The following is a 56,439-nucleotide window of genomic DNA, read 5'->3' on the forward strand; positions in this document are numbered from 1 at the left end:
GGCGACGGCACTTCGTCATCTCGTGGTGCCTGAGACCTTCGGCAGGGCACCGCCGGCGGCGGCGTTGCGGTCGGGGCGGAAGTTCGAGAAGTCTGCGCCGGGCACGTCGGTCACGAGGGCCAGTTCGTCCTCGATCATGGCGGCCTCCCACTCCTCCGGGCCCACCAGCGGCAGGCGCACGCGCGGGCTGCCGATGCGTCCGAGGCCGTGGAGGATGTACTTCGCCGACACCGTGCCGGGCACGTGCGTCATGACCGCGCGCACGAGCGGCTCGAGCTGGCGGTGTGCCGCGGTCGCGGTCTTCAGATCGCCGGCGTTCACGGCGTCGACGATCGCGCGGTACGGGGCGGGCGCGATGTTCGCCGTCACGCCGATGAGCCCGGTCGCCCCGATGGCGAGGTGCGGCAGCACGTTCACGTCGTCGCCCGAGAAGTACATCAGGTCGGTCTGGTTCAGCACGCGGCTGACCTCGCTGAAATCGCCCTTGGCGTCTTTGATCGCGAGGATGTTGGGGTGCTTGGCGAGCCGCAGGATCGTCTCGTACTTGATCGGCACGCCGGTGCGGCCCGGGATGTCGTAGAGGATGACCGGCAGATCGGTCGCGTCGGCGACGAGACGGAAGTGCGTGAGGATGCCGGCCTGCGTGGGCTTGTTGTAGTACGGCGTGACGATCATGAGGCCGTCTGCGCCGACCTTCTCACTGGCCTTGTAGAGCTCGATCGCATGGGCGGTCTCGTTCGACCCGCCACCCGTGATGATCTTCGCCCGTCCCGCCGAGACGTCCTTGCCCACCTGGACGAGACGGATCTTCTCCGCGTCGGTGAGCGTCGACGTCTCACCCGTGGTGCCGGTCACGACGATGCCATCGGCTCCCGCGGTGATGACGTCGTCGATGTGCTTCTCGACAGAGGGCCAATCGACCTCGCCGTCGGCCGTCATGGGGGTGACGAGCGCGACGAGCACCTGTCCGAAGGGGTTGCCCGTATGCGTCATGCCTTCAGGTTATCGGCTCGGGGCCCGCCACCCCTCCCGCAGCCTGTCCGGCTGTCGTCAGGCGTCTACCGGCCGCGCTCGCCGATGCGCGCCGCCAGCGACGGCGGCGCGAAGCGCGCGAGCCCGACGAGGATCTTGTAGCGGCGCGACGGAATCGACACCGCTCGGCCGCGGGCGACGTCGCGCAGGGACTCGGCGACGACGTCCCGCGCATCGAGCCACATCAGGTCGGAGACGCCCTCCTCACCGGGGGCGAGCCCGAGGCGCTCGTGGAAGTTCGTGTGCGTGTACCCCGGGCACACGGCCGTGACGGTCACCCCACGTGGCGCGTAGCGCCCGTTCGCCCAGCGGCTGAAGCTCACGAGCCAGCCCTTGCACGCTCCGTAGGTGGACCGCGGGATGAATGCCGCGACCGACGCGACGTTCACGATCCGCCCGTGGCCGCGCGCCAGCATCCCGCCCAGCGCGGCGTGCGTCAGCCGCATAGGCACCTCGACGTGCAGGTGCAGATGGCGGACCTCGTCCTCGATGTCGTTGGCCTCGAAGGCCAGCGGCAGTCCGAATCCGGCGTTGTTGACGAGGATCTCGATCGGCTGGGCCTCGTCCGCCACACGGGCCTCGACCTTCTCGCGGTGGCGGGGCTTCAGCAGGTCCGCGACGACGACCTCGACTTCGACTCCGTATGTGGACCGCAGCCCGGTCGCGAGCCGCTCGAGCGCCTGCCGATCGCGGGCCACGAGCACCAGGTCGGCGCCCTTCGCGGCCAGCTGCCTCGCGTATTCCGCGCCGAGCCCCGAGCTCGCACCGGTGATGAGCGCCGTTTTCGCCATGCGCGCCAGCCTAGGGGCGAGGGCGTCCGGCGCGGTGCTCAGGGGGCACCATTCGCACGAACCGATAGCGGATGCCGGAGCTCGAGGTGCGCCAGCCCTCGGCCGGATCCGTCGACGCCGTGCGCCAGCCGGCGCGGTCGGGCGCGCGGGTGTCGCCGGCCACCTCGAGGTCGAGCTCGGTGACCTCGAGGAGATCCGCGAGCTCGATCGCGTCGAGGAAGAGCTGTCCGCCGCCGATCACCCAGATCCGCTCCGGGTCGCCCTCGGCGGCCAGCGCCAGTGCGGCCTCGAGCGAGCCGGCGCGCTCGGCGCCGTCATCCGCCCACTCCTCCTGACGGGTGATCACGATGTTCCGCCGACCTGGCAGGGGACGGAATCGAGCCGGGAACGACTCCCAGGTGCGACGGCCCATGACCACGGGCGCCCCGAGGGTGAGCTCCTTGAAGTGGGCGAGGTCTTCGGGAACGTGCCACGGCATGCCGCCCTGGGCGCCGATGATGCCGTGGTGCGCCTCCGCCCAGATCAGGCCGATCGACGCGGTCATACCGCGACGGCGCCGCGGATCGCGGGGTGGTGCTGGTAGTCCTCGACCACGAAGTCGTCGTAGCGGTAGTCGAAGATCGACTCCGGAGTGCGCGCGATGCGCAGCGTCGGGTACGGGTAGGGTTCGCGGGTCAGCTGCTCGCGCACCTGCTCGAGGTGGTTGTCGTAGATGTGGCAGTCGCCGCCGGTCCAGACGAAGTCCCCCGGCTCGAGACCTGCTTGCTGCGCGACCATGACGGTCAGCAGCGCGTAGGACGCGATGTTGAACGGCACGCCGAGGAACAGGTCGGCGCTGCGCTGATAGAGCTGACACGACAGCTTGCCGTCGGCGACGTAGAACTGGAAGAGCGCGTGGCACGGGGCGAGGGCCATGTCGGGGATGTCGGCGGGATTCCAGGCCGAGACGATCAGGCGCCGGGAGTCCGGGTTCGCGCGGATCTGATCGAGCACGAGCGCGATCTGATCGATGTGCTCCCCCGACGGCGTCGGCCACGACCGCCACTGCACGCCGTAGACCGGGCCGAGCTCGCCCGCGGCATCCGCCCATTCGTCCCAGATCGTGACGCCGTTCTCCTGCAGCCAGGCGACGTTGGACTCACCGCGGAGGAACCACAGCAGCTCGTACGCGATCGACTTGAAGTGCACGCGCTTGGTGGTGATGAGGGGGAAGCCCTGCGAGAGGTCGAAGCGGATCTGGCGCCCGAAGGCACTGGTGGTGCCGGTGCCGGTGCGGTCGTCCTTGTGCGTGCCGTTCTCGAGCACGTCTCGCAGCAGGTCCTCGTACGGGGTCGGGATCGGCGTCGTCACGGCTGCCACGATACCCGCGGCTCCCGACGCCCGGGTCGCGGCCGCGCCGCTGACGGCGGACACCATCGCCGTGTTACGGCGAACGCGACATATCCACACGTGCGGCCCACCGACCGCGGAAAACGGTTAGCCTGATCTGCTGTGACCCTGGTCGGAGCGCTCATCACCCTTGCTGTGCTTCTTGCGGCGACGGTGGCACTCGGTGTCTTCGTGAGCTGGCGTCAGCCCCGCGCCCGTCACAACGTCGAGCACGAGGTGATCGAACCCGCCCGCCTGGGCGCCGACGGACTCGGAGAAGTCGCAACGCTCCTGCAGTTCAGCACCGAGATGTGCGCGCGCTGCCCCGGGGTCCATCGCACGCTCTCGCAGATCGCCGACGGGCACGACGGCGTGCGCCACCTCGACATCGATCTCACGCACCGCCCCGACATCGCCAAGCACTTCCATGTGCTGCAGACGCCGACCACGCTCGTCCTCGACCGCGACGGCGTCGTGCAGACGCGTTTCGGCGGCGCCCCGAGCCGCGACGTGCTCGAGCTCGAGCTCAACCGGCTGATCGCGGAGGACGCGAATGTCTGACGGGGTCCCCACGCCCCCTCCAGACGCCGCTGGCGCGTCGTCCGGAGCCTCCGGGCGCGTGGGCCCAGCCGCGGCCGCGCGCGGTATCGACCCCCGCGGTCCGCGCTTCGTCGCCGGCATCACCGCCGTGCTGCTGCTGGTCGACGTCTTCCTGGGGCTCACCGGACTGTCGACGGCGCAGCTTTTCGACCCGGCGCCCTTCGGGTTCTTCGGCTTCGGCGAGCCGGTCGACTTCATCTTCGTCGCCGGCGGCACCCCGTGGCTCATCACGTTCGTGTCCCCGCTGCAGCGCTTCCTCGACCCCGCCTTCCTCCTCCTGCTCGTAATCGCGCTCCTCTTCCTGTGGGGCGTCGTATCGCCGCGGACCGCGCCCTGGGGCGCGCTGTACCGCAAGGCCGTCGCCCCGCGACTGGCGCCCCCGAAGGAACTCGAAGACCCGCGCCCGCCGCGCTTCGCGCAGGGTGTGGGCTTGTTCGTCTCCGTCGTCGGGCTCGTTCTGCATCTGCTCGGCGTCCCGTGGGCGCTCACCATCGCCGCCGCGGCGGCGTTCGTCGCCGCCTTCCTGAATGCGGTCTTCGGGCTCTGCCTCGGCTGCCAGCTGTATCTGCTGCTCCAGCGCGCCGGCGTCATCGGGCGCGCCCGCCCGGCGTCCGCCTGACGCCCTCGCTCGAAAAGGCACGAAGGTCGCGACACGAGCCGGGCGAACCGTCGCGGCGCGGCATCCGACGCTTTAGGCTGACGCGAGACGCCCACGACCCGGGCGCACCGCGAGCGAGGAGGCCCTCATGACTGTCACCAGCGAAGCCACCACCGCCTGGAAGGGCGCACTGTTCGACGGGGCCGGGGAGGTCAGCCTCGTGTCGTCGGGCCTCGGCAGCTACCCCGTCAACTGGAAGGCGCGCAGCGAGGGATCGACCTCGGTCACGACTCCCGAGGAGCTCCTCGCCGCGGCGCATTCGTCGTGCTTCAGCATGGCCCTCTCGCTGGCGCTCGCCGAGAACGGCACTCCCCCGGACTCGATCGACACCACCGCCTCGGTGACCTTCAAGCCGGGCACCGGGATCACGGGCAGCCACCTCAACGTCAACGCGGTCGTGCCGGGCATCGAGCCCGAGGACTTCGAGCGCATCGCGCAGGGCGCGAAGGCCGGGTGCCCGGTCTCGCAGGCACTCGCGGGCATCGAGATCACCCTCGAGGCGACGCTTGCCTGAAGCCGCCTCCTCCGATGACGGCCGGCGGGTCGTCGTGGCGGGAGCGTCCGGACTCGTCGGCGAGGCGCTCGTCGAGAGCCTCCGGACCGACGGGTTCACGGTCACGACTCTGGTGCGTCGGCCTGCCGAAGCCGCCGATGAAGTCGAGTGGCTCACGAACGCGGAGCCGCTCGATCCCGCCGTACTGGCGGGCGCCGTCGCCGTCGTCGGTCTGAACGGCGCGAGTATCGGCCGGTTCCCCTGGACCGGAAGCTACAAGAACACCCTGCTGTGGTCGCGCATCGCGCCGACGCGCGCTCTGGCCCGGGCGGTGCGCGACCTGGGCACGGACGCTCCCCATTTCGTCTCGGCATCGGCGGTCGGCTACTACGGCTCGCGACCCGGTGCACGGCTCGCCGAGGATGCCCGCCGGGGCGAGTCGTTCCTCGCGGACCTCTGCGGCGAGTGGGAGGCCGCGGCATTCGGCGCGGGAGCGGATGCCGCGGTGGCCGTCCTCCGCACCGCTCCGATCGTGCACCCGCGCGGGGTGCTGAAGCCGCTGCTCCTGCTCACCAAGGCCGGACTCGCAGGCCCGATCGGCCGGGGGACGCAGGTATGGCCGTGGATCTCGCTGGAGGACGAGGTGCGCGCCATCCGCCACGTCATCGACGCGCGGCTGACCGGCCCCGTGAATCTCGCAGGCCCCACGCGCGCCACGGCGAACGACCTCGGCTTCGCTCTCGCGGTGCGGATGAACCGCCCGTTCCTGCTGCGCGCGCCGGTGTGGGGCATGAAGCTGGTGCTCGGTCCCGATGCGACCGACGCGCTCCTGACCTCGGACGCGCACGTCGTCCCCGAGGCGCTCCTGCAGTCGGGGTTCGAGTTCACCCACTCGACCGTGGAGGACGCGGTGGCGGCCGCCGTACCTGCGGCGGCCTGACCGGCTCCCCCGCGTTATCCCTTGGGGGCGCGAGCGAGCGAGGCGTCAGCCGGCGTCTCGAGATCGGTCGGCGGGCTCGAGGCGGATGGCTTTGCGCACCGCCTCGCGGGCACGACGCCGATCGCCGGCGGCGTCGTAGGCGAGCCCCAGCCGGTACCAGGCCCGCCAGTCATCCGGGTGCGCCTCGGCGTCGGCGCGGTACGCCGGGAAGACGGCATCCCCGTCCTCGCGCATCACACGCCCGCTCGGACGCACCGTCACCTCATCGGCCGGGAGCCCACCCTCTGCCTCCAGACGGCGGCCGAGCTGCTGTGCGCGCACGCCGAACCACAGTTCGCGGCCGAGCGCCCACGCGGCGATGACCGGCAGGACGACGAGGGCGACGCCCATCGCGATGCCGACGGGATCGCCGCTGAGGACCAGCAGCCATGCCCGTTGGCCGACGAGCACGATGTACAGCGCGAGCAGCGCCGCCATGACGACGACGCCGATGCGGGCGGTCATGCGCCTGTCGCGCGGGCGACCTGGCCGGGTACCCCGTCCTCCTCGACGGGAGGCGCGTCTACCGCGACCCGGCGGCCACCGATGCCGATGTCGATGAGGCTGTCGAGGCCGACCGTCACACCGGTCGCGTCGCGGGCTGCCGCCAGAGCGAGACGGATGCCGGGACCATACGCCTGCGCCGGCTCCACCGTGTCGTGCACGATGGTGAGCGACTCCCCCGCCCCGGAGAGGATCGTCTCCTGCCGGGCGATGACGCCGGGCCGCCGCAGCGAGTGGATCGGCACGCTCGCGACCTGCTGCCCGCGGGCACGCTGGTCGACGTGGGGCGACTCGACCGGCCCGACCGACGTCCGTGCGGCCGCGATCAGTTCCGCGGTGCGCACGGCCGTACCGCTCGGCGAGTCGATCTTGGTCTCGCGGTGCGCCTCGACGATCTCGATCGAGGGGAAGAAGGGGGCCGCCGCCGCAGCGAGTGCCGAACCGAGCACCGACCCGATCGAGAAGTTGGGAATGAACACCACGCCGGTGCCGGCTGCCTCGACCAGCGGGCGCACGAGCGCGATGCGCTCGGCCGACCAGCCGGAGGTGCCGACCAGCACGTTGATGCCACGCTCGATCGCCGCACGCACCACGTCGATGGACACTGCCGGCGTCGACGCGTCGACCACGAGGTCGGCGCCGTCGAGCTCGGACAGCTCGGATCGCGACGACAGCACGCCCGCGACCTCGAACCCGGGCTCGGCCTCGACCGCGTCGCGGATGATCGCGCCGAGCTTCCCGGTGCCGCCCACGATGGCCACGCGTGTCGTCATGGATCCATCCTAGGCGGCGCCCGAAGAGGGCTCCGGCCGGCGGCGGCCGCGCCGGCGCCTACCCTGGAAGGGTGGTGAAACTGCGCTCCTCCCCCGTCGACGCACCCGATGCTCACGCCCTGCTGGCCGAGTACTTCCAGGTCCGGACCGAAGGGTTCGCGGTCCAGGGCGTCTCGTACCGCACGACCTTCCCCGATCCGGCAGCGTTCCTGCCGCCCGCCGGCGTCTTCGTCGTGCTCGACGACGACGAGGGCGGCGCACAGGGATGCGGCGGCATCCGTCTCATCCCGGAGGGGCCGCTCGGCACCCGCTACGAACTCAAGCACCTCTACCTTCGTCCGGTCACGCGCGGCCGCGGCTGGGGCCGCCTGCTCGTCGAAGACCTGGAGCGGCGCGCGCGCGACTTCGGCGCGGCCGAGCTCGTGCTCGATACGCACCACTCCCTCGAGGCGGCCGGCGCCCTCTATGCGCGCACCGGCTTCGCGGCCATCGAGCCCTACAACGACAATCCCAACGCCTCCCGCTGGTACGGCAAGGCGCTCTGAACGGGACGGTCGCTCAGACCGGATAGACCTCGGGCAGGCCGGTGCGCAGCTCCACGGGCAGGTGAGCCATGTCGTTGTGCGACAGCAGCGTCCACGGACGCCCCTGCTTCTGCGCGATGACGCTCAGACCGCAGTGGGCCTGGTTCAGCGTCATCCACCGCCAGTCCGGCGCCTGCAGCACTTCGCGCACGAACCAGGCGATGACGAAGTTGTGGGTGATCAGCAGCTCGTGCACCTCCCCGCGCTTGCGGGCCAGGAACTCGCTGGTGGCGTCGGACATCTGCGCGCGGCCTGCCTCGACCTCGGCCTCGGTGACCGAGCCGAAGAACGGCTCGAACGCCGCGGGCGTCTCGTCGGTCATGCCGGTCGGCACGCAGTCGAACAGGAGTGCCGACGGCTCGGGCGACAGCGACGGCATCCTCTCCGCGACCGCGCGCGCCGTCTGACTCGCCCGTTCGAGCGGTGAGTGCCACACCGCGTCGAACGGCACTCCTGAGAGGCGATCAGCGAGCAGGGCCGCCTGTCGGCGCCCGCGCGGCGAAAGGGGCCCGTCGACCAGTCCGTGCTGGGCGTCCTGATGTTCACCGTGCCGCACGAGATAGATGTAGTGCGTCACGCAGCTCACTCCGTCGGGGGTCACATGCCTGGGGGAAAGGCACCTCATCCACACTACGACACGTCGGCGCCGTGGCCCATGAGCCTGTGGACGGGCGCGTCGGATGCGGCCGGCACCGCCGCCTGGGGCTACTCCGAGGCGCGCGCGATGTCGGACAGCTGAGCGCGGCTGAGGCGGACGCCGACCCCCTGCACGAGCTCTTCGACGTGCTGCGGCGCGTAGGCGTTGACGATGGGCGCGACGACGAGCTTCTGCGCGAGCAGCCACGCCATCGCCACGGCCGCGTCGGGAACACCGAGCTCGGCGCCGACCGTGTCAAGCGCCCGCAGCGTACGACTGCCGCGACGATTCAGGTTCGCCGCCAGCTGCGCGCCGCGCACTGACAGGGCACCGCGGAGCTTGGACCGCTGCCGGCCGGCGAGGAAGCCGTGCTCCAGGGCGTGCGACGGCGTCACGACCATGCCCTGGGCTCCCGCCACGAGGCGCAGGTCGGCGTCGAACTCGTGCCGCCGCAGCACGTTGAAGGGCACGTCGAGCACGGTGATGCGCGGGTAGCCCGCGGAGGCGAGGATGCGCGCCTCGACCAGCTGTGCGGCGGTGTAGCCGATCACGCCGAGCGCTCGCACCTTGCCGGCCTCGACCAGCCACTCCGCCGTGGCCAGGGTGTCTTCGAGCGACGAGCCGGGATCGGTCGTCGCATCGAGGTAGAGCACGTCGATCCGGTCGGTGCGCAGACGCGTCAGCGACGCCTCGACGGCGCGGACCAGGTTCACGGGGCCGAGTCCCGGGTTGTCGGCGTGACCGCCGACGCGCACCGCGAGGACGATGTCGTCACGCAGGCCGCGGGACTGGAGCCACTGGCCGATGATGTGCTCACTGCGGCCGCTCGAATAGCTGTCGGCGGTGTGCACCGCGTTGCCGCCGAGTTCGGTGTAGGCGTCGAGGATCGCGTGGCTCGACTCCAGGTCGACGTTCCATCCGAACTCCGCGCCGCCGAGGATCAATGGGAACACGTCGGCGCCGCTCTCGCCGAGCGCGACGCGGATGCCGTTGCCCACGGCGGGACCCTGAACGGGGATCGGTGCCGACGGATGCGGGCCGCGTACTGCGGTCTGAGACGCGGCAGCGGCTGCGGCAGCATCCGGGCTCGCCGGTGGGAGCGTCGAGTCAACGCCGAAGTAAGCCATGTCCCACCCCCCACGACTGCCCCGCGGAGCTTTCGTGATCACTGTCCGCGCGCCCCCCGGCGCGTACTCACAGGCTAGGACAGTCCGGACAGCGCGCCGGTCACTGAGGCGAACTGTCGATAAACATTACATAACGGTTTCATCACGAACCGTTGATCCTTGGGGTTCTGTCCCCCTTTCGGGGGACGCGCCGAGCATTCTGCCGACCGGACGACGGATGCCCGCCCCTCGGTGAGGGACGGGCATCCGTGAACCTGCGGCCCGCTTCATCGCCGAACGGATTCAGCGGTCGGACGGGCCGTCCGGCGGGACCGTTCAGCCTTCGGCAGGAGCCTCCGGGCCCTCGCTGGCGGCGGAGCGACCCTCCTGATCGGCGGGCTCCTCGAGCACCGGCTCGAGCGAGAGCTTGCCGCGGTCGTCGATCTTCGTGATCTTAACGAGGATCTTCTGACCGACGTTGAGCACGTCCTCGACGTTCTCCACGCGCTTGCCACCGGCGAGCTTGCGGACCTCGCTGACGTGCAGCAGTCCGTCCTTGCCCGGCAGGAGCGAGATGAACGCGCCGAACGTCGCGATCTTCACGACGGTTCCGAGGAACTGCTCGCCGACCTCCGGGTTGGTGGGGTTGGCGATCGCGTTGACCTGGGCACGGGCGGCCTCGGCCGACGGGCCGTCGGTCGCGCCGATGTAGACGGTGCCGTCCTCCTCGATGGAGATCTGCGCACCGGTCTCGTCCTGGATCGCGTTGATCGTCTTGCCCTTCGGGCCGATCAGCTCGCCGATCTTGTCGACCGGGATCTGCACGCTGATGACGCGCGGTGCGGTGGGCGCCATCTCGTCCGGAGCGTCGATCGCGGCGTTGAGCACGCCGAGGATCGTCAGGCGGGCGTCGCGGGCCTGCTGCAGCGCGGCGGTCAGCACCGACGACGGGATGCCGTCGAGCTTCGTGTCGAGCTGGATCGCCGTGACGAACTCGCTCGTGCCGGCGACCTTGAAGTCCATGTCGCCGAGGGCGTCCTCGGCGCCGAGGATGTCGGTCAGCGCGGCGTAGCGCGTCTGCCCGTCGACCTCGTCCGACACGAGACCCATCGCGATTCCGGCGACGGGGGCACGCAGCGGCACACCCGCGTTCAGGAGCGAGAGCGTGGACGCGCAGACCGAGCCCATCGACGTCGAGCCGTTGGAGCCGAGAGCCTCGGACACCTGGCGGATCGCGTACGGGAACTCCTCGCGGCTGGGCAGCACCGGCACGAGCGCGCGCTCGGCGAGGAAGCCGTGCCCGATCTCGCGACGCTTCGGCGACCCGACACGGCCGGTCTCACCGGTCGAGTAGGGCGGGAAGTTGTAGTGGTGCATGTAGCGCTTGTGCGTGACGGGCGACAGCGAGTCGATCTGCTGCTCCATCTTGAGCATGTTCAGCGTCGTGACGCCCAGGATCTGGGTCTCACCGCGCTGGAAGATCGCAGAGCCGTGGACGCGCGGGATGACCTGCACCTCGGCGTCGAGCGGACGGATGTCGGCCAGGCCGCGGCCGTCCATGCGGACGCCCTCTGCGAGGATGCGACCGCGCACGATCTTCTTGGTGACCGACTTGTAGGCCGCCGAGAACTCGAGCGTCGCGACAGCCGGCAGCTCGCCGGACTCGACCGCGGCGAGGAGCTCTGCCTTGACGGCATCCTTCAGCTCGTCATCGGCGTTCTGGCGATCCTGCTTGTCGGCGATCTGGTAGATCGGGACGAGCTTGTCGTACGCGCGGTGGGCGACGAAGTCGTAGGTCTGCTGGCTGTAGGGCAGGAAGACCGGGAACTGCTTGATCTCCTTGGCCGCCGTGTTCGCGACGACGTTCTGCGCGGCGACCAGCTGCTTGATGAAGGGCTTCGAGGCCTCGAGGCCCTCGGCCACGACCTGCTCGCTGGGCTTGACCGCGCCCGCCTTGATGAGGTTCCACGAACCCTCGGTGGCCTCGGCCTCGACCATCATGATCGCGACATCTTCGTTGCCGTCGGCGTCGGTGATGACGCGACCGGCGACGATGAGGTCGAAGACGGCCTCCTCGAGCTGCGACACGGTCGGGAACGCGATCCACTGGTCGCCGTGCTCGCCGTGGCCGGGGATGAGCGCGAGGCGCACACCGGCGATGGGGCCGGAGAACGGCAGACCCGAGATCTGCGTCGACAGCGAGGCCGCGTTGATCGCGAGCGCGTCGTAGAACTCGCCCGGCGCGATCGAGAGCACGGTCACGACGATCTGCACCTCGTTGCGGAGGCCGTCGACGAACGACGGGCGCAGCGGGCGGTCGATGAGACGGCACACCAGGATGGCCTCGGTCGAGGGGCGACCCTCGCGGCGGAAGAACGAGCCGGGGATCTTGCCCGCGGCGTACGAGCGCTCTTCGACGTCGACGGTCAGCGGGAAGAAGTCGAAGCCCTCGCGGGGCTGCTTGCTCGCGCTGGTGGCCGAGAGGAGCATCGTCTCCTCGTCGAGGTACGCGGCGACCGCGCCCTGCGCCTGCTGCGCGAGTCGTCCGGTCTCGAACCGGACGGTGCGGGTGCCGAAGCGGCCGTTGTCGAGAACGGCTTCAGCGGCGGTGATTTCAGGACCTTCCAAGAGGTCTCTCCTTCTTTGTTTAGGCTCGCACGCGCGTTTCGCGCACGAGCTTGTGCGAAGGAGCAGGAACAGGCAGATCTCGGCGCGCGGCCTTGCCGCGATTCGCGCCAGCACTGGCCACCAGTAGAAATCCACCCGGCGCCGATGCGACGAGGAGACCACCACAGGGGACCAGCTAGCTGCCGGCCTGCTCCGTGAGCTCATGTTGAATTGAGCGGATGCCCGAGGGCAGCCTGTCCGATCCTATCAGTGGTACCCGTCCCGGCCCCACGGTCGGCCGGAGGCGGGGGAAACACCGAATGACATCATCGTCGGGCGTGCGTAGGGTGGGAGTCATGAGCACCGACGAGAAGCCGGCGGGCGCGGCATCCGATGAGATGAAGCGCAAGTTCAAGGAAGCACTCGACAAGAAGAACGCGCAGCACCGCGACGGGGAGTCGCACCTGGACGGCGAGTCCTCGATCCACGGGACGCACGGCGCCGTGACCAAGCGCGAGTTCCGCCGCAAGAGCGGCTGACGATCGGAGGCGGGCGATGAGCGACTTCCGTGAGCGGATCCCCGACGACGACCGGGACGTCCCGCTCGACGACGACGCGGAGTTCGAGCTGCCGCCCGCGACGCTCGACCCGATGGAGTCGGTCGAGAAGCAGGTCGACGAGCTCGACCTCGAGGAGCGCGAAGCGGCGGTCGAGTCCGGCGCGATCGACCCCGACGCGTGAGCGACGGCGCGCCGCAGAGGCGTGACGACAGCCCTCCGGCAGGCGATGCCCGGGCAGAAGACGCGACGCCCGAGGCGGCGCCTGTCCGCGTGAGGCGGCTGCGGCGTGAGGCGTGGGGCTTCGCGATCGGCTCGCTCTGCTTCTTCGCCGGCGCACTGCCCGCGTACGCGCAGTGGGCCGGGGCCGTGTGGACGGGCGTCACCTTCTTCGTCGGCTCGGTGTTCTTCACCGTCGCGGCACTGATCCAGCTGCTCCTCAGCGGACGACGCCCGCCGAGGGAGCACACGAGCCGGCCCGACCGCGCCGACTGGTGGTCCGCCGCGATCCAGTTCGCCGGGACGCTGCTCTTCAACGCCTCGACGCTGGTCGCGCTGCTCGCCGCCATGGCCCGCCCCGACGCCGTGGGGGTCGGATGGCGCCCCGATGCGTGGGGGTCGCTGGCGTTCCTGGTGTCGAGCTTTCTGGCGGTCGAGGCGACCCGCGGGCGCGAACGGCTGTGGGACCGCGACGCCCGCACCTGGCACGGCACGGGGCTCGGCATGCTGGGGTCGATCGCATTCGCCGTCTCCGCGGTCGCGGCCTACGTCGTGCCGTCCACGGGCGAGCTCGTCAGCGTGCAGTGGACGAACCTCGGCACCGCGATCGGCGCGCTCTGCTTCTTCGGCGCGGCCGTGCTGTCGCGCCGCACGATCCACCACGGGGTGATCCGCCGGCACCTCCACCGACGCCAGCCGGCCTAGCGTTCCCGCCGCTGCACGTGCCGGCGCTGGGTGTGCGGCAGGCGTTCCCGCGGCGCGCACGGACGGATTCGGGGTCGCGTCGGCGAGACGGCGCCTGCGCCGGAAAAGAGGAAGCCCCGACCGTTACCACACAGCCGGGGCGAGACGAATGAGAGTTCGCCTATCGGGGACCACTCTACCGCATGCCTGAGGGGTCGGCGCTCAGCGCGAAAGCCGAGGTCGCCCCCCGCCCACGATCCGATCAGCACGGCCGCCCGGCCTCTCGCATCGACGCGGGACGGACGCCCTCACGACGCGCGTGTCGGTGCGCGCACGTCGCCGCGGCCGCCGATGACGATGTAGTCGGAGTGCTTGGGCGCGATGCCGTCTCCCGCCGTGCGCCCGCGGAGGCGGCGCCAGACCCACGGGAGCAGGTCCCTGCTGAGCCAGGTTCCGTGCACCACGGGGTCGTCATCGGCGTGAAGAGCCGCATCGAGCCCGCCGAGCGCCTCGGCGTCGGGGACGCCGAGCACCTCGGCGGCGCGATACGCGAGGAACCGGTGGCCGCGCGAGCGCAGGTGGACCCGGTCGTACGCCCAGAGGTCGAGGTTCCCGATTGCGGGGATCGCGTCGAGGTCGAGCAGCATCGCACCGGTATCGGCGGCGATCCGGCGCAACTCGGAGGCGAACGCGGCGAACCTCCGCTCGAACACCACGGCGGCACGCCGACGCGGAAGGAACGGTGTCACCAGCAGCACGTCGATGCCGGCGTCGCGCAGTGCACGAACTGATTCCTCGAGCTCGGCCGCCAGCCGCGCGATGTCGACACGTCGGCCGACGAGGTCGTTGGCGCCCATGAGGATCGACACGAGGTCTGGGCGCAGCGCCAGGGCCTGCGGAAGCTGTTCGGCCGTCAGATGGCGCACGCGACGACTGCGCACGGCAAGGTTCGCGTAGCGGAAGGGTCCCGCTTCGGATGACTCGTGCGCGAGCAGCTGCGCCAGCCGATCCGCCCATCCGCGGTGCTGTCCAGCAGGCATCCGCGACGTGTCGCAGAGGCCCTCGGTGAGCGAGTCGCCGAGGGCGACGTACCGCGACCACCGCGGTCGCACCGCCGCCCCGGCGGACGGCGTGAACGGGCGGATGCCGGCACGCCGGCGCAGTGCGTCGTCGATGGGGCGCAGCATCCGCGCGTCCTCGTAGTGCTCGACGAGCTGGCCGCACAGGGCGTCCCACGTGCGGTGGCGCACTGATTCGTGAGCGGATGCCGCGAACGCGCGCCGCTTGCCCGCGTCGCCGACCAGGTCGGCCACGCGGGCCCGCAGGTCGCGCAGATCGCCCGGGCGGTAGAGCCAGCCGTCGACGCTCGAGCGCACCAGGTCGACCGGTCCCCCGATCCCGGTCGCCACCACGGGAACGCCGCTGGCGAGCGCCTCCTGGATCGTCTGGCCGAACGTCTCGCTCTCGCCGGGATGCACGAACACGTCGAAGCTCGCCAGCGCCTCGGCGAGCGCGTCGCCGGTGAGGTGTCCGGTGAACACGGCATCGGGCAGCGCGCGCTCGAGCGCCTGCCGGGCCGGCCCGTCGCCGACGATCACGAGGCGCGTGCCGTCGAGGCGCGCGAGCGCCGCGAGATCCTCGACCTGCTTCTCGGGGGCGAGGCGACCGACGTAGCCGACGATCGTCTTCCCCGGCGCGACACGCGCGCGCCACGCGCCGCTGCGCCGCTCCGGCCCGAAGCAGGCGGTGTCGACGCCGCGCCCCCACCGGCGCAGGCGGTCGACGCCGAGCGCCTCGAGTTGCTGCAGCGAGGCCGTCGACGGAGCGAGGGTGAGGGTGGCGCGTCGGTGCAGGCGGGCGACGTGGCGGCCCACCAGCGCCGCGGCATGCGGCATCCCGTACTTCTCGGCGTACGCGACCACGTCCGTCTGATACACCGCAACCGCAGGCACGTGGAGCGCATCGGCAGCCGCGAGTCCCTGCCAGCCGAGCACGAACGGCGATGCCAGGTGCACGACGTCGGGCCGGAAGTCGCGGAGGATCGCGGTGAGCCGTGCGGCGCGCGCGAACACGACGCGTACCTCGGGATACGAGGGCAGCGGCGCCGAGCGCAGCAGCTCGGTCCGGGCGCCGTGGAGGTCGGTCGTGATCTCTCCGGCGCGCGGCGCGATGACGAGCGTCTCGTGCCCCTCAGCGGCGAGATGGCGCAGGACGTGGAGCACCGACCCTGTCACCCCGTTCATGTGAGGCAGGAACGATTCGGCGAGCAGTGCGACTCTCACGCCTCCAGGGTGACGGCGCCGACACGGGAGGATGCCGCGAACCGGCGCTCGCGCGCAAGTGTTCACCCGATGCACCGCGTCAGGTCACCGGACGTGCCCCGTTCCGTCGCCGTTCATAGCGGGCGACTAGCAAGGAGACGTGATCGACGAGCTGCTGACCGAGGTGGCGAAGAGCGCGTGGGCGCTGCCGCTGCTCTTCGTGCTGGTGCTCGGCGACGCGTTCCTCGTCGTGGTCCCCGGCGAGGCGGCGGTGACGGCCTTGGGTGCGCTGGCGGTGTCGCAGGGCGAGCCCGCGGTGGGGGCTGTGATCGTCGTCGCAGGGGTGGCCGCTCTCACCGGCGATGCGGCGTGCTACCTCGTAGGACGGACAGTGGGACTCGAACGCTGGCGCTGGATGCGGACGCCCCGCGTCCGCGCCGCGTTCGCCTGGTCGCGCGCGCGGCTGGAGCGTCGCGCCGCGCTCGTGCTCTTCACCGCGCGGTTCATCCCGTTCGCACGGCTGGCCGTGAATCTCACCGCCGGCGCCGCCGGGGTCAGCGCACCGCGCTTCTTGGGCATCGCCGGGCTTGCTGCGCTCGCCTGGTCGGCGTACCAGGCTCTGATCGGCGCGGCGATCGCAGCGATCCTCCCGGGCGGGCCGGTCCTCGCGGTGGTCGTCTCGGTTGCGCTGGCGGTCGGGATCGGCTTCACGATCGACGCGATGCTCGCCCGTCGCCTGCGTGGCCGCCCGTGAGGGGGACGGCGTCCCTGTCGCCACGAGCCGCCAGGATGGAGCGGTGACAGACGTGACCTCGGACGCATACGACGACCTCTTCCTCGGCATCCCGCTGCCGCTCCCCCGCCCTGCGGACGGACGCGAGGTGCGCGATCTCGCGTATCCGCGGTTCACCGTCCTGCTCGAGCCGGTGCGGCGTCTCGCGGTCGTGACGGCGGTGAACATCGACGGCTCGGAGCTGCACGACCTGCCGCGCACGGGCGAGTGGCAGCTGGATGCGCGGGTTCCCGCAGCCGAGCAGACCGGGCCGGCGGTGTATGCCGCGAACGACCTGGATCGCGGGCATCTCGTGCGACGCCGCGACCCGGGTTGGGGGTCGACGGCCGAGGCGCGGGAGGCGATGGAGGCGACCTTCTTCTACCCCAACGCCGCCCCGCAGGCGAGCAGCTTCAATCAGTCGAAGGAGCTGTGGCTCGGCCTCGAGGACCACGTCCTGCAGTTCGCCGACACGACCGGCGAGCGCGTCAGCGTATTCACGGCACCGGTTCTCGCCGACGACGATCCGCCGTATCGCGGCATCCGGATCCCCCGCCGGTTCTTCAAGGTCGCCGCGTGGGCGACGCAGGAGGGCGGGTCGTCGCATCTTGCGGCGGCAGGTTTCCTGCTCGACCAGTCGGAGCTCATCGACGTCAGTCAGGGAGCACTCGCGGTGCCGGCACTGGGAGCGTTCCGCACCTTCCAGGTGCCGATCGCGGACATCCAGGAGCTTTCGGGCGTGGATCTCGGCGAGCTCGTCGCGGCCGATGTGCTGCCGCGCTTCGACGGGCCCGGCGCGCCGGTGCGCGGAGAGGCGGCATGGCGTCCTCTCCGCGCTCCGGCGGACATCGTGCTGAGCTGAGGACTACTCCCCCGCGAGGCCGCCGAGCAGGTGGCCGAACGAGCGTCCCTCACCGAGGTAGTTGTCGGGGTCGAACGGATCGGAGTCCGTCGCCGGCTCCCGACGCGCGATCGCCTCGGCGAGCTCGCGCGCGCCCCGGTCGATGCGCTCTGCGAGCGGTGCGATGTTGTCGGCCGATGCTCCCCAGTCGCTCGACGCCGCGAACACGCCGGTCGAGACCGGTTCGGCATGGAGGTAGGTGAAGAGCGGGCGGATCGCGTAGTCGATCGCGAGCGAGTGGCGCGCGGTGCCCGCATTCGCGCCGATCAGCACGGGCTTGCCGGTGAGGGCATCGGGGTCGAGCACGTCGATGAACGACTTGAACAAGCCCGAGTAGCTCGTGGAGAAGATCGGCGTCACTGCGATGACCGCGTCGGCCGAGACGACCGCGTTGATCACGGACTCGAGAGCCGGCGGGGCGAACCCCGTCAAGAGGTTGTTCGTGATGTCGTGCGCGTAGTCGCGCAGCTCGAACACGTCGACCTCGATCTCGATGCCGCGCTCCGACAGCTGCTTCGTCGTCGCGGCGGCGAGCCGGTCGGCGAGCATGCGGGTCGAAGACGGGTTGGACAGCCCCGCCGAGATCACGGCGATGCGGCGAGCGGTCATGTCACGCCTCCTTCCGGCCGAGGCCGAACGCGGCACCCGCGGGCGCCCCAGCGGCGGAGCCTGCCGTCGGCACTGCGTCCTGGTACGGGCTGGTTCCCACGAGGTTGTCGCCGCGGTTCGCCCCCGGCACCGCCTGGCGCGGCGCCTCGCCGCCGTACGCCGCAGCCACGAGGTTGGCGTGGGTGGGGGCATCCGGAACCTCGGGGGCACGGTTCTTCTGCAGCTCCTTGCGCAGCACCGGGACCACCTCGCCGCCCAGGATGTCGAGCTGCTCGAGCACCGTCTTCAGCGGCAGGCCGGCGTGGTCCATCAGGAACAGCTGGCGCTGGTAGTCGCCGTAGGTGTCGCGCATGGCGGCGTAGCGGTCGATGACCTGCTGGGGCGAGCCCACCGTGAGCGGGGTCATCTCGCTGAAGTCCTCGAGCGACGGCCCGTGGCCGTAGACCGGCGCGTTGTCGAAGTACGGACGGAACGCCTTCACGGCGTCCTGCGACTTCGCGGCCATGAAGACCTGACCGCCGAGCCCAACGATCGCCTGCTCGGGCGTGCCGTGGCCGTAGTGGGCGTAGCGCTGGCGGTACAGCTGGATCAGGCGCTGGTAGTGCTCCTTCGGCCAGAAGATGTTGTTCGCGAAGAAGCCGTCGCCGTAGTAGGCGGCCTGCTCGGCGATCTCGGGCGTGCGGATCGAGCCGTGCCAGACGAACGGCGCAACCCCGTCGAGCGGTCGCGGCGTCGAGGTGAATCCCTGCAGGGGCGTGCGGAACTGCCCCTCCCAGTCCACGACGTCCCCGCGCCACAGGCGGTGCAGCAGGTTGTAGTTCTCGATCGCGAGCGGCAGGCCCTGGCGGATGTCCTTGCCGAACCACGGGTACACCGGGCCGGTGTTGCCGCGCCCGATCATGAGGTCCGTGCGCCCGCCCGACACATGCTGCAGCATCGCGTAGTCCTCGGCGATCTTCACCGGGTCGTTCGTGGTGATGAGCGTCGTCGCGGTCGACAGGATGAGGCGCTCCGTCTGCGCGGCGATGTACGCGAGCGTCGTCGTGGGCGACGAGGACCAGAACGGCGGGTTGTGGTGCTCGCCGAGGGCGAAGACATCCAGGCCCACCTCCTCGGCGTGCTTCGCGATCCGAAGCGTCGCCCGGATCCTCTCCGCCTCACTGGGCGTGGTGCCGTCGGTCGGGTCCTGGGTGATGTCGCTCACCGTGAAGATGCCGAACTGCATTCCCGACCACGTGGTGCTCTCGCTCACGATCGCTTCTCCGCTTCCCCTGACTCAGGGCTCCGTTCGCCGTGCGGGATCTCCGTCGCGGACGAATCTATGCAAATGAATGTATCTCGTGCAACGTGTCCGCTCAAAGGTTATTCCCGAACGGATGCCGCGGCCTCCGGCATCCGCTGGATTCATCGCTGGTCCGGCACCGCTCCGTGTGATTCCCGCAGCACCACGGCCTCCCACGGCCGAAGGCGCAGCACCCCGTCGGCGATGTCGGGCGCATCGTCGTAGTTGCCGACCACGAGTTCTGCCGACTCGGGAGCGACGCCCTCGACCTCGATCTCCTGCGGGTCGCCCGAGAAGCTGCCGGCGACGAAGAGCGTCGGACCGCCGCCCGAGCGCGTGAAGGCGTAGACGTGGGGGTGACCGGGCGCGACCAGCGCGAAGTCGCCGAGCCGCACCACCGGGTCTTCGTGCCGCAGCGCGATGAGGCGGCGATAGTGGTGGAAGACGGATGCCGGATCCCCGCGCTCGGCCTCGGCATTGACCATCGCGTGGTTGGGGTTGACCCCGATCCACGGTTCGCCGGTCGTGAAACCGGCCGCAGGACTCCCGTCCCACTGCACCGGCGTGCGCGCGTTGTCGCGGCTGCCCGATCCGAGCGCCGCCACCAGCTGCTCGTCGGTGAGCCGCCCGTGGGCACGGGACTCCGCCGCGTAGCGCAGGGACTCGATGTCGCGATAATCCGACAGCTCGCGGAAGTGCGCGTTCGTCATCCCGAGCTCCTCGCCCTGGTACACGTACGGCGTGCCGCGGTGCAGGTGCAGCACGGTCGCGAGCATGGTCGCGGACTCGCGGCGATACGCGCCGTCGTCGCCGAACCGCGAGACGCTGCGGGGCTGGTCGTGGTTCTCCCAGTACAGAGAGTTCCACCCGGCGTCGAAGAGCCCGTGCTGCCAGCGCGCCATCGTCGCCTTCAGTTCGCGCAGGTCCAGCCGACGCAGGTCGAACCGGCCACCCGGACCGTGATCGATGTGGACGTGCTCGAAGGTGAACACCATGTCGAGCTCTCGGCGGGCGGGGTCCGTGAACAGGCGGCCATCCTCGACGGTGGCGCCGGGCGTCTCCCCTACCAGCAGCAGGGCTTCGCGGCGGCCCTCGAACACCTCTCGGTGCATCTCCTGCAGGAACTCGTGGAGGCGCGGGCCGTTGACCGTCTGCAGACGGCTGTCGCCGAAGCGCCCGTCGACGACCTCGCCGTCGGCAAGCGACCCGTCGGCGCCGACCGCTTTCGAGATGAGGTTGATCACGTCCATGCGGAAGCCGTCGACGCCGCGATCGAGCCACCAGCGCATCATGTCGTAGACCGCCGCGCGCACGTCCGGGTTCTCCCAGTTGAGGTCGGGCTGCTTGCGGCTGAACAGGTGGAGGAAGTACTCGCCCGTCGCCTCGTCGAGCTCCCAGGCGGGTCCCGAGAACGCGGATGCCCAGTTCGTCGGCTCGGCGCCCGGCTCCCCCGCCACCATGCCTTCGCGCGGTGGGCGCCACCAGTACCAGTCGCGCCGGGGCGAGTCCTTCGACGACCGGGACTCGACGAACCACGGATGTTCGTCGCTGGTGTGGTTGACGACGAGATCCATCACGACACGGATGCCGCGGCCATGGAGCGCGGCGATCACCTCGTCCAGGTCGGCCAGTGTGCCGAACAGCGGGTCGACGTCGCAGTAGTCGCTGATGTCGTAGCCGTTGTCGTCCTGCGGGCTCCGGTAGATCGGCGAGAACCACACCACGTCCACGCCGAGTTCCACAAGGTGGTCGATGCGCTGCAGCACGCCGCGCAGGTCGCCGATGCCGTCGCCGTCGGAGTCCTGGAACGAGCGCGGGTAGATCTGGTAGACGACCGCACCAGTCCACCAGGCGGGCGGGTCGCCAGCAGTGCTGTGTGCGGATGCGGTCTGGGGGTCGAGGCTCATGAGGGCGTCCTGGTCGGTGAGGGGTCAGTCGAGTCGCAGTCGATCGACGGCGGCTTGGATGGAGACGGCAGCGGCACCACGTGCCCATGCCGTGAATCCGGAGTCGTCCACGTAGAGGCGCACCGGCTCGGCGCGGGGATCGCGACCTGCGGCGATGGCGGCTCGCACCCTGTCCTCGGCGATCGCGAAGAGCCCGATCCCTTCGCCGGCCAGCACCGCGGCGGTCTGAAAGGTCAGATTCGCCGCCAGGGCGATCAGTCGGCCGAGCGCATCCGCCGCGGCCTCCACGACGGCGGCGGCGGCCGGATCGCCGGCCACGGCGCGTTCGAGGGCCTCGTCATACGTCACCGGGCGTTGCAGCGCTGCCGAGACCTGCGCCGCGATCGAGCCCGATGTGAGCAACGCCTGGGAACAGCCGCGGTGCCCGGCCTGGCAGAGCGGACCGTTGTCGTTGAGCGGGATGTGTCCGCCCAGTCCGAGGCCCGCTTCGGCCGAGCGCACGACCTCGCCGCCCACCACGAGGCCGTAGCCGACCCCCGCGCCGATCGTCAGGACGACGAAACCCGGAATGCCGCGGCCGAGACCGAACCAGCGCTCCGCCTCGGCAAGCGCCACGAGATCGTTCTCGAGCGCGACCGGAACCCCCAGCTCTTGTTCCAGGAGGGAAGCGAAGCGCACGTCCTCCCACTCGAGGAACGGGGCGTAGCGCACGGTGCCGCCATCCACGGCTCCGCCCAACGCGACGCCGACGCCGACCAGCGCCTCGACCTCCAGCGACCGGATCACCTCGGCGATGCGCGAGGCGACCCCGTCCGGCTCATGCGTCTCGAGCGCGGCGGTGCGCTGAGCGAGCAGTGCGGCCCGCACGTCGGTCACGACCACCTCGAGGGCATCGCCGGTGACTTTGACTCCGGCGAATCGGCCGAGTCCCGGCGCGACGTCGAGCGGTCGGACGGGACGCCCGACCGACCCGTCCGCGAGGTCGTCGAGCTCGATGAGATAGCCGCGATCGAGGAAGGGCTTGGCCAGCCGCGTGAGGCTCGCAGGCGAGAGGCCGAGGCGGTTCGTGAGCGCGCTGCGGGCGATGGGCCCGTGGATGAGCACCGCTCGCGCGAGCGCACGTTCACTGTCCGTCAGCATCCTCGGCGACCCCTCCCCTGGGTAATGGTTCCATCTTGGCACGAATGAGGCTGTCTCAGCGAGATTCGACGGCCGATTCTTGCCCTTGTCGTCACCATTACTTCCATGCTAGAACTAATGCCATGCACAGCACCGGTCCGCTGCTCGACGCCGAGCACACCGCCCGCCCCTCGGACGCGCGGGTGCTCCACCTCACCCGCGGCGGCACGAGCGTCGTCGTGGACCTCGATGCGTCGGCGGCGCCGACGATCGTGCACTGGGGCGCAGCGCTCTCCGACTCCACGCCCGACACGCTCGCGGGGCTCGCGATCGCAGCCCGCGGCCAGCGCGTCTCCGGCGGCCTCGATGCCGCCCCGGCTCTGACACTCGTGCCCACGGGCGCCGAGGGCTGGTTCGGCACACCTGCTCTGGAGGGCCACCGCGACGGCTCGGGGGTCAGCATCCTCCTCACCATCGCCGATGTGCAGGCAGGCGAGCACCGGGCGAGCATCGCCCTCGCCGATGCCGAGGCCGGCCTCGCGGTGCGCGCCGAGCTGCGCATCGGACCGAGCGGTCTCTTCCACCAGCGCATCACGGTGCGCAACACCGGCGCCACCCCCTACGTCCTGCAGACCGCGCAGCCGACCTTCCCACTCCCCTGGGACGCGACCGAGATCCTCGACACCACTGGACATCATCTGCGCGAGCGCTCGCCGCAGCGGCGGGAACTCACCTTCGGCTCCCACGTCCGCGAGAGCCGTCGCGGCCGCACCGGCGCGGATGCCTCGATCCTGCTCGCTGCGGGTCGCCCCGGCTTCGGCTTCGAGCGAGGGCGCGTGCACGGCATCCACGTGGCGTGGAGTGGAAACCATCGCGTCGTCGCGGAGCGCAGCGTGAGCGGCGACGCCTTCCTGGCCGGCGGCGAGCTTCTCCTGCCCGGCGAGATCGTCCTGCCGGGCGGGGCGGCATACAGCTCCCCCTGGGTCATCGGCTCCTGGGGCGAGGGTTTGACCGACCTCTCACGGCGCTTCCACGACGAATGGCGTGCGCGTCCGCAGCATCCGCGGCGCCCGCGCCCCGTCACACTCAACACGTGGGAGGCCGTCTACTTCGACCACTCTCTCGCTCACCTCACCGCCCTCGCCGACGCCGCGGCATCCGTCGGCGTCGAACGGTTCGTGCTCGACGACGGGTGGTTCGAGGGCCGCCGCGACGACACCGCCGGGCTCGGCGACTGGACGGTGGACGGAGAGGTGTGGCCGGACGGCCTGCACCCGCTGGTCGATCACGTCCGCGCCCTCGGCATGGAGTTCGGACTCTGGGTCGAGCCCGAGATGGTCAACCCCGACAGCGACCTCGCACGCCGGCATCCCGACTGGATCCTGCGGGGACGGATGTCGCTGCCGCCGTCCGCGCGGCAGCAGCAGGTGCTCGACCTCTCGCATCCCGAGGCGTACGCCCACATCGCCGAGCGGCTTCACACCCTCCTCGATGAATACCCGATCGCGTACCTCAAGTGGGACCACAACCGCGATCTGGTGGATGCCGCAAGCGGCCCGGCCGGCAATGCGCGCGTGCACGAGCACACCCTGGCCGTCTACCGCCTGCTCGACGAGCTCAAGGCGGCGCACCCCGGGCTGGAGATCGAGAGCTGCGCTTCGGGCGGGGCGCGCGTGGATCTCGGCATCCTCGATCGCACCGACCGGGTGTGGACCAGCGACAGCCTCGATCCCCTGGAACGCCTCGACAACCAGAAACACACCGGCATCGTCGTGCCGCCCGAGATGCTCGGCATGCACCTGACGAGCCCCGTCGTCCACTCGTCGGGGCGCACGGTCTCGCTCGGCCTGAGCGGCGCCGTCGCGCTGTTCGGCCACTTCGGCATCGAGTGGGACCTCACGACCGTCGACGACGCCACGCGCGCCGCCATCGCGGACTGGGTGGCGCTCGCGAAGCGCCTGCGTCCCGTCATCGCATCCGGCCGCGTCGTCCACGTCGACGGCGCCGAGCCGGGCATCGATGTGCGCGGCATGATCGCCGCAGATGCGGCATCGGCCGTCTTCACGATCGTGCAGACGGCGACGGGCGCCGCCTATCCCCCGGGACGGATCCGCCTGCCCGGACTCGATCCGGCACGCAGCTATCGACTGCGCGTGCTGATGCGTGACGGCGCCGACGCCGGGCAGTCGCCGCTCGCCTGGGCGGAAGCTGCGCCCGTGCTGACCGGCCGCGAACTCGCCGAGGCGGGTGTCCGTGCCCCGGTGCAGCGACCGCAGCAGGCCATGGTCGTCGAACTCACCGCCGAGAACTGAACACCCTCACCGACCCCACGCGCAAGGAGGCGCACGATGAGAACAACTCACCGACGATGGATCAGACCGCTCGCGGTCGCCGCCATAGTCGCAACGGCCGCCGCTGTCGGCGGCTGCGCACAAGAGCCGGCCGACGGCGTCACCACTCTGAACTTCTTCCAGTTCAAGGGTGAGGCGCTCGAGGACTTCACCGAGATCATCGCGGAGTTCGAGGCCGAGAACCCCGACATCCGTGTCGTGCAGAACCAGGTGGCCGACGCTGACACCGCGATCCGGACCCTTCTGGTGAAGGATCGGGTGCCCGACGTCATCACGCTCAACGCGAACGGCAACTTCGGCCGGCTCGCCCAGGCCGGAGTGTTCTACGACTTCTCGGACGAACCGGTTCTCGACACGATCAACCCTGCCGTGCAGGAGATCCTCGCCGACCTCGGCACGTACGGCGACGAGGTGAACGGCCTCGGCTACGTGAACAACGCCAACGGCATCATCTACAACCAGGACATCTTCGACGAGCAGGGTCTCGAGGTTCCGCAGACCTGGGACGAGCTCATCGCCGTCTGCGATGCGCTGATGGATGCCGGCATCCAGCCGTTCTACGGAACCCTGGCCGATTCGTGGACGGCCATCCCCTCCTGGAACGCCCTCGGCGCGTACCCCGCGCAGGACGGCTTCTTCGACAAGATGCGCGAGGAGGGTGCTGACGTGGGGCCGGAGTCCGAGGTGTCGTTCGAGAAGGACTTCGCCACGGCGATGGACCGGCAGTACCAGCTCTACTCCTACATGCAGGAGGGCTATCGCGGAAAGACGTACGACGACGGAAACGCGGCGTTCGCCCGTGGCGAGTCGGCGATGCTGCTGCAGGGCATCTGGGCCACCAACCCGATCAAGCAGGTGAATCCCGACATCCGGATGGGGATCTTCCCCTACCCCACCGACGAGCCCGGTGAGAGCCTGCTCGTCTCCGGCGTCGATGTCGTGTTCACGCTCGGCAAGGACAACCCGAAGCACGATGCAGCGATGCGATTCATCGACTTCGTGTTCCAGCCCGACGTGATCGAGCGCTTCGCCGAATCTCAGAACATGGTGCCCTCCGTCGAGGGGGCCGAACTCAGCGACGATCCCGCACTGCAGTCCGTGCGGCCCTTCTTCGAAGACCAGAGGATCACGGGCTTCATCGACCACCAGATCCCGCCGGCCGTCCCGCTGATCCCCACCGACCAGCAGTTCTTGTTCGACGGAGACGCCGAGAAGGCGCTTCAGACCCTCGACAGCGAGTGGGCCAAGGTGGCCGCGCGCACGATCCCCGTGACAGGAGAATGACATGGCCACCCTCACCGAAGCCGTCCGATCCACGCCGGCCGGGACGACTCGTCGCCGTGCCGCCCGCACGCGCACGGACTCGTCGCGCGCACCCGCGACCTACTACTGGATGGTGTGGCCGGCGGTCATCGCGTTCGCGGCCTTCCACACCCTCCCGGTCGTCGTCGGCATCTTCTTCAGCTTCACGAACTACGCCGGCTACGGCGCATGGAACTTCGTGGGCCTGTCGAACTACCTCAACCTGTTCCGGGACGATCGCGTGCTGCAGGCGTACGGGTTCTCGTTCCTGTTCGCGATCGTCGCGACGATCCTGACGAACGCGTTCTCGCTGGCCATCGCGCTCGGGCTCAACGCCAAGATCAAGGCGCGGAACTTCTGGCGCGGCGTGTACTTCGTGCCCTACATCCTGGCCATCCTGGTGATCGGCTACGTGTTCCAGTTCTTCTTCTCGAACTCGCTGCCGAAGATCCTGTCGGGGATCCCGCTGTTCCGAGACAACATCCTGACCAACGAGACGTGGGCCTGGACCGCCATCGTCGCGCTGGCCGTGTGGCAGGCCTGCGCCTTCGCGATCATCATCTACCTCTCCGGGCTGCAGACGATCCCCGCGGAACTCTACGAGGCGTCCTCCCTCGACGGGGCGTCGCCCTGGCGGCAGTTCCGCTCGATCACCTTCCCGCTCATCGGCGCGTTCTTCACCATCAACGTGGTGCTGAGCCTGAAGGGCTTCCTGCAGGTCTTCGACCCGATCGTCGCGCTCACCAACGGCGGACCGGGCACGTCGACCGAATCGGTGACGCTGCTCATCTTCCGGGGTGGCTTCTCAGGCGGCGAGTTCGCCTACCAGACGGCCAACGCGGTGGTCTTCTTCATCGTGATCACCGTCGTCTCGCTCTTCCAATTCCGGGTCCTTCAGCGCAGAGAGGCCGATTTCTGATGACCACCATGACCAACACCTCGTCACAGCTCGAACAGGACGCGGACGCGATCACGCCGACTGTCCGGCGCCGGCGCCGCAACGTGGCCGACGACGACACCCGCAGGACCAACTGGTGGGCCACCGCCTTGATAGCGGTCTGCTCGCTCACCGTGCTGATCCCGCTGTACCTCGCGGTCGTCGTCGCCCTGAAGACGCCGGAACAGCTGACGCAGGGCACGGGGTTCGAGATTCCCAACCCGATCCGCTGGGAGAACTTCGCAGACGCCTGGGTGCGCACCAGCTTCCCGCAAGCGCTGCTGAACACGGCGATCATCACCGTCGGCTCGGTGGTCTTCACGCTGCTGACGAGCTCGATCGTGGCGTACGCCCTGGCCCGCAACATCCACCGGCCGTTCTTCAAGGGCGTGTTCTTCTACCTGCTCGCCGCGCTGTTCATCCCCTTTCCGATCATCATGCTGCCGCTGGTGAAGCAGACCTCGATCCTCGGCCTCGACAACCAGGCCGGCATGATCATCCTCTACACGATCTACGGGCTGTCACTGAACATATTCATCTACACGGCCTACATCCGCTCGATCCCGATCGAGCTCGAGGAGGCGGCTCGCGTCGACGGCGCCTCCACCTGGCGGACCTTCTGGTCGGTGATCTTCCCGCTGCTGATGCCGATGAACGCGACCGTCGGCATCATCACGTGCGTCTGGGCGTGGAACGACTTCATCATGCCCCTGGTGGTGCTGACCGAGCCCTCCGCACGGACGCTCTCCCTCGCGCAGTACGTGTTCCAAGGGCAGTTCAACACCGACTACACCGTCGCGTTCGCTTCGTACCTCATGGCGATGGCACCGCTTCTGATCGTGTACATCTTCAGCCAGCGCTGGGTGATCTCGGGCGTCACGCGCGGCTCGATCAAGTGACGTGAAGAGCGGATGCCGCACGCAGCGGCATCCGCTCCCGTCAGTGCGCGTCGGCGAACAGCTGCAGCATGTCGCGCACGAGCTGGTGCGGCGCCGTCTCGCAGGGCGCATGCCCCGTCGCGTACGTCGCGACGCGTGCGCCGATGCGAGCCGCGTACGCGTCGTGCTGCGCTTGCGGCCAGAGATCGTGCTCGCCCACGGCGATGAGCTTCGGGATGTCGATGGCCGCCACGTCGCCGGCGAAGTCGGGGGTGTCCATCATCAGTCCGACCACGTCGTCGATGCAGGCGCGTCCGGTGACGCCGAGCCGCTCGCGCACGAACGCGATGCGTCCCGGAGCGGTGCGGTTCAGGTTGTAGCGGATACCCCACAGGATGAGTCCTGCCGCCCGGTGCGGCGACATGTCGGAGATGGGGCCGATGTGCTTCACGCCGCGGAACACCTGGCCGGTCGCCGGCGGCGCCGCCATCAGCGTGAGGCTGCGGAACAGGTCGGGGCGGGCGACCAGGGCGAGCTCGGTCACCAGGCCCGCGAAGCTGTAGCCGAGCACGTGCGCCGGTCCGCCGTCTTCGAGGATGGCGACCAGGTCGTCGACGAACAGCGGATAGTCGTAGGAGTCACGCGGCGGCTCGAGATGTTGCGGCCCCGCGTCCACGGACTCGTAGTGCCCGGCGATGTCGTACGCCTCGACGCGGTAACCGGCCGCGGCCAGGAGTGGGAACAGCAGGACGAAGTCCTCCTTCGACCCCGCCACTCCCGGGACGAGCACGACGCGCGGCGCGCCAGGATCCCCGAGCCGCACGCGCGCCAGCCCGCCGCTGGGGGCAGGGAACACGTCGCGCTCGGTGCCGGCGGGGAACACATGCCAGTCGAGGTCGGGGAGGGCCTGGTCGCGCGCGAGCGCGTCGTCGATCGTCGTCATCGCGACTGTGAGACTACCGCTCGGGAAGGCCGTCGAGCTCGTCCTGACGCGGCGCGTAGTCGATATGGCCGCCGTCGGCGTCGAACGCCTGCACCGGCCGGCGGCTCGACCACGCCTCCCAGCCCGGATCGCCGCTCAAGACGAACGAGACCCAGGCGCGGTGCATCGCGTCGGCGAGCGCCTGCGGACCGTCCGGACCGCCGATGCCGATCGCATCCGGCTGCGCGAGGCGGTCGAAGACGAAGCCGAGCTCCATGACGTGCGCGGCGCCGAGCCTGTCGACGGGGCTGCGCCACCGGAACTCGTACACCCAGGTCCCCGCATCCGCCGCCGATACCCGGCTGTCGGCGAACCGCGTGATGGGTCCCCGCAGCAGGATGTCGGTGACCACCTCGCCGAGCACCTCGCCCGGGGAGGCGTCCGGACGACGCGCGCGATGCGCGCGCACGATCCGCGCGGGAACGCGTGCCGCAAGCCGCGCCGCGGCCACAGTGAGCCACGTGGCCTTGTCGACCGCACCGGAGGGCACGAGCCACAGCCGGTACTCCTCGCTCGTGGATCCGATGAGGACCGGGATGCCGCGACCCGCCCCCGCCAGCAACGCGTCCAGGGGATTGCGCGGGACGGCCTCGCCGCCGATCGCGAGCGCGACCGTCGGACCGCCGCCGAGGGGCGATCCTCCAGCAGCCACCGCGGTCTGCTGCGCCACGAGGTCGGCGGGCGGCACGGCTGCGAACGCCTCACGCGTGGCGGCGACCTTGAGCCGCTTCGCGATCTCACGCGTCATGCGCGCCGCCTTCGTTCGGGGCTGCGCCACCAGCGGCCCGGACTGCAGGATCGCCCGGTCGAACAGCTCCCCCGCGTGCGGCTGAGCGAGGAGCGCTGTCAGCGTGTTGGCCCCGGCGGAGTGCCCCATGACCGTGACCCGGCCCGGATCGCCTCCGAACGCCGCGATCTCGCGGCGTACCCAGCGCAAGGCCGCCTGCTGGTCGAGGACGCCGAGATTCTGCGGCACGTCGTCGAGCACCGCGAAACCCTCCTGGCCGAGGCGGTACTGGATCGACACGTACACGATGCCGTGGCGGGCGAACCGCTCGCCGTCATAGGTGGGCAGCGCGGTCGTGCCGCGGGTCAGCGCACCCCCGTGCACGAACACCAGCACCGGAAGCGCCGCTTCAGGTGGGCGGTCGGCGGGTGTCCAGACGTTGACGGTCAGGATGTCGTCGCCCGGCACCTCGACGGTGGCGAGGTACGTCGCGATCGCCGGGGCGTACGGGCGCTGCGGGGCCGTCGAGCCGAAGGCCGTGGCATCCCGCTGGCCTGTCCATGCGGGTGAGGGCACCGGAGGAGCGAAGCGGAGATCGCCGACCGGCGGAGCCGCGTACGGGATGCCGAGAAAGCGTTCGATCCCGCCCTCGCGGCTGCCGCGGACGCTGCCCGCGCTGAGCGTCACCACCGGCGGAGCCGACGCCGATGGGCTCGCGAGGGCGTCGGTCGCAGCATCCGTCATCTCGTCCCCTCTTGGCGGGCACCGTCGCGCGCTCGTACTCACATTCGGCCAGCGTGGGACTCAGTGTCAAGCGAGGGCACTCCCGCGTCGGCCGGGCTAGTCTGGTCAGCGCCCCGGCGAGAGGTGACGATGACCGGCAGCAGCGTTCCCCCCACCGCGACCACCGCGGCGGGGTCCACCGGCCGCCAGCGACGGCGCACGCCCTTCTGGGACAACGCCCGCTTCGCCTGCATCGTCCTGGTCGTGTTCGGCCACGCCGTGCAGCGCCTGACGTACGACTCCGACATCGCACTGAGCCTCTACCTCGTCGTGTACGCGTTCCACATGCCGGCGTTCGCCGTGATCTCGGGGTACTTCTCCAAGTCGGATGCCCCCACGAGGACGCAGATGGCGCGCGTCATCACCGACATCCTGCTGCCGTACATCGTGTTCGAGGGGCTGTGGACCCTCACGAAGTGGCTCGTCGAGGGGCAGGCCAACCCCAACCTCACCGAGCCGTCGTGGACGCTCTGGTTCCTGCTGGCGCTGGGCATCTTCCGCGTCGTGCTCCCCTACCTCGCGCTGCTGCGCTGGCCGCTGCTCTGGACCGTCGCGATCTCGATAGGGGCGGGATACCTGCCCAACATCGACTCGACGTTCTCGCTGTCGCGGACTCTGGGGCTGCTCCCGTTCTTCACGCTCGGCTGGTGGCTGCGCGAGCACGACATCGTCGCCCGACTGCGGCTGCTGGACCGCCGCCCGTGGTGGGTGGTCGCCGGCAGCGTCGGCCTGTTCGCCGTCGCGGCGTGGACAGCGTGGTTCTTCGTCGACGACTGGCGCGCCATGAACCTGCGGGAGTGGCTCTTCTACGACGAGAACTACGCGTCCATCGGCGGCACCGAGTGGTGGGCCGGCGGCGTGCGCCTCGCCCTCATGATCGTGGCGGTCCTGCTGTCGGCGGCGTTCTTCGCGCTGCTGCCGCGGGACAGCCACTGGTGGACCCACTTCGGCCAGTACACGATGTACGTCTACCTGCTGCACTCGTTCGTGCTGTACCCGTTCCGTGAGAACGGCCTGCTGCGCAACGCCGAGCCCACCTGGCTCTGGCTGCCCCTGGTCATCGTCGGCTCCGTGCTCATCGCGCTGGGTCTCGCGACGCGTCCGGTGCGGCGGCTCTTCCGCCCGCTCATCGAGCCGCGCCCGCGGTGGCTCTTCGCGGACCCCGCCCTCACTCGGCGGGAGGGGCGGCGCAGCGACCCGACCGGGTCCCGCCGACCGCGCGAGCAACCGCGGACGCCGCGGCCCGACCCGCGCCAGAACGGCTGACGCCGCGCGTGGGAGCTCAGGCGAACAGCGCGGCTCCGACGAAGGAGCCAGGCTCGGCGCCTGCCGGAACGGCCCACAGCCCGGAGCCGACGTGGCGGATGTACTCGTTCATCGTGTCGGTGGACAGCGACCGCTGCAGCCGCACGAACTGCGCGGGCGAGCGCTGATACGACAGGAAGAAGAGGCCGGCATCGAGGCGGCCGAGCTCGTTGTTGCCGTCGACGAAGTTGTAGCCGCGCCGCAGGATCCGCGTGCCGTCATTGAGGTCGGGGTGAGCGAGCCGCACGTGACTGGTGGTCGCGATCGCCGGCAGTCCGTCGGCGCCGGTGGCGTCGAGGTCGGGTTCGGTGAACTCGTCGCCGCCCGACAGCGGCGCCCCCTCGCCCTTGCTGCGGCCGATGATCGACTCCTGCTCCGAGAGGCGCACGCGGTCCCAGGTCTCGATGAGCATCGCGATCTTCCGTGCGACGAGGTATGAACCGCCCGCCAGCCAGGCGGGCTCGTCCGCGGCGCCGACCCACACATGGTCGGCGAGCGCCGCATCGTCGGTCGCGAGGATGTTCGCGGTGCCGTCCTTGAACCCGAAGAGGTTGCGTGGCGTCGCCTGCCCCGCCGTGGTGCGCGATGTGCGCCCGAAGCCGAGCTGCGACCACCGCAGGCGCGCGCGTCCGAAGGCGATGCGGCTGAGGTTGCGGATCGCATGCACGGCGACCTGCGGGTCGTCCGCGCAGGCCTGGATGCACAGGTCGCCGCCGGAGAGCGCGGGATCGAGGTCGTCACCGAGGAACACCGGCAGCGGCGCGAGCCGCGCCGGGCGCCGGGCCGCGAGGCCGTAACGATCGCCCTCGCCGTTCTCGAACAGCGTCGGGCCGAAGCCGAACGTGATCGTGAGGCCGCTCGCCGCGAGCCCGAGCGCCTCGCCGGTGTCGTCCGGCGGCGCCTCGGGCGATCCGCCCACGGCCCCGGTCGCGCTGACGTCGAGCCCCTGCGTCATGCGGGCCGCGGCATACGACCAGTCCTGGAGGAGCGTCACCAGGTCGTCGCGGTCGGTACGCGCCATCATGTCGAACGAGGCGAAGTGCAGATGATCCTGCACGGGCGTCGTGATGCCGGCCTGATGCGCGCCGTAGTAGTCGAAGACGGATGCCGCGGCATCCTGTTCCCTCATGCGCCCGACCGCGACGCCTGCCGTGGCACCCGCCCCGGCGCCGAGCGCGAGACCGGCCGCACCCGCCCCGAGCGCCAGCCCGAGCACGCCCCGCCGTGAGAGACCGGTGCCCACCACCGGCGCTCCCGCGGGAGCGGGAGCGCCGGCGGAGCCGGTCGACGGGTCGGTCACGTCACGCCAGTACGGTGTTCGTGAGCTGGGCGAGCGGCTCGGCGAGGGCGTTGATCAGATCGGTCAGCTCGCGCTTGTCGTCGTCGGTGAGCTCGGTGTACACAACGAACCCGCCGTCGAGCGAGCCGTACTGCGCAAGCGCGGCCTCGAGGTCGGCGTAACCGGCGTCGATCTCGTCGGCGAGCGCCGCGCCGTCGTCACCCTGCGCCACGGCGAAATCGCGTACCAGCGAGAACGCCATCTTGGAGCCCTCGACGTTGGCGGCGAAGTCCGAGAGGTCGGTACCCGACCACCAGTCCTCCTCGCCCTGGATCTTGCCGTTGGCGACCTCATCGAGGAGCGCGATGGCGCCGTTGGAGATGCCGGCGATGCCCTGGGCGTCGAGCGACTCCTGGAAGTCGTCGGAGTGCACGTAGTCGTACAGCTCCTGCACGTCGGCGATCAGCTGGTCGCCGAACGCCGCGCGCTCCGCCTCGGTCGACGGGGCCCAGTCCTGCCAGGCGGGCGTCGCGCCGTCGGCGTTGAGCGCGTCGGCGGCCGGCACCCACAGATCCTTCTCGATGCGGTGGAAGCCGGTCCAGTCGAGCTCTTCGGCCACCGCATCGACCTCACGGTAGTCGATGCGCGGGTCGAGATCGCCGAGCGCCTCGGCGACGGGTTCGATGCGCTCGTAGTACGCGCGCACGAGGGCGAACTGGGAACGCGCGGTCTCGTCGTCGCCGGACTCGTACGCGGCGACGAACTCCGACACTGCCGGGGCGAGCTGCCCGACCTGGTCCTTGACGAAGGCGGCGTAGAGGCCGACCGCCTGCTCCTTCTGCTCGGCATCCTCGCCCGAGAGCTCGACAGCATCGCCCGACACGGCGAAGGCCGCGCGGCCGACGCCGTCGCCGATCATGCCCGGCTTGCACACCGTGAAGTAGTCGCCCGGCTGCGCGACGACCGTGAGGGTGCGCGATGCGCCGGGCGCGATGTTCTCGACCTCGCCGACGATCCGCAGGCCGTCGTCGGCGAGCAGGTAGAACTCGGTGACCTCGTCGCCGTCGTTGCTCACGTCGAAGCTCAGCGTCCCGCTCTTCGCAGCGTCGCCCGAGACCTCGCATCCGGAGGCCGTCGACGACACGCTCAGCGCGTCGGATGAGGCGGCCTCGCTCTTCGCGACGCAACCGGACAGGATGAGGGCGCCGAGGCCGGCGACGGCGAGCGCCGGTATGAGACGACGGGCGGTCATGCTTCTCCTTGCGGGGACGGGACGGAAGATGAACGGTGAGGACCGGTCACCGAGGATGCGGACGTGGGCGACGCAGCGGTCGCCGCTACGGGCGCCGCCGTCGGGGCTGCAGGCGCCGCCACGGCGGCTGCGGGTGCGGGGCGGGCGGCCGGGCGCGAGCGCAGCTGCCCGCGCAGCCAGATGCCGCCGACGATGCCGACGTAGAGCACCCAGGCGGTGACCTGCAGCCACGACATGCGCGGCATGAAGCCGACGGTCGCCTGCAGGATCGCGGCCACGGCGCTGCCGGGGGCGATCGAGGCGGTGACATCGAAGGCCCACCCGAACGGGAAGGCCGCCCAGCCGATGGCGACGTCGCCGGTGGCGGGATCGACGGGCGCGGCGGCCGTGAAGGGGCCGGGCAGCGCTCCGGCCTCCTGCAGGTCGTGGATCGCATAGGCGAGCACCCCGGCGGCCACGATCACGAGGAAGGCGCCCGTCCAGCCGAAGAAGATGCGCAGGTCCAGTCGCAGCATGCCGCGGGCGAGGGCCCAGCCGAGCACCACGGCGGCCAGGAGGCCCAGGAGGGCGCCGGCGAGCGCCGCCGGAGCCTCGCCGAAGGACTGCACCATCGACCAGAGCAGCAGCGTGGTCTCGACGCCCTCGCGCGCCACGGAGACGAACCCGATGGCGACGAGCGCCCAGAGCCCGCCGGTGGCGAGCGCGCGGTCCACGCCGCCTTCGAGCGTGCGCTTGAGGGTGCGGGCGGTGCGCTGCATCCAGAAGATCATCCACGTGACCATCGCCACGGCCAGGAGCGACAGGGTGCCGCCCAGCAGCTCCTGCGCCTCGAACGTCAGCGAGTACGCCCCGAAGGTCAGGACGGCGCCGATCACGAGCGCCAGGGCGATGGCGAGCCCGACACCTGCCCAGAGCCGCGGCAGGACGTCGCGCCGGCCGAGCCTGGACAGGTACGCGACGAGGATGCCGACGACGAGCGCGGCTTCGAGGCCTTCACGCAGGCCGATGAGGAAGGTGGCGAGCAACGGGTTTCCCAAGATGGTGCGAAATGACGCGGCGCCCCGTCGCGCCTCGGCACTCCTGCGGTGTGATGCGCGTGGCGGTTCGACGTAAGGTGAGCCTTACCTTCGACGCTACCGGACACCATGCCGGATTGTCCATTCCGTGACCGCGCCCGCGGGCTCAGCCGGCAGCCCTCGCGTATCGCTCGGCCAGGCGCTGCAGGTGGGGCACGAGTGCGGCGGGAGAGTCCACGGTGAAGTCCATGCCCAGCATGCCGATGTACGCCGCGATCGTCTCGAGACTGTCGGCACCCGTCACCAGCACGGACGTCGTCGGCCCCACTGCTTCCACGACGCCGACGGTCGGGTTGATGCGCGCGATCACCTGCGCTGCCGGCGCGGCGATCCGCAGCCGCGCATGCACGTTCCAGCCGCCGGCCGCGATCGAGCGCAGCGCGAAGTCGGTGAAGTCTCCCCCGGGCACGGGGACGGGGTCGAAGCGGCGCCGCGTGGGCATGCGGGGTTCGATCCAGTCCAGCCGGAACGTCTCCCACTCCTCGGTGTCGGGATCGCGCGCCACGAGGTACCACCGACGCTGCCAGCTGAGCAGCCGGTACGGCTCGACACGCCGAGCGGTACCGCGGTCGTCGAAGCGCAGCCACTCCCCCGCATGCACCGCCTGCGCGACCGCACTCAGCACGCGCGGATCGACCTCGGGATCGGGTGCGTCGGTGCCGACGTTCTCGGGGCCGCTGTCGATGGTCGCCGCCACCGCATCGACAGTGGGCCGCAGACGCTCGGGCAGCACCTGCAGCAGCTTCGCGAGGGCGCGCGCGCCCGCCTCGTCGACGCCGGCCACCCCGCGCGCCACGCGCAGGCCGATGGCCACGGCGACGGCCTCTTCGTCGTCCAGCAGCAGCGGCGGCAGCTTGCCACCGGCGGCCAGCCGGTACGAGCCGGCGCGGCCGCGCTCCGCCTCGACGGGGTAGCCGAGTGAGCGCAGGCGCTCGATGTCGGTGCGGATGGTCCGCACCGACACGTCCAGTCGCGTCGCCAACTCGGGACCTGGCCACCGCGGCCTGCTCTGCAGCAGCGCGAGGAGTGCCAGCATCCGCGCAGAGGTGTCGGCCATCTCGCTCGATTCGTCGAAGTGGTCAGATATCAGGAAGATAACCTGCCTGTTTCGACCGTAACGTCGAAGACATGAACACCGAAACCACCGCCAGCACCGACATCCGCCCCTTCCGCATCGACGTCCCGCAGGCCGACCTCGACGACCTGAACGATCGGCTGGTGCGCTCCCGGCTCCCCCAGCCGGCGCCGTCCGACGACTGGGAGTCGGGAACGCCGAACCAGTACCTCGCCGATGCCGTCGCGCGCTGGCGTGACGGCTTCGACTGGCGCGCCGCCGAGGCGCGAATGAACGAGTTCCCGCACTTCCTCACCGAGATCGACGGACAGCCGATCCACTTCGTGCACGTGCGCTCGCCGCACGAGCGGGCCACGCCGCTGATCCTGGCCCACACGTACCCGGGCTCATTCGTCGACTACCTCGACATGATCGGTCCGCTCGTCGACCCCGTCGCGCACGGCGGCCGCGCCGAGGACGCCTTCGACGTCGTCGTGCCGAATGCGCCCGGGTTCGGCTTCAGCCAGCCGGTCACGCAGGCGGGCTGGACCACCGCGCGCGTCGCGTCCGCCTACGACACGCTGATGCGCCGGCTCGGATACGACTCGTACGGCATCCACGGGAGCGACAACGGGGCGATGGTGGCGCGCGAGCTCGGTCTGCTCGCTCCCGAGGGCTTCCTCGGCCTGCACGTGCTGCAGCTGTTCTCGTTCCCCTCGGGTGATCCAGCCGAGTTCGAGAAGCTCGAGCCGCAGGACTATGCCGGGCTCGAGCACATGCAGTGGTTCCAGTCCGTCGGCGCGTACAACACCATGAATGCCGCCCGTCCGCAGACGATCGCCGCGGCGCTGTCCGACTCCCCCGTCGGCCACCTGGCGTACGCCGAGCTGTTCAACTCCTTCGGCAACGGCACCAGCCTCGTCCCGCTTGACGCCATCCTCACCGAGGTGAGCGTCGCGTGGTTCGCCAATGCGTCGGCCGGCATGAGCCGCGCCTACCGCGAGAACGCGCTGGCGGATGCCGAGCCGCGCGTGAGCGGCGCGCGCACGGGGGTGGCGGTGTTCAAGGACGACTTCCAGACGATCAAGGTGTTCGCCGAACGCGACAACACGAACATCGTCCATTGGAGCCGCTTCGAGCGCGGCGGGCACTTCGCCGCGCTCGAAGTGCCCGAGCTGGTCGTCGGCGACATCCGCGCCTTCTTCGCCCAGTCGTGAGGTGGCAGCGGGTCCGGCGGGCGTACCCGCCGGGCCCGCTTAACCCTGCGCAACAATCCGAGCGGATGCCACCGCATCCGCCTACCCTCGCCTCATGACCGAGCTCAATCTGCCGATCCTGGACCTCTCCCGGCTCGACGCGGGTGCCGAGGCGGCCGCGCAGTTCCGCGACGACCTGCGCGCGGCGACCCACGACGTGGGGTTCTTCTACCTCACCGGAACCGGCGTCTCGTCCGAGCTGGAAGCACGGCTCCATCGCGTCGCCCGTGAGTTCTTCGCCCTCCCGGAGGCCGACAAGCTCGCGATCGAGAACGTCAACAGCCCGCATTTCCGCGGATACACGCGCATCGGCGGCGAGCGTACGCAGGGCAAGGTCGACTGGCGCGAGCAGATCGACATCGGCCCCGAGCGCGCGGCCGTGACCGATCCGGATGCCCCGGACTTCGCGCGCCTCATCGGGCCGAACCTCTGGCCCGATGCGCAGCCCGAGCTGCGCGACGTCGTCACGGAGTGGCACGATCACCTGTCGGGCGTCGCGCGGAAGCTGCTGCGCGCCTGGGCGCTGTCGCTCGGTGCGCCCGAGAACTACTTCGACGAGCACTTCGGCGAGCCGTCCACCCTCATCAAGATCGTCCGCTACCCCGGCAAGGAGGACCCCACGCCCCAGCAGGGCGTCGGAGCCCACAAGGACTCCGGCGTGCTCACGCTGCTGTGGGTCGAGCCCGGGAAGGGCGGACTCCAGGTGGAGCGGGAAGGACAGTGGGTGGACGCTCCCCCGGTCACCGGCGCCTTCGTCGTCAACATCGGCGAGCTGCTGGAGTACGCCACGCAGGGCTACCTCATCGCGACGAAGCACCGGGTCATCTCGCCGAAGTTCCCCGACGACCGCATCTCGGTCCCGTTCTTCTTCAACCCCGCGCTGGACAAGCGCCTGCCGCTGATCGAGCTGCCGGACGAGCTCGCCGAGCGGGCCCGCGGCGTCACGCAGGACCCGACCAACCCGATCCACGCCCTCTACGGCGAGAACGCGCTGAAGTCGCGGCTGCGCGCCCACCCGGACGTCGCTGCGATCCACCACGCGGATCTCGTCACGTCGCGGGCCGCGGCATCCGCCTGAGCACTTCTTGCAGGTCTCTTGCGAGGGTGCAAGGGGGTGCCGGAGCGTCCGGCGGCCCGCCTAGCGTGGCCGTATGAGCGACGTGACGATCTTCGCCCCCTCGCCGACGCTCACCGTCACGGTCGAGGAGCACGACAGCGAGCCCGACATCCATCTCCATGCCGGCGGTCAGGGGGTGTGGCAGGCGCGCATGCTGCTGCGGCTCGGGGTCTCGGTGACGATCTGTTGCAGTCTCACGGGCGAGATCGGACGGATGCTGCGGCATCTGCTGGAAGACGAGGGCCTCAGCGTCGCAGGGGTCGAGCGCCCGGGGAAGGGGTCCGCGTACGTGCACGACCGCCGCGGCGGCGAGCGTCGGATCATCGCCGAGACGGGCGGCGACCCCCTCGCACGGCATGATCTCGACGAGCTCTACGGCATGACTCTTCGCGAAGGACTCGCCTCGGGCCTGGCGATCCTCAGCGGGCCGGCCGGCGACGCGACACTCCCGGCCGACACCTACCGTCGGCTGGCCGCCGATCTGCGTGCCGGCGGCGCCCAGGTCGTCGTCGATCTGTCCGGCGCCCGGCTCCAGGCCGCCCTGGACGGCGGGATCGACGTGCTCAAGGTCAGCGACGAAGAGCTCGCGCAGGATGCCCTCGTCGACGACGACAGCAGCGCCGCCATCATGGCCGCGATGCGACGCCTGCATACGAGCGGAGCGGGTGCCGTGGTCGTCTCGAGATCACCCGAGCCCACCCTGCTGCTGGACGCCGACGGATTCCTGGAGGTGCGCCCGCCCCGCATGGAGGTCGCCGACACGAGGGGCGCCGGCGATTCGCTGACGGCGGGCATGGCTGCCGGCATCGTGAGGGGCGAGGGACTGCGCGACGCGATCGTGACAGGCGTCGCCGCGGCGGCCCTCAACGTCACCCGGCACGGGTTGGGCACGGGCGACCCCGAGTCGATCGCCGCGCTGCGGGCAGCCGTGACGCTGCGGGAGATCCTCGACGACGCCGGCGCCGGGATGGATCAGCCCATCACCGGCCACGTCAGCCCGGACGGGCTCGCCGCACTGGCCGAGCCGCGGACGCAGCCGGCGAGTGGCCCGTCGGCCGATGTCAACGAGCCCGCGCACCCCGACATCACGCAGCCGCGACAGCCCGGAGCCGGAGAGCAGCGATGACCCGCGCGCTCATCACCAACGACGACGGCATCGATGCGCCGGGGCTGCACGTGCTCGCCCGCGCTGCTCGTGACGCCGGCCTCGACGTGACCATCGCGGCGCCGGTCCGGCAGTCCAGCGGCTCCAGCGCGTCGATCGTCGCCGCCGAGGAGGACGGCCGCATCGCGATCGAGAAGCGCGAACTGGCCGGACTCGACGGGATCGCCGCCTACGCCGTCCGCGGCGGACCCGGCCTCATCGCCCTCATCGCCGCGCACGGCGCCTTCGGCGAACCGGCAGAGCTCGTGCTGTCGGGCGTCAATCACGGCGCCAACGTGGGGCGCGCGATCCTGCACTCGGGCACCGTCGGCGCCGCGCTGACCGGCGGGCTGAACGGCGCGTGGGCCGTCGCGGTCTCCTTGGACGTCGGGATGAATCCGACGCAGTTCCACTGGGAGGCCGCCGCCGCTGCTGCGGTGGGAGTCCTCCCGTTCCTGCTCGAGCGCCCCCGCGGCACTGTCGTGAACCTGAACGCCCCCAACGCGGCGGCGAACCGGGGAGTCGTCGAAGCGGGCCTCGCTCCGTTCGGCATCGTCCAGACCACTCTGAGCGAGCGGGACGCGGGCCACATCCGCCTGGCGGTCGAAGACCTGCCGAATACGCCCGAGCCCGGCAGCGACGCCGCGCTCCTGGCTGACGGGTGGGTGACGCTCACCGGCCTCGACCCGGTGTCACAGCTGCCGCTCGGCTTCGACGCGTCCATGGCATCCGCGCATCCGTCGTGACCTGCCCCGCGCGCCACATCGTGACACGGTGCGGGGCGGACGGGATGCGGAGGCGGTCCGGCGGGAGAGCCAGGATTCTCGGAACCGGCCGCTTCGGGCGGAAAGGGTGAAGGCCTCCCCACACCGTGGGGAGGCCTTCCAAGAATGTTTTGCGCGATTGTACGCTGGCTGCGATTAGCGGCGCAGTCCGAGACGCTCGATCAGCGACCGGTAACGGTTGATGTCGATGTCCTGGAGGTAGCCGAGCAGACGACGGCGCTGACCCACCATCAAGAACAGACCACGACGTGAGTGGTGGTCGTGCTTGTGCTCCTTGAGGTGCTCGGTGAGGTCCTTGATGCGCTGCGTCAGCATCGCGACCTGCACCTCGGGGGATCCGGTGTCACCGGGGTGCGTCGCGTACTCTTCGATGATCGCCTTCTTGGCATCGGATTCGAGTGGCATAGATGGGATCCCCTTCCTGGTCGTTGCGCGGCGCTCGACGCCTGATGCGCGAGCTCTCTTTATCCGCGGCCGATCTAACGGCAACCTGAAGAGTCTACCAGCGAACGGATGCTGCGGCGAACGCCGCGTGTGTGCCCGGGTACGCTCGAATCCGTGCCTTTCCGCCCCCGCATCGAACGCCGGAGCCGGCGCGAATCGGGCACCGCGTCGAGCATGAGCGGCGAGGCGCATCGCAGCCACCTCATCGATCTGCGCCCGTTCCGCACCAGTCCCGCGTTCACGCGGATGTGGATCGGCTCGACGCTGGCCGGCCTCGGCGGACAGCTGACGATCGTCGCGATCATGCTGCAGATGTATGACCTCACCGGGTCGACGTTCGCCGTCTCGATGATCGCCGTCGCCGGCCTCGTGCCCATGATCATCGCCGGCATCTACGGCGGCATGCTGGCCGACGCCTTCGACCGGCGCGCCGTCGCGCTGATCGCCGCCACCGTGACCTTCGGCTCGACGGCGCTGCTCGCCGCCCTCACCTGGGCGGACCTCGAGACGGTGTGGTGGCTCTACGCGCTCAGCATCGTCAACTCCGCCGCCAACTCGATCGTGCTCGCCACGCGGCAGGCCATCGTGCCGCGCCTCCTCCCCCGTGAGCTGCTCGCCGCCGCATCCGCACTGGGCGGCATCACCGTCGGCATCATGGTGATGGCCGGCCCGGCGCTCGCCGGCGTGCTGGTGGCGCTCACCGGCTACGCCTGGACGTACACGCTCGACGTGATCCTGATGACCTCGCTGTTCCTCGGCCTGTGGACGCTGCCGGCGCTGCGCCCCGAAGGCGAGATCGTGCGGCCGGGGCTGGAATCGCTGCGCGACGGCTGGCGGTTCCTGCGGCGGGCGTCGAACATCCGGCTCCAGTTCATCCTCGACATCATCGCGATGACCTTCGGTCAGCCGCTTTCGCTGTTCCCCGCCATCGGCGCGGTGCTGCTGGGCGGCGGGCCGATCACCACCGGACTCCTCACCGCGTCGGTCGCGGCGGGCGCGTTCGCGTCGAGCCTGTTCTCCGGGCGGATCGGCGGCGTCCGCCACCAGGGACTCGGCATCCAGCGAGCGATCCTCGTGTACGGCGGCGCCATCGCCGCACTCGGCCTCGTGCTCGCCGCCGCAGCCCTCGGCTGGCTCGCACCCCCCGCCGTCGACGCCGACACGCCCAACGTCGTGCTCATCGGGCTCGCATGCCTCGTGCTGGCGGTCTCGGGCGCGGCCGACAACATCAGCTCGATCTTCCGCAACACCATGGTGCAGGCGGCCGTGCCCGACGCCATCCGTGGTCGGCTGCAAGGCATCTTCATCGTCGTGGTCGCGGGGGGCCCGCGCCTGGGCGCGCTCTACGCCGGCACACTCGCGACGCTCACGGCGCTGTGGTTCCCGCCGCTGCTCGGCGGGTTCATCATCATCGCGCTCGTCGCGACGCTCGTGCGCGCCAGCCCGCGCTTCCGCGCCTACGACGCCGAGAACCCCGTCCCCTGACGGGCGGCCGGGTCGTAGTCTGAGCGCCGCACATCGGCGGATTTCGGACGTCGCATCCCGCCGGGAGTCCTCGGGTCGGAGCACGCGCGTACCGTTGGTCCGTGACCTCGACCCGAACCAGCCCGGCCCTTCGTGCGGAGAACCCCACCTCTGCCCGCTGGATCACGGTGCAGTTCGTGCTCGCCGGCATCGTGTGGGGATCGAGCTTCCTCTTCATGAAGGTGTCGCTGACCGGCATCTCCCCCGCCCAGGTCGCGTGGACCCGCATCCTTCTGGGCGCGGTCACGCTCGGCGCCCTCGTGCTGCTGCGCCGCGAGCACCTGTCGCGCAGCCTGCGCGTATGGGCGCACCTGCTCGTGCTGGGACTCACGTTCTGCGTCATCCCGTTCCTGCTGTTCTCGTGGGCGCAGCAGCACGTCAGCTCGGGCGTCGCCAGCATCTTCAACGCGACGACGCCCATCATGACGGCGATCATGGCGTGGCTGGTCTTCCGCGTCGAGCGGCTCAAGGCCCTGCAGGTCGCCGGCATCGGGGTCGGCATCCTCGGTGTGATCGTGATCATCGCACCGTGGCAGGGCATCGCGTTCGACGGCAGCCTCGTCGCCGAGCTGACGATCCTCGGTGCGACTGCGAGCTACGGCTTCAGCTTCGCCTACATGCGCCGCTTCGTGTCGAACACCGGGATGTCGGCCCTCGCGTTCACGTTCGGCTACATCGCCATGGCGGGGGCGGTGATGGTCGTGCTCACGCCGTTCCTCGTCCTGACGCCGGTGCGCCTCGACGCGCCCATCATCGTGAGCCTCGTCCTGCTCGGCTGCCTCGGCACGGGGATCGCGTACGTCTGGAACCAGAACACCGTGCGCGCCTGGGGTCCCACACGCGCCTCCACCGTCACCTACATCACCCCGGTCGTGGGCGTCATCCTCGGCATCCTGATCCTGGGTGAGACGATCAGCTGGAACGAGCCTGTCGGCGCCCTCGTCGTCTTCCTGGGCATCCTGCTCGCTCAGGACCGCCTGCGCCTTCGCCGGCGACCGCGCTCCTGAGACGCGGGACTGCTCGCGTCAGGCCGCGGCCCGGCGCACGCGCCCCGGCGTCTCACCGGTCACGCGCGCGAACGCGCGGCTGAACGCGGCCTCGGAGCCGTACCCGTGCGCGGCGGCGACCGCCGCGACGCTGCCGCCCTCGGCGAGCATGGCGCGCCGCCCGCATCCGCGCGGCCGACACGTAGGTCATCGGCGGTGTTCCGACCACCGCGCTGAACCGCGCTGCGAAGGCCGAGCGCGACATCGTCGCACGGCGCGCCAGCGCGTCGAGCGTCCACGGGTGGCCGGGATCGCGGTGGACGGCGGCGAGCGCCGCGCCGAGCTGGGGATCGCGCAGCGCAGCCAGCCATCCGCTCGATTCGGACTGCTGGTCGGCCAGCCACGCGCGGACCGTCTCGACGACCAGCGACGACCGGGTGCGGGAGACGGTGTCGGTCTCCGGCTGACTCCCGCCCTCACGCGCAGAAGAGCGGATGCCTCGGGCCGAGGCATCCGCTCTTATGCGGTCTTCTGCGACCGCCGCGCGTCAGTGGCGCTGCAGGTCAGTCCTGCTGGAGCGCACCCTGCAGCTCGAGCGTGATGGTGACGTCCTTGCCGACCAGCACGCCGCCGGTCTCGAGGGCGGCGTTCCAGGTGAGCCCGAAGTCCTCACGGTTCACAACGGTCTTCGCGGTGGCGCCGGCCTTGTAGTTGCCCCACGGGTCGGTGCCGAAGCCGCCGAAGTCGAACTCGAAGGTCACCGGCTTGGTCACGCCGCGGATGGTCAGGTCGCCGTCGACCAGGAAGTCGCCGTCAGCGATGCGGGCACCGGTGGAGCGGAACTCCATGGTCGGGTGGTTCTCGACGTCGAAGAAGTCACCGGAGCGGAGGTGGTTGTCGCGCCCCTCGTCCTTGGTGTCGACCGAGGTCACGTCGACGCTCGCCTCGACCTGGGCGTCCAGCGGGTTCTCGGGGGCGACGAGCGTCGCGCTCTTCATGCCGAACGTGCCGCGCACCTTCGAGATCATCATGTGGCGCACGCTGAAGGTGACCTCGCTGTGCGCGGGGTCGAGCACCCAGGTGCCCGCCTTGTAGCCGGGAACGTCGATCGTGGTGGTGTCCGTCATGGTCGTCCTTCGTGTGGGGTGGATCACCGCAGGTGCGGCGATGGGCTCGATAGACGTCAACGCACAGCAGTCCACGATCTATTCCTGTGAATGAAAAAATTCTCACGATGTGCCCGGTGCGGAAGCGCCCGGACATGACGAAGGGAGCGGATGCCGCGGCATCCGCTCCCTGGAGAACGTCCGGTGTGGCGGGCTCTCAGCCGACCTTGATGAGGTCGATGACGAAGATCAGGGTCTTGCCACCGAGGAAGTGGCCGCCGGCGGGACCGTACGCGAGGTCCGGCGGGATGACGAGCTCGCGACGCCCGCCTTCCTTCATGCCGGGGATGCCGTCCTGCCAGCCCTGGATCAGGCCGCGGAGGGGGAACTGGATGCTCTCGCCGCGGTTCCACGACGAGTCGAACTCCTCGCCGGTCTCGTACTCGACGCCCACGTAGTGGACGGTCACGGTGTCGCCGGGCTTCGCCTCGGCGCCCTCGCCCACGACGATGTCGCGGACGACCAGGTCGGACGGCGCCGGGCCGGCGGGTGCGTCGATCTCGGGCTTGGTGCGGTCGTCAGTCATGACACCATCCAACCACCCCGCGATCTCGGACGCCGGAGGATTTCGCCGTCAGGGGAACCGCCGCAGGCTCTCTTGACAGTCGCGCGGGCCCCCGGCATCCTGGTCGCAGACCAACTCAGCGCTCGGTAGACACGCAGGCATCGCCGCGGCACCGAGCGCTGAGTCTTGCTGCGAGGGCCTCCGGCTCAGGGTGCGAACATCGCCGAGCGCGTCGCGGCCGTCTTCGCCAGCAGGTCGTGCTCCTCGACGGCCGCCTGCGGATCACGCCCGGTGATGGCACGCTGACGCGTGGCGGCGAGGGCTGTCGCGTCCGTGATGAAGCTCTTCATGAGCCCGGTGCGGTCGCCCCGCAGCGAGCGCGCCCACGCCAGCGCCGCCTTGCGGCCCGCTGGCGTGGCCAGCATGTCGACCTCCTGGGGAGTGAACCACCCGGCAGCGGCGTAGTCGCCCAGCCGGCGCCGGGTGAGGCGCGTCTCCTCGCGTCGGAGCGCGACGATACCGAGGATGAACCCGATGAAGAGCGGCACCTGGAGCGTCAGGTAGAGCACGAAGAAGTCGCCGAACACCGCCGAGCCGTTCCAGAAGGCGTGCAGCGCAATGGCGCCCGCCAGGCCGAGCAGCCAGGGGCCGACCGCCTGTCCCGTCGAGAGTCCGCGACGGGCGGCGAGTCCGAGGGCGAATCCGGTGACGCTGGTGAACATGACGTGGGCGAAGGGCGAGAGGATGCCGCGCAGGAAGAACGTCGTCGACGTCTCGGCGGCCCCGCCCTCGATGAAGCTCACGGCGAAGTACTGGATGTTCTCGGTGAAGGCGAAGCCCGCACCTACCAGTGCGCCGTAGACGATCCCGTCGACGGGTCCGTCGAAAGCCCGGCGGGCGGTCGCGAAGATGAGGAAGACCCCCAGTCCCTTGGCGAACTCCTCGACCACCGGAGCCTGCACCACCGTCTGCAGCACCTCACGGGTGCCGGTCGCGGGCCCGAAGACCACGGAGAGCAGCAGATCGATGCCGAGCGCGATGCCGACGGCGGCGATGGCGCCCCACGCGATCGCCAGAATCAGCAGGCCCTTCGGTTCCGGCTCCCAGCGATCGACGATGCGCACCGCGAACAGTACGCCGACGAGCGGCACGAGAGCGAGCAGCATCCCCAGGAGCGAGGCGCCCGGACCCAGCGCGTTCAGGAAATAGCCGACCAGTGCGATGAGGATCAGCACGAGGACGCCGGCGATCCAGATGGAGGCGCTGCGACCGCCGCGGGCGACGACGGCGCTCGGAATCTGCACCGGCGCGGGCGACGTCGCCGGCGGCGTGATCGCCGCGGCAGCCGCGTGACGGGGCTGCGCGAGGGCGGAGGCGAACTCGGGGGGCGTGAGCGAGGGCCGCGGGCGTGCGGCACCGGGGTCAGGCGTCATGCGCACAGCCTATGACCGCCCGCGGGTGGCCCGGCGACACGAGGCTCCGGCTAGGTTGGGGGCATGCGCTTCGCCCATGTCGTGCCACCGGAGTCGGGCGGGCCGAGGCTCGCGGTCGTCCTGGGCGACGAGGCGGTCATCGTCGAGAGGCTGTTCGCCGGAGCCCCGCGCACCCTCGAGGAGCTCATCGCCGGCGGCGACGAGCTGCTCGCACGCGTGAGGGATGCCGCAGACCGAGGGCCACGGCATCCGCTCGACTCGATGCGCTACGCGTCGGCCGTCCTCGCGCCGCCGGTGATCCTCGCGATCGGCCTCAACTACGCCGCGCACTCGAGCGAACTGGGGTTGAAGACCGACTCCACGCCCACCGTCTTCGTGCTGTGGCCGAACTCGCTCGCCGGCCACGACCACACGACTGCGTGGCCGCGGTCGCTCAGCGAGTCCGTCGACTACGAGGCCGAGCTCGGCGTCATCATCGGCACGCCGGCCAAAGACGTCTCGCCCGAGGACGCACTCGCCCACGTCTGGGGCTACACGGTCGTCAATGACATCACCGCCCGCGACATCCAGTACTCCGAAGCCCAGTGGTCACGCTGCAAGTCGTTCGACGGCTTCACCCCCACAGGGCCCTTCGTCGTCACCGCCGACGAGGTGCCCGACCCGCAGGATCTGCACATCTGGACCGTCCTGGACGGAACGACCTTGCAGGATGCGACGACCGGCCAGATGGTGCGCCCCGTCGCCACCCTGATCTCGCACCTGTCAAGGTCGGCGACGTTGCTCGCGGGCACCCTCATCTCGACCGGCAGCCCCGGAGGCGCCGGCTACTCGCGGGATCCGCAGGTGTTCCTGCGCGACCGGTCGACGGTGACGGTGGGGATCGACGGGATCGGCGCCCTCACGACCCACTGCCGCATCCTCGACTGAGGACGAGAACCGCGCCACCACCGCGCGTTCACCGGGACACACGAGGGGCGGGCCCGCCGTGCGGACCCGCCCCTCGTTCGCGTTCAGCCGGACGCGACGCCGGCGTCAGTTGCAGGTGATCGTGCCGCCGTTGTCGAGGTCCCAGACGCCCGGACCGAGTTCGTTGCACGCCGCGGCGAGGCCGCCGAAGATCAGACCCAGCACGACGATCGAAAGGATGATCCCGATCACGAGCAGCACCGCGCCGATGATGATCGCCGCGAGCGCGAACCCGTTCTTCACGCCCGCCTTCCGGCTCTGCACGAGGGCGACGATGCCGAGGATCAGACCGACGAGCGGGGCGATGCCCCACACGACCACGCCGGCCAGCGAGACGATGAATGCGACGAGCCCCAGGGTCTTGCCCGGGACACGGGCGTCCGCCGGTGCACCGTAGGCGGCGGGCGGGGCCGTCGGGTAGGCCGGCGGAGCGGCCGGGTAGGCCGGCGGAGCGGCCGAGTAGGCCGGCGGAGCCGCCGGGTAATCGGACGGGGCCGCCGCCGCGGACGGGGCTGCGTACTCCGGCGCGGCCGGCGCCGCGGCAGGGCTGGGCTCCGGCTCAGCGGGGGCAGCGTACTCCGGAGCGGCGGGTGCGGCCGGCACCTCAGCAGCCGCAGGAGGCGCGTCGGCGGGCGGCTGAGGCGCAGTCGGCTCCCCCGCGGGCTGCTGAGGCGGCTCGGGTGCGGCCGGGTTCTGCGGATCGGTCATTTCTCGCCTTTCGTTCGAGTCCCCCCGACGTTATCGATCGGGAGGTGCCCGCGGCAACCGCTCAGCGGGAGTCGGCGCGGTGCTCCACGACGACGTCTTCCGGCGCCTGCTGGATGGGGATGGCGGCCGTCACCGTCTCGAGGCCCGACAGCCGCGCCGGCGAGAGCTGCTTCGCGACCTCGTCACGCGACATCAGGCCGGCCTCGACGACGAGGTCGGCGACGCTGTGCCCGGTGAGCAGGGCGGTCTTGGCGAGCGCTGCCGCAGCGGCGTAGCCGATGAAGGGGGTGAGCGCCGTGATCACGCCGACGCTGTTCCCGACCATGGCGCCGAGACGCTCGCGATTGGCGGTGATGCCTTCGACGCAGTTGACGCGGAGGGTGAGCATCGCCTGACGCAGCCAGGTGATCGACTGGAAGATCGAGTGCGCGATCACCGGTTCGAACGCGTTCAGCTGCAGCTGACCGCCCTCGACCGCCATCGTCACCGTGAGGTCGGACCCCGCGACGGCGAACGCCACCTGATTGACGACCTCGGGGATCACCGGGTTGACCTTGCCCGGCATGATGCTCGAGCCCGCCTGCCGCGCCGGGAGGTTGATCTCGCCGAACCCGGCTTGCGGGCCGGACGAGAGGAGCCGCAGGTCGTTGCAGATCTTCGAGAGCTTGATCGCGTTGCGCTTTAGCGAGGACGAGAACGACATGAACGAACCCGTGTCGCTCGTGGCTTCGACCAGGTCGCTCGCCGTGGCGAGGTCGAGGCCCGAGATGTCCCGCAGGTGGCGCAGGACGGCAGGAGCGTAGGACGGGTTCGTGGTGATGCCCGTGCCGATGGCCGTGGCGCCCATGTTGATCTCGTACAGGAGGTACGCGTTCTCGGTGAGGCGCTGGTGGTCGTAGCCCAGCGTTGTCGCGAAGCCGTGGAACTCCTGCCCGAGCGTCATCGGCACGGCGTCCTGCAGCTGCGTGCGCCCGACCTTCAGGACGTCGTGGAACTCCACCGCCTTGGCGAGGAACGCCCGGCGCAGCAGGTCGAGCTCTTCCAGCAGGCTCTGCAGGTCGAGGCCGAGCCCGACCTTGATGGCGGTCGGGTAGACGTCGTTCGTCGACTGGCTGCGGTTGGTGTCGTCGATCGGAGACAGGAACGCGTAGTCGCCCTTGGGCCGGCCGGCGAGCTCGAGCGCGACATTGGTGATGACCTCGTTCGCGTTCATGTTGGTCGACGTGCCGGCGCCGCCCTGGATCACGCCGACGACGAACTGATCGTGGAACTGGCCCTCGATGACGAGCTGCGCCGCGCGGTCGATGAGGTCGGCCTTGGCGGGATCGAGGACCCCGATCTCGCGGTTGGCGCGCGCGGAGGCCTGCTTCACCATCGCGAGCGCACGCACCAGATCGGGATAGACCGAGATCGGCCGCTTCGAGATCGGGAAGTTATCCAGCGCCCGGGCGGTGTGGATGCCCCAGTACGCGTCGGCGGGGATCTCCATGGATCCGAGGGAATCGGTCTCGATGCGGGTTCGCGTCATTGCGTCCAGTGACATGTGTGTGGTGTCCTCGTGGGTCGTTCACAGCGGTGTGCCGGGATGCTTCGAGACTACTCGCGCCCCCTGAGGACCCCCCTATACGCGGCGTACAGCGCACGCCATCGCGACGTACACCGCGGTGGCCGTCAGAGCGGCCCGGCCGCTCACGAACGTTGCTGCTCAGTGGGGCTTGCGCGAGAACGCCTCGAGACGCTGCTCGGGCGTGAGGCGCGACATCCGCTCCACCCATTCCGCGGAGAAGACGTCGGCGGTGGGCGCCTGCAGGACGGGGACGACGGCATGCGTGATGGTGTCGTCGTACACGTGCACGAGGTGGAAGGACTGGCCGGCGTCCATGCCGTTCACATCGACCGCGGCCCGCGCGAGATTCATCGTGTAGCAGGTGGCGGCGGCGACACTCACCGGCACGCCCGCGAACGTGCCGCTCGTCGAATAGTGCAGGTGTCCGGCGAGGATCGCGCGCACGTCGGTGCCCGCGATCACCTCGGCCAGGCGCCCCTGATCGCGCAGCTCGAGGATGTCGAACAGCGGCACGTGCGACGGCAGCGGCGGATGGTGGATGGCCAGGATCGTGCCGAGCGGCGCGGGCGTCGCGAGCACGTCACGCAGCCACTCCAGCTGTGCGGAGTCCACATCGCCGTGGTGCCACCCCGGCACCGTCGAGTCCAGTCCGACCAGCCGCAGTCCGCCGAGGTCCCACACGCCGGTGACGGGCTCCTGCGTCGGCTCCAGGCCGAGCAGGTCGCGGCGCAGGGCCGGCCGCTCGTCATGGTTGCCGGCCAGCCACACGATGGGCGCCCCGAGCCGCTCCGCGACGGGCTCGACCGCTTCGCGCAGCGCTGTGTACGCCTCGGGCTCGCCCAGATCCGTCAGATCGCCCGTGAACACGATGGCGTCGGGACGGATGCCGGTGGCCTCGGCCGCGATCAGCGTCTGGGTGAGGTTCGCCGCCGTGTCGAAGCGTCCGCCGAGCGGCACGTTGCCGGCGAGCAGGTGGGTGTCGCTGATGTGCAGCAGGGTGCGCCGCGCCGGCGGGTGCTGGCCGAACTGCACCGTCGCGGCGGGGCCGCCGCGCCCGGGGGCACCTGGCGACGAGCCGGAATCGTCGGGACGGGGCAGGGAGGCCATGGGCCACAGCCTAGGCGCTCACTCCGACACGCTGCACCCGCCGCACCCGCGCCGGCGGACAGCGAAGGGGCCCCGCCGGCGGGCTCAGCGTCGACCGCCTCAACGTCGACGCGACCGCGACGGCCGTCAGTGGTTGAACAGGATGAGCAGCAGGCCGCCGAGGACGGCGGCGGCGCAGACGGCGAAGCAGACGTAGGCGGTCACGAGCGCGAGGCGCTTCTGCCCGTCCGTCAGCGGGCTGCGCTTCGCGGCCTTGGCGGCGGCCTTCTCGGCGCGGCGCGCCTCCTTCTCGGAGATCACGGTGATCGCGTCGGTGAACTCGGCCGGTGCGACGACGGGCGCGCGTCCGGCGCGGACCAGCAGCCGCAGACCGAGTGAGTAGAAGCCGACCACGAGCACCGCCGAGACGAAGGCGGCGATGAAGACCTGCACGAAGGAGTCCCAGTGGATGGTCATCGCGGGCCACCGTTCTTCGGGCCGTTCGCAGTTCGCTCGGCGGCCTTCGCGGCCTTCGCCGCCTTCTTCGCCGCCGTTTGGGCCGCACTCTGCGCTGCCGCGACGCGGCGCGCCTCTTCGCGCGCGAGCGCACGCTGACGACGGGTGGGCGGCGGGTTGCGCTTGACCTTGACGGCGCGACCGGAGTCGGCGACCTCGCTCATCGCGTTGGCGGCCGTGACTTCGTCGCGACGGGAGCGGAGGAAGAGGAACGTGATGATCCCCACGGCGAGCAGCGCATCGATGATGACGCCCCAGACGGGGAGCCACACGACGATCAGGGCCGCAGCGGCACCGACGGCGCCGGCCGCGGGCAGGGTGAGGATCCAGCCGACCATGATGCGGCCCGCGGTGCGCCACCGCACCTGTGAGCCCCGACGACCCAGGCCCGACCCGATCACCGAGCCCGACGCCACCTGAGTGGTCGACAGCGCGAACCCGAGGGCGCTCGAGGCGAGGATCGTCGAGGCGGTCGACGCCTCGGCCGCGAAGCCCTGCGCGGGCTTGACCTCGGTCAGTCCCTTGCCGAGCGTGCGGATGATGCGCCAGCCGCCCATGTAGGTGCCCAGGGCGATCGTGATCGCGCAGGCGAACACCACCCACAGCTGCGGCTCGGGGTTCGACGCCGACTGCAGGCCGGCGGTGATGAGCAGGAGCGTGATGATGCCCATCGTCTTCTGCGCGTCGTTGGTGCCGTGTGCGAGGGCGACGAGCGACGAGGTGAAGATCTGCCCGAAGCGGAAGCCGTCGCGCCCGTCGGGCTTGCTGTCGTAGCGACGGGTGAGGACATACGCGAGCTTGGTGGCCGTGAACGCGATGATGCCCGCGGTCACCGGGGCGATGAACGCCGGCAGGATCACCTTGGACATGACCACGCCGAAGTTGACCGCCGTGAAGCCGACGCCGACGATGGTGGCACCGATGAGGCCGCCGAACAGCGCATGAGACGACGACGAGGGAAGACCCAGGAGCCACGTCAGCATGTTCCACGTGATGGCGCCGATGAGGCCGGCGAGGATGATCTCGGGAAAGATGTTCGCCGAGATCTGATCCTCGTTGATGATCCCGCCCGAGATGGTCTGAGCCACCTCTGTCGACAGGAACGCACCGACGAGGTTGAGCACCGCGGCGAGGAGCACGGCGGTCTTGGGCTTGAGCGCGCCGGTGGCGATCGGCGTCGCCATCGCGTTCGCCGTGTCGTGGAAGCCGTTCGTGAAGTCGAAGAACAGCGCCAGCGCTATCACCAGAACGATGATGAGGGTTGCGGTTTCCACCGTTCGCTTTCGGTGAGGAGGAGTGGAGAGATGGTGCCGACGAGATCGGCGCGACGAACGAACAGTTCACCAAGGGTTCAGGTACCGGCAACCGGCCAGGAAGAATCCTACATCGGCGACCCTGACGGTCAACTCGGAGGCGACTAGCGTGGAACGGTGACCCTCAGCGACCCCGTACCCGCCACATCCGCCCCTGACGCCGGCATCCGTCCCCCCGTCGCCGAGAGCAGGATCAGCGTCCGCTCGCACCACGGCGACGACGTCGAGGACCGCTACGAGTGGTTCCGCGCGAAGGAGGACGCCGCGGTCATCGCCCACCTCGAGGCCGAGAACGCGTACACGCAGCAGCGGACGGCCCACCTCGAGGGGCTCCGCGAGCGCATCTTCGGCGAGATCAAGGACCGCACGCTCGAGACCGACCTCTCGGTGCCCACGCGGCGGGGCGGCTGGTGGTACTACGGACGCACGGTGGAGGGCAAGCAGTACGGCATCCAGTGCCGCGCCCCGCTCGCCTCCCCCGACGACTGGACCCCGCCCGAGCTCTCCCCCGACGTCGAGGTGCCCGGCGAGCAGATCCTGCTGGACGGCAACATCGAGGCCGACGGCCACGAGTTCTTCTCGCTCGGCAGCTTCGAGGTCTCCAACGACGGCACCCTGATGCTCTACGGCGTGGACGTCGCGGGCGACGAGCGCTACACGGTGCGCGTGCGCAACCTCGTCACGGGCGAGCAGCTGCCCGACGAGATCCCCGACACGTTCGCCGGTTCGACCTTCTCCCCCGACGGCCGCTACATCGTCTACACCACCGTCGACGACGCGTGGCGGCCCGACACCGTATGGCTGCACGAGCTGGGCACCCCGGTCGCCGACGACGCGAAGCTGTTCCACGAGCCGGACGAGAAGTTCTGGGTGGGCGCCGGGTTCACGCGCAGCGACCGCTTCCTCGTGATCGGCCTGGGCTCGTCGATCACGTCGGAGGAATGGCTGCTGGATGCCGACGACCTGCGCGGCGAGCCGCGCGTCGTGTGGCCGCGCACCGAGGGGGTCGAGTACGACTCCGACCACGCCGTCGTCGACGGCGAGGACGTGCTGTTCGTCCTCCACAACGACGGCGCCCTGGACTTCGAGCTGGTACGGGTGCCGGCATCCGATCCGACCGGCGAGCGCTCGGTCGTGATCCCCCACCGTCCCGGCGAGCGCCTGCTGGGCGTGTCGACGTTCCGCGACTGGGGCGTCGTCGGCTACCGCCGAGGAGGGCTCGCCCGGCTCGGCATGCTCGACTACGCGACCGGCGATGTGAGCGAGATCGCGTTCGACGAGCCGCTGTACTCCGTCGGCACGGGCGGCAACCCCGAATGGGCTCCGCCGCTCCTGCGCCTGGGCTACGGCTCGTTCGTCACGCCGGGCACCGTGTACGACCTCGACGTCGCCACACGCGAGCTGCACCTGCGCAAGCGCCAGCCGGTGCTGGGCGGCTACGAGCCCGACGAGTACGCGCAGGCGCGCGTCTGGGCGACCGCGCAGGACGGCACGCAGATCCCCATCTCGCTCGTCTACAAGCGGTCGTTCGGCGACGCGGGCGCCGCGCCGCGCCCCGTGCACCTGTACGGCTACGGGTCGTACGAGCACTCCATCGAACCCGGATTCTCGGTCCCGCGCCTGTCGGAGCTCGACCGCGGCGTCGTGTTCGCGGTCGCCCACGTGCGCGGCGGCGGCGAGATGGGGCGTCAGTGGTACGAGGACGGCAAGCTGCTCAGCAAGCGCAACACGTTCACGGACTTCGTCGACTGCGCCCTGCACCTCATCGACCGCGGATTCACGACGCCCGCGCAGCTGGTCGCCGAGGGCGGCTCGGCCGGCGGCCTGCTGATGGGCGCAGTGTCGAACCTCGCGCCGGAGCTCTTCGCCGGCGTCCTCGCCGACGTGCCGTTCGTCGACGCGCTGACGACGATCCTCGACCCGTCGCTGCCGCTCACCGTCATCGAGTGGGACGAGTGGGGGGATCCGCTGCACAACGCGGACGTCTACGCCTACATGAAGTCCTACTCGCCGTACGAGAACGTGCGGACGGATGCCGCGTACCCGCGCATCCTCGCCGTCACGTCGCTCAACGACACCCGCGTGCTGTACGTCGAGCCGGCCAAGTGGGTGGCGCGCCTGCGCGAAGTCGGCGCCGACGCGCTGCTGAAGTGCGAGATGGTGGCCGGCCACGGTGGCGTCAGCGGGCGCTACAACGCCTGGCGCGAGCGCGCGTTCGAGCTCGCCTGGCTGCTGGACGTCCTCGGCGTCGCCGACGCCTGAGAGCCGACCGGTCCGGCGCGCATCGAACCAAGGGATCTGCGCCGAGAGCGAGGACGTCGTCCCGGGTTTCGGCGGGGATCCCCCGGCTCGGTGATCCGCGCGGCCGCGCGACGCGAGGATGGGACGGATGCCGCGGGCCGCGGCATCCGTCCCGCCGTCGAGTTCCCCGCGGGCCGGTCAGCCGAAGAGGGCGGCGGCTTCCTCATAGCGGTACAGCGGGACGGTGTTGAGCTCGCCGAGCGCCTCGGCGAAGGGCACGCGCACGATGTCGGTGCCGCGCATCGCGACCATCTGGCCCCAGGCGCCGTCGACGACGGCGTCGGCGGCGTGCAGCCCCAGGCGCGTGGCCAGCACGCGGTCGAAGCCGGACGGCGATCCGCCGCGCTGGATGTGGCCGAGCACGGTCGAGCGCGTCTCGATGCCGGTGCGCAGCTCGATCTCGGGCGCGAGGACCTCGCTGATGCCGCCCAGGCGCGGACGGTTGAACGCGTCGAGGCCCTTGTCGCTGAACGCCTCGTCCATGCCGGTGAGCGTGAAGCCCTCCGAGACCACGACGAGCGGCGCGCGCCCGCGGTCGTGGGCCTTCGTGACCTGGGCGCAGATCTCGTCGATCGACATGGGCACCTCGGGGATGCAGATGGCGTGGGCGCCGGCGGCCATGCCGGCGTGCAGGGCGATCCACCCGACGTGGCGCCCCATGACCTCGGCGACCATGCAGCGCTGGTGCGAGTCGCCGGTCGTGCGCAGGCGGTCCATCGCGTCGGTGGCGATGTTCACGGCGGTGTCGAAGCCGAACGAGTAGTCGGTGGCGCGGAGGTCGTTGTCGATGGTCTTGGGCACGCCCAGGACGTTGATGCCGTCGTTCGCGAGGCGGTTGGCCGCCGCCAGGGTGCCCTCGCCCCCGATCGCGATGATGCCGTCGATGCGGTGGCCGTACATCGTCTTCGCGATGTTCTCGGCGCCGCCGCGCGGACCCTCGTAAGGGTTCGTGCGGCTGGTGCCGAGGATCGTGCCGCCGACCTTCGACAGCCCCTTCACCTCGTGACGCGTGAGCGGGAAGAAGTCGCCGTCGACGACACCCCGCCAGCCGTCGCGGATGCCGACGAACTCGAGGTCGTACGTGGTCGTGCCCTTGAGCACGACGCCACGGATGACCGCGTTCAGTCCGGGGCAATCGCCGCCGCTCGTCAGGATGCCGATCTTCATAGCTGTGTTCCTCGCTGTCGGGTGAAGAGAGTCGGCGACGCTGCCTCCCCCGACATTAGTGCCGGGCGGCCCGCCCTGCCACACGG

54 protein-coding genes are annotated in these 56,439 nt (G+C 70.5%); 23 read left to right on the forward strand and 31 right to left on the reverse strand.

What is annotated here, in order from left to right:
- Positions 1 to 15 precede the first annotated feature (15 nt).
- From dapA to NCG93_RS09745, 4 genes are all read right to left on the reverse strand, one after another.
- Entirely contained in the window at positions 16 to 993 is a 978-nt protein-coding gene (gene dapA, locus NCG93_RS09730; RefSeq protein ID WP_194413878.1) for a 4-hydroxy-tetrahydrodipicolinate synthase, read from the reverse strand.
- Positions 994 to 1,058: 65 nt separating this feature from the next.
- On the reverse strand, positions 1,059 to 1,823 hold the full coding sequence (locus tag NCG93_RS09735; protein WP_194413879.1) for an SDR family NAD(P)-dependent oxidoreductase: 765 nt from the start codon (positions 1,821 to 1,823) through the stop codon (positions 1,059 to 1,061).
- A 10-nt stretch (positions 1,824 to 1,833) separates the two neighbouring features.
- Positions 1,834 to 2,367: a dihydrofolate reductase gene (locus NCG93_RS09740; RefSeq protein WP_194413880.1), complete on the reverse strand. Its 534-nt coding sequence runs from the start codon at positions 2,365 to 2,367 to the stop codon at positions 1,834 to 1,836.
- On the reverse strand, positions 2,364 to 3,173 hold the full coding sequence (locus NCG93_RS09745; RefSeq protein WP_194413881.1) for a thymidylate synthase: 810 nt from the start codon (positions 3,171 to 3,173) through the stop codon (positions 2,364 to 2,366). Before NCG93_RS09745 ends, NCG93_RS09740 begins: the two co-directional genes overlap by 4 nt.
- 141 nt (positions 3,174 to 3,314) lie before the next feature.
- On the opposite strand from NCG93_RS09745, the gene NCG93_RS09750 reads away from it, so the two are divergent.
- The 4 genes from NCG93_RS09750 to NCG93_RS09765 all read left to right on the forward strand — a co-directional run bounded on the left by NCG93_RS09750 (position 3,315) and on the right by NCG93_RS09765 (position 5,882).
- Entirely contained in the window at positions 3,315 to 3,752 is a 438-nt protein-coding gene (locus tag NCG93_RS09750; protein ID WP_194413882.1) for a TlpA family protein disulfide reductase, read from the forward strand.
- A gap of 58 nt (positions 3,753 to 3,810) precedes the next feature.
- A complete protein-coding gene (locus NCG93_RS09755; protein WP_252787501.1) occupies positions 3,811 to 4,410 on the forward strand; it encodes a DUF4395 domain-containing protein in 600 nt (199 codons plus the stop codon).
- Positions 4,411 to 4,537: 127 nt separating this feature from the next.
- A complete protein-coding gene (locus tag NCG93_RS09760) occupies positions 4,538 to 4,963 on the forward strand; it encodes an OsmC family protein (RefSeq protein ID WP_194413884.1) in 426 nt (141 codons plus the stop codon).
- Positions 4,956 to 5,882, forward strand: coding sequence for a TIGR01777 family oxidoreductase (locus NCG93_RS09765; RefSeq protein ID WP_194413885.1), 927 nt, complete (start codon positions 4,956 to 4,958; stop codon positions 5,880 to 5,882). The genes NCG93_RS09760 and NCG93_RS09765 overlap by 8 nt, the downstream gene beginning before the upstream one ends.
- Positions 5,883 to 5,927: 45 nt before the next feature.
- Here the strand turns inward: NCG93_RS09765 and NCG93_RS09770 are convergent, their stop codons facing one another.
- Both NCG93_RS09770 and NCG93_RS09775 read right to left on the reverse strand, forming a co-directional pair.
- A complete protein-coding gene (locus tag NCG93_RS09770) occupies positions 5,928 to 6,386 on the reverse strand; it encodes a tetratricopeptide repeat protein (RefSeq protein ID WP_194413886.1) in 459 nt (152 codons plus the stop codon).
- A complete protein-coding gene (locus tag NCG93_RS09775) occupies positions 6,383 to 7,198 on the reverse strand; it encodes a 4-hydroxy-tetrahydrodipicolinate reductase (RefSeq protein ID WP_194413887.1) in 816 nt (271 codons plus the stop codon). Before NCG93_RS09775 ends, NCG93_RS09770 begins: the two co-directional genes overlap by 4 nt.
- Before the next feature lie 71 nt (positions 7,199 to 7,269).
- Here NCG93_RS09775 and NCG93_RS09780 point away from each other — a divergent pair, with 71 nt between their 5' ends.
- A complete protein-coding gene (locus NCG93_RS09780) occupies positions 7,270 to 7,743 on the forward strand; it encodes a GNAT family N-acetyltransferase (RefSeq protein WP_194413888.1) in 474 nt (157 codons plus the stop codon).
- A 13-nt stretch (positions 7,744 to 7,756) separates the two neighbouring features.
- On the opposite strand, the gene NCG93_RS09785 is transcribed toward NCG93_RS09780, so the two are convergent.
- From NCG93_RS09785 to NCG93_RS09795, 3 genes are all read right to left on the reverse strand, one after another.
- A complete protein-coding gene (locus tag NCG93_RS09785; protein ID WP_194413889.1) occupies positions 7,757 to 8,359 on the reverse strand; it encodes a histidine phosphatase family protein in 603 nt (200 codons plus the stop codon).
- Positions 8,360 to 8,487: 128 nt separating this feature from the next.
- Positions 8,488 to 9,546, reverse strand: coding sequence for an aldo/keto reductase (locus tag NCG93_RS09790; RefSeq protein ID WP_194413890.1), 1,059 nt, complete (start codon positions 9,544 to 9,546; stop codon positions 8,488 to 8,490).
- Positions 9,547 to 9,861: 315 nt separating this feature from the next.
- Positions 9,862 to 12,153 (reverse strand): polyribonucleotide nucleotidyltransferase, encoded by a 2,292-nt coding sequence (locus NCG93_RS09795; protein WP_194413891.1) that lies wholly within the window; start codon positions 12,151 to 12,153, stop codon positions 9,862 to 9,864.
- A gap of 335 nt (positions 12,154 to 12,488) precedes the next feature.
- Here NCG93_RS09795 and NCG93_RS09800 point away from each other — a divergent pair, with 335 nt between their 5' ends.
- The 3 genes from NCG93_RS09800 (at position 12,489) to NCG93_RS09810 (ending at position 13,613) form a co-directional block, all read left to right on the forward strand.
- Complete coding sequence (locus NCG93_RS09800; RefSeq protein WP_194413892.1) at positions 12,489 to 12,671, forward strand: DUF5302 domain-containing protein; 183 nt, start codon at positions 12,489 to 12,491, stop codon at positions 12,669 to 12,671.
- 16 nt (positions 12,672 to 12,687) lie between these two features.
- Complete coding sequence (locus tag NCG93_RS09805; protein ID WP_194413893.1) at positions 12,688 to 12,873, forward strand: hypothetical protein; 186 nt, start codon at positions 12,688 to 12,690, stop codon at positions 12,871 to 12,873.
- Positions 12,874 to 12,962: 89 nt separating this feature from the next.
- Positions 12,963 to 13,613 carry a YrhK family protein gene (locus NCG93_RS09810; RefSeq protein WP_194413894.1) on the forward strand — a complete coding sequence of 217 codons (651 nt, stop codon included), beginning with the start codon at positions 12,963 to 12,965 and terminating at the stop codon, positions 13,611 to 13,613.
- 287 nt (positions 13,614 to 13,900) lie between these two features.
- Here NCG93_RS09810 and NCG93_RS09815 read toward each other — a convergent pair whose 3' ends face one another.
- The gene (locus NCG93_RS09815) at positions 13,901 to 15,874 is read right to left on the reverse strand and encodes a glycosyltransferase (protein WP_252787502.1); all 1,974 of its coding nucleotides are present in this window, start codon (positions 15,872 to 15,874) and stop codon (positions 13,901 to 13,903) included.
- Between the two features lie 139 nt (positions 15,875 to 16,013).
- Here NCG93_RS09815 and NCG93_RS09820 point away from each other — a divergent pair, with 139 nt between their 5' ends.
- Positions 16,014 to 16,607: a DedA family protein gene (locus tag NCG93_RS09820; protein WP_194413895.1), complete on the forward strand. Its 594-nt coding sequence runs from the start codon at positions 16,014 to 16,016 to the stop codon at positions 16,605 to 16,607.
- A gap of 52 nt (positions 16,608 to 16,659) precedes the next feature.
- Positions 16,660 to 17,487, forward strand: coding sequence for a DNA/RNA non-specific endonuclease (locus NCG93_RS09825; protein ID WP_372495975.1), 828 nt, complete (start codon positions 16,660 to 16,662; stop codon positions 17,485 to 17,487).
- 3 nt (positions 17,488 to 17,490) lie between these two features.
- Here NCG93_RS09825 and NCG93_RS09830 read toward each other — a convergent pair whose 3' ends face one another.
- From NCG93_RS09830 to NCG93_RS09845, 4 genes are all read right to left on the reverse strand, one after another.
- On the reverse strand, positions 17,491 to 18,135 hold the full coding sequence (locus NCG93_RS09830; RefSeq protein ID WP_194413897.1) for an FMN reductase: 645 nt from the start codon (positions 18,133 to 18,135) through the stop codon (positions 17,491 to 17,493).
- A gap of 1 nt (position 18,136) precedes the next feature.
- The gene (locus tag NCG93_RS09835) at positions 18,137 to 19,360 is read right to left on the reverse strand and encodes an LLM class flavin-dependent oxidoreductase (protein ID WP_194414900.1); all 1,224 of its coding nucleotides are present in this window, start codon (positions 19,358 to 19,360) and stop codon (positions 18,137 to 18,139) included.
- Between the two features lie 179 nt (positions 19,361 to 19,539).
- Positions 19,540 to 21,324, reverse strand: coding sequence for a glycoside hydrolase family 13 protein (locus NCG93_RS09840; protein WP_194413898.1), 1,785 nt, complete (start codon positions 21,322 to 21,324; stop codon positions 19,540 to 19,542).
- Positions 21,325 to 21,348: 24 nt separating this feature from the next.
- Positions 21,349 to 22,464: an ROK family protein gene (locus NCG93_RS09845; RefSeq protein ID WP_194413899.1), complete on the reverse strand. Its 1,116-nt coding sequence runs from the start codon at positions 22,462 to 22,464 to the stop codon at positions 21,349 to 21,351.
- Positions 22,465 to 22,586: 122 nt separating this feature from the next.
- Here NCG93_RS09845 and NCG93_RS09850 point away from each other — a divergent pair, with 122 nt between their 5' ends.
- The 4 genes from NCG93_RS09850 to NCG93_RS09865 are packed head-to-tail and all read left to right on the forward strand — an operon-like array spanning position 22,587 to position 27,932.
- Positions 22,587 to 24,755 (forward strand): alpha-galactosidase, encoded by a 2,169-nt coding sequence (locus NCG93_RS09850; protein ID WP_194413900.1) that lies wholly within the window; start codon positions 22,587 to 22,589, stop codon positions 24,753 to 24,755.
- Positions 24,756 to 24,791: 36 nt separating this feature from the next.
- A complete protein-coding gene (locus NCG93_RS09855) occupies positions 24,792 to 26,078 on the forward strand; it encodes an ABC transporter substrate-binding protein (RefSeq protein ID WP_194413901.1) in 1,287 nt (428 codons plus the stop codon).
- Position 26,079: 1 nt separating this feature from the next.
- Complete coding sequence (locus NCG93_RS09860) at positions 26,080 to 27,015, forward strand: carbohydrate ABC transporter permease (protein ID WP_206687598.1); 936 nt, start codon at positions 26,080 to 26,082, stop codon at positions 27,013 to 27,015.
- Positions 27,015 to 27,932 (forward strand): carbohydrate ABC transporter permease, encoded by a 918-nt coding sequence (locus tag NCG93_RS09865; RefSeq protein WP_194413902.1) that lies wholly within the window; start codon positions 27,015 to 27,017, stop codon positions 27,930 to 27,932. Before NCG93_RS09860 ends, NCG93_RS09865 begins: the two co-directional genes overlap by 1 nt.
- A 40-nt stretch (positions 27,933 to 27,972) precedes the next feature.
- Here the strand turns inward: NCG93_RS09865 and NCG93_RS09870 are convergent, their stop codons facing one another.
- Positions 27,973 to 28,854 carry an alpha/beta fold hydrolase gene (locus tag NCG93_RS09870; protein ID WP_194413903.1) on the reverse strand — a complete coding sequence of 294 codons (882 nt, stop codon included), beginning with the start codon at positions 28,852 to 28,854 and terminating at the stop codon, positions 27,973 to 27,975.
- Positions 28,855 to 28,867: 13 nt separating this feature from the next.
- Entirely contained in the window at positions 28,868 to 30,364 is a 1,497-nt protein-coding gene (locus NCG93_RS09875; protein WP_194413904.1) for a carboxylesterase/lipase family protein, read from the reverse strand.
- A 129-nt stretch (positions 30,365 to 30,493) separates the two neighbouring features.
- Here NCG93_RS09875 and NCG93_RS09880 point away from each other — a divergent pair, with 129 nt between their 5' ends.
- The gene (locus NCG93_RS09880; protein WP_194413905.1) at positions 30,494 to 31,669 is read left to right on the forward strand and encodes an acyltransferase family protein; all 1,176 of its coding nucleotides are present in this window, start codon (positions 30,494 to 30,496) and stop codon (positions 31,667 to 31,669) included.
- A gap of 16 nt (positions 31,670 to 31,685) precedes the next feature.
- On the opposite strand, the gene efeB is transcribed toward NCG93_RS09880, so the two are convergent.
- The 4 genes from efeB to NCG93_RS09900 form a co-directional block, all read right to left on the reverse strand.
- Complete coding sequence (gene efeB / locus NCG93_RS09885; protein WP_194413906.1) at positions 31,686 to 33,008, reverse strand: iron uptake transporter deferrochelatase/peroxidase subunit; 1,323 nt, start codon at positions 33,006 to 33,008, stop codon at positions 31,686 to 31,688.
- 1 nt (position 33,009) lies between these two features.
- Entirely contained in the window at positions 33,010 to 34,239 is a 1,230-nt protein-coding gene (gene efeO, locus NCG93_RS09890) for an iron uptake system protein EfeO (RefSeq protein ID WP_194413907.1), read from the reverse strand.
- Positions 34,236 to 35,264, reverse strand: a complete 1,029-nt coding sequence (gene efeU / locus NCG93_RS09895) for an iron uptake transporter permease EfeU (protein ID WP_194413908.1) — start codon at positions 35,262 to 35,264, stop codon at positions 34,236 to 34,238. Before efeU ends, efeO begins: the two co-directional genes overlap by 4 nt.
- A gap of 157 nt (positions 35,265 to 35,421) precedes the next feature.
- Positions 35,422 to 36,372: a helix-turn-helix transcriptional regulator gene (locus NCG93_RS09900; RefSeq protein ID WP_194413909.1), complete on the reverse strand. Its 951-nt coding sequence runs from the start codon at positions 36,370 to 36,372 to the stop codon at positions 35,422 to 35,424.
- A gap of 71 nt (positions 36,373 to 36,443) precedes the next feature.
- On the opposite strand from NCG93_RS09900, the gene NCG93_RS09905 reads away from it, so the two are divergent.
- The 4 genes from NCG93_RS09905 to surE all read left to right on the forward strand — a co-directional run bounded on the left by NCG93_RS09905 (position 36,444) and on the right by surE (position 40,632).
- Entirely contained in the window at positions 36,444 to 37,586 is a 1,143-nt protein-coding gene (locus tag NCG93_RS09905) for an epoxide hydrolase family protein (RefSeq protein WP_194413910.1), read from the forward strand.
- Between the two features lie 94 nt (positions 37,587 to 37,680).
- The gene (locus NCG93_RS09910; protein WP_194413911.1) at positions 37,681 to 38,703 is read left to right on the forward strand and encodes an isopenicillin N synthase family dioxygenase; all 1,023 of its coding nucleotides are present in this window, start codon (positions 37,681 to 37,683) and stop codon (positions 38,701 to 38,703) included.
- Positions 38,704 to 38,776: 73 nt separating this feature from the next.
- Positions 38,777 to 39,868, forward strand: coding sequence for a 1-phosphofructokinase family hexose kinase (locus NCG93_RS09915; protein ID WP_194413912.1), 1,092 nt, complete (start codon positions 38,777 to 38,779; stop codon positions 39,866 to 39,868).
- Positions 39,865 to 40,632, forward strand: coding sequence for a 5'/3'-nucleotidase SurE (gene surE, locus NCG93_RS09920; protein ID WP_194413913.1), 768 nt, complete (start codon positions 39,865 to 39,867; stop codon positions 40,630 to 40,632). Before NCG93_RS09915 ends, surE begins: the two co-directional genes overlap by 4 nt.
- A 174-nt stretch (positions 40,633 to 40,806) precedes the next feature.
- Here surE and rpsO read toward each other — a convergent pair whose 3' ends face one another.
- Positions 40,807 to 41,076 carry a 30S ribosomal protein S15 gene (gene rpsO, locus NCG93_RS09925; RefSeq protein ID WP_056121136.1) on the reverse strand — a complete coding sequence of 90 codons (270 nt, stop codon included), beginning with the start codon at positions 41,074 to 41,076 and terminating at the stop codon, positions 40,807 to 40,809.
- A gap of 213 nt (positions 41,077 to 41,289) precedes the next feature.
- Between rpsO and NCG93_RS09930 the strand changes: the two genes are divergently transcribed.
- Together NCG93_RS09930 and NCG93_RS09935 are read left to right on the forward strand one after the other, a co-directional pair.
- Positions 41,290 to 42,600: an MFS transporter gene (locus NCG93_RS09930; protein WP_194414902.1), complete on the forward strand. Its 1,311-nt coding sequence runs from the start codon at positions 41,290 to 41,292 to the stop codon at positions 42,598 to 42,600.
- Between the two features lie 101 nt (positions 42,601 to 42,701).
- Positions 42,702 to 43,646, forward strand: a complete 945-nt coding sequence (locus NCG93_RS09935; protein ID WP_194413914.1) for a DMT family transporter — start codon at positions 42,702 to 42,704, stop codon at positions 43,644 to 43,646.
- 18 nt (positions 43,647 to 43,664) lie between these two features.
- On the opposite strand, the gene NCG93_RS09940 is transcribed toward NCG93_RS09935, so the two are convergent.
- The 4 genes from NCG93_RS09940 to NCG93_RS09955 all read right to left on the reverse strand — a co-directional run bounded on the left by NCG93_RS09940 (position 43,665) and on the right by NCG93_RS09955 (position 46,729).
- A complete protein-coding gene (locus NCG93_RS09940; RefSeq protein ID WP_241741828.1) occupies positions 43,665 to 43,796 on the reverse strand; it encodes a helix-turn-helix domain-containing protein in 132 nt (43 codons plus the stop codon).
- A gap of 392 nt (positions 43,797 to 44,188) precedes the next feature.
- The gene (locus NCG93_RS09945) at positions 44,189 to 44,752 is read right to left on the reverse strand and encodes a YceI family protein (RefSeq protein ID WP_194413915.1); all 564 of its coding nucleotides are present in this window, start codon (positions 44,750 to 44,752) and stop codon (positions 44,189 to 44,191) included.
- Positions 44,753 to 44,948: 196 nt separating this feature from the next.
- On the reverse strand, positions 44,949 to 45,317 hold the full coding sequence (locus tag NCG93_RS09950) for an FKBP-type peptidyl-prolyl cis-trans isomerase (RefSeq protein WP_194413916.1): 369 nt from the start codon (positions 45,315 to 45,317) through the stop codon (positions 44,949 to 44,951).
- Between the two features lie 185 nt (positions 45,318 to 45,502).
- A complete protein-coding gene (locus tag NCG93_RS09955; protein ID WP_194413917.1) occupies positions 45,503 to 46,729 on the reverse strand; it encodes a PrsW family intramembrane metalloprotease in 1,227 nt (408 codons plus the stop codon).
- A gap of 63 nt (positions 46,730 to 46,792) precedes the next feature.
- On the opposite strand from NCG93_RS09955, the gene NCG93_RS09960 reads away from it, so the two are divergent.
- Positions 46,793 to 47,656 carry a fumarylacetoacetate hydrolase family protein gene (locus tag NCG93_RS09960; protein WP_194413918.1) on the forward strand — a complete coding sequence of 288 codons (864 nt, stop codon included), beginning with the start codon at positions 46,793 to 46,795 and terminating at the stop codon, positions 47,654 to 47,656.
- Positions 47,657 to 47,761: 105 nt separating this feature from the next.
- On the opposite strand, the gene NCG93_RS09965 is transcribed toward NCG93_RS09960, so the two are convergent.
- The 5 genes from NCG93_RS09965 to NCG93_RS09985 form a co-directional block, all read right to left on the reverse strand.
- On the reverse strand, positions 47,762 to 48,403 hold the full coding sequence (locus NCG93_RS09965) for a DUF4190 domain-containing protein (protein WP_194413919.1): 642 nt from the start codon (positions 48,401 to 48,403) through the stop codon (positions 47,762 to 47,764).
- 61 nt (positions 48,404 to 48,464) lie between these two features.
- A complete protein-coding gene (locus NCG93_RS09970) occupies positions 48,465 to 49,946 on the reverse strand; it encodes an aspartate ammonia-lyase (RefSeq protein ID WP_194413920.1) in 1,482 nt (493 codons plus the stop codon).
- Positions 49,947 to 50,108: 162 nt separating this feature from the next.
- On the reverse strand, positions 50,109 to 51,077 hold the full coding sequence (locus NCG93_RS09975; RefSeq protein WP_194413921.1) for a phosphodiesterase: 969 nt from the start codon (positions 51,075 to 51,077) through the stop codon (positions 50,109 to 50,111).
- Between the two features lie 126 nt (positions 51,078 to 51,203).
- Positions 51,204 to 51,533 (reverse strand): peptidase, encoded by a 330-nt coding sequence (locus NCG93_RS09980; RefSeq protein ID WP_194413922.1) that lies wholly within the window; start codon positions 51,531 to 51,533, stop codon positions 51,204 to 51,206.
- Positions 51,530 to 52,846, reverse strand: coding sequence for an inorganic phosphate transporter (locus NCG93_RS09985; protein ID WP_194413923.1), 1,317 nt, complete (start codon positions 52,844 to 52,846; stop codon positions 51,530 to 51,532). The genes NCG93_RS09980 and NCG93_RS09985 overlap by 4 nt, the downstream gene beginning before the upstream one ends.
- A gap of 156 nt (positions 52,847 to 53,002) precedes the next feature.
- On the opposite strand from NCG93_RS09985, the gene NCG93_RS09990 reads away from it, so the two are divergent.
- On the forward strand, positions 53,003 to 55,147 hold the full coding sequence (locus NCG93_RS09990; protein WP_252787503.1) for a S9 family peptidase: 2,145 nt from the start codon (positions 53,003 to 53,005) through the stop codon (positions 55,145 to 55,147).
- 177 nt (positions 55,148 to 55,324) lie between these two features.
- Here NCG93_RS09990 and NCG93_RS09995 read toward each other — a convergent pair whose 3' ends face one another.
- The gene (locus tag NCG93_RS09995; RefSeq protein WP_194413924.1) at positions 55,325 to 56,353 is read right to left on the reverse strand and encodes an ATP-dependent 6-phosphofructokinase; all 1,029 of its coding nucleotides are present in this window, start codon (positions 56,351 to 56,353) and stop codon (positions 55,325 to 55,327) included.
- Positions 56,354 to 56,439: the final 86 nt, after the last annotated feature.

Source organism: Microbacterium yannicii (genome assembly GCF_024055635.1).
Classification (GTDB): Bacteria; Actinomycetota; Actinomycetes; order Actinomycetales; family Microbacteriaceae; genus Microbacterium; species Microbacterium yannicii.

Bases quoted from the DNA above. Each gene is read 5' to 3' on its own strand.
- NCG93_RS09835 (WP_194414900.1), bottom strand. From the start codon at position 19,360: ATGCAGTTCGGCATCTTCACGGTGAGCGACATCACCCAGGACCCGACC.
- surE (WP_194413913.1), top strand. From the start codon at position 39,865: ATGACCCGCGCGCTCATCACCAACGACGACGGCATCGATGCGCCGGGG.
- NCG93_RS09805 (WP_194413893.1), top strand. From the start codon at position 12,688: ATGAGCGACTTCCGTGAGCGGATCCCCGACGACGACCGGGACGTCCCG.
- NCG93_RS09975 (WP_194413921.1), bottom strand. From the start codon at position 51,077: ATGGCCTCCCTGCCCCGTCCCGACGATTCCGGCTCGTCGCCAGGTGCC.
- NCG93_RS09790 (WP_194413890.1), bottom strand. From the start codon at position 9,546: ATGGCTTACTTCGGCGTTGACTCGACGCTCCCACCGGCGAGCCCGGAT.
- NCG93_RS09955 (WP_194413917.1), bottom strand. From the start codon at position 46,729: ATGACGCCTGACCCCGGTGCCGCACGCCCGCGGCCCTCGCTCACGCCC.
- dapA (WP_194413878.1), bottom strand. From the start codon at position 993: ATGACGCATACGGGCAACCCCTTCGGACAGGTGCTCGTCGCGCTCGTC.
- NCG93_RS09960 (WP_194413918.1), top strand. From the start codon at position 46,793: ATGCGCTTCGCCCATGTCGTGCCACCGGAGTCGGGCGGGCCGAGGCTC.
- NCG93_RS09860 (WP_206687598.1), top strand. From the start codon at position 26,080: ATGGCCACCCTCACCGAAGCCGTCCGATCCACGCCGGCCGGGACGACT.
- NCG93_RS09965 (WP_194413919.1), bottom strand. From the start codon at position 48,403: ATGACCGATCCGCAGAACCCGGCCGCACCCGAGCCGCCTCAGCAGCCC.
- NCG93_RS09735 (WP_194413879.1), bottom strand. From the start codon at position 1,823: ATGGCGAAAACGGCGCTCATCACCGGTGCGAGCTCGGGGCTCGGCGCG.
- NCG93_RS09900 (WP_194413909.1), bottom strand. From the start codon at position 36,372: ATGGCCGACACCTCTGCGCGGATGCTGGCACTCCTCGCGCTGCTGCAG.
- NCG93_RS09845 (WP_194413899.1), bottom strand. From the start codon at position 22,464: ATGCTGACGGACAGTGAACGTGCGCTCGCGCGAGCGGTGCTCATCCAC.
- NCG93_RS09770 (WP_194413886.1), bottom strand. From the start codon at position 6,386: ATGACCGCCCGCATCGGCGTCGTCGTCATGGCGGCGCTGCTCGCGCTG.
- rpsO (WP_056121136.1), bottom strand. From the start codon at position 41,076: ATGCCACTCGAATCCGATGCCAAGAAGGCGATCATCGAAGAGTACGCG.
- NCG93_RS09875 (WP_194413904.1), bottom strand. From the start codon at position 30,364: ATGACGGATGCTGCGACCGACGCCCTCGCGAGCCCATCGGCGTCGGCT.
- NCG93_RS09915 (WP_194413912.1), top strand. From the start codon at position 38,777: ATGAGCGACGTGACGATCTTCGCCCCCTCGCCGACGCTCACCGTCACG.
- NCG93_RS09930 (WP_194414902.1), top strand. From the start codon at position 41,290: ATGAGCGGCGAGGCGCATCGCAGCCACCTCATCGATCTGCGCCCGTTC.
- NCG93_RS09850 (WP_194413900.1), top strand. From the start codon at position 22,587: ATGCACAGCACCGGTCCGCTGCTCGACGCCGAGCACACCGCCCGCCCC.
- NCG93_RS09945 (WP_194413915.1), bottom strand. From the start codon at position 44,752: ATGACGGACACCACCACGATCGACGTTCCCGGCTACAAGGCGGGCACC.
- NCG93_RS09980 (WP_194413922.1), bottom strand. From the start codon at position 51,533: ATGACCATCCACTGGGACTCCTTCGTGCAGGTCTTCATCGCCGCCTTC.
- NCG93_RS09855 (WP_194413901.1), top strand. From the start codon at position 24,792: ATGAGAACAACTCACCGACGATGGATCAGACCGCTCGCGGTCGCCGCC.
- NCG93_RS09760 (WP_194413884.1), top strand. From the start codon at position 4,538: ATGACTGTCACCAGCGAAGCCACCACCGCCTGGAAGGGCGCACTGTTC.
- NCG93_RS09995 (WP_194413924.1), bottom strand. From the start codon at position 56,353: ATGAAGATCGGCATCCTGACGAGCGGCGGCGATTGCCCCGGACTGAAC.
- NCG93_RS09840 (WP_194413898.1), bottom strand. From the start codon at position 21,324: ATGAGCCTCGACCCCCAGACCGCATCCGCACACAGCACTGCTGGCGAC.
- NCG93_RS09950 (WP_194413916.1), bottom strand. From the start codon at position 45,317: ATGACTGACGACCGCACCAAGCCCGAGATCGACGCACCCGCCGGCCCG.
- NCG93_RS09870 (WP_194413903.1), bottom strand. From the start codon at position 28,854: ATGACGACGATCGACGACGCGCTCGCGCGCGACCAGGCCCTCCCCGAC.
- NCG93_RS09740 (WP_194413880.1), bottom strand. From the start codon at position 2,367: ATGACCGCGTCGATCGGCCTGATCTGGGCGGAGGCGCACCACGGCATC.
- NCG93_RS09865 (WP_194413902.1), top strand. From the start codon at position 27,015: ATGACCACCATGACCAACACCTCGTCACAGCTCGAACAGGACGCGGAC.
- NCG93_RS09905 (WP_194413910.1), top strand. From the start codon at position 36,444: ATGAACACCGAAACCACCGCCAGCACCGACATCCGCCCCTTCCGCATC.
- NCG93_RS09800 (WP_194413892.1), top strand. From the start codon at position 12,489: ATGAGCACCGACGAGAAGCCGGCGGGCGCGGCATCCGATGAGATGAAG.
- NCG93_RS09880 (WP_194413905.1), top strand. From the start codon at position 30,494: ATGACCGGCAGCAGCGTTCCCCCCACCGCGACCACCGCGGCGGGGTCC.
- NCG93_RS09775 (WP_194413887.1), bottom strand. From the start codon at position 7,198: ATGACGACACGCGTGGCCATCGTGGGCGGCACCGGGAAGCTCGGCGCG.
- NCG93_RS09970 (WP_194413920.1), bottom strand. From the start codon at position 49,946: ATGTCACTGGACGCAATGACGCGAACCCGCATCGAGACCGATTCCCTC.
- NCG93_RS09940 (WP_241741828.1), bottom strand. From the start codon at position 43,796: ATGCTCGCCGAGGGCGGCAGCGTCGCGGCGGTCGCCGCCGCGCACGGG.
- NCG93_RS09830 (WP_194413897.1), bottom strand. From the start codon at position 18,135: ATGACCGCTCGCCGCATCGCCGTGATCTCGGCGGGGCTGTCCAACCCG.
- efeO (WP_194413907.1), bottom strand. From the start codon at position 34,239: ATGACCGCCCGTCGTCTCATACCGGCGCTCGCCGTCGCCGGCCTCGGC.
- NCG93_RS09910 (WP_194413911.1), top strand. From the start codon at position 37,681: ATGACCGAGCTCAATCTGCCGATCCTGGACCTCTCCCGGCTCGACGCG.